This is a genomic window from Niabella terrae (genome assembly GCF_054783135.1).
The window spans coordinates 403,700-461,370 of sequence record NZ_BAAGRD010000005.1; the positions used below are offsets into that span (position 1 = coordinate 403,700).

Genomic DNA, 57,671 nt, shown 5'->3' on the forward strand with positions numbered 1-57,671 from the left:
TTATCCCGCCAGATGGGTATTGAATTTATTAACCTGGGACTGAGCGGTGCCGGAAAGATGGAGCGTGAAGTGGCGGATATGGTAGCTTCCATTCAGGCGGATGCTTTTATTTTGGATTGTTTTGCCAATCCCAGTCCGGAGCAGATAAGCGCCAGAACCGTCTATATGGTTAAGGCAATACGGGCCCGACATCCCCAGGCGCCGATTATCCTGATTCAATCTGTTGTAAGGGAAAAAGGAAACTTCGATCTGGAAGTACGTAAAATGGTCGCCCGTCAAAATGCGAATGCCGAACAGGAGTTTGAAAAATTAGTAAAAGCGGGAGTTAAGGGACTGTATCTGATCAGGGGCGACAAGCTGTTGGGCGCGGATCATGAAGGCACTATTGACGGCGCACATCCCAATGATCTGGGATTTGACCGCATGATACAGGTAATCGAACCTTTTATCGGACCGATTTTGAACTAGGCTGCCGGAGGCCCATTTCGTATAATCGGGATATTGATTTTTTGAGGCCTATGGCCGTTACTTATTCAGTTCACGAACAAAGTGAACTACCCATTGGCTAAAGACCAATGTGCTTCGTGCTTCACAGCGATTTGCTTACTGCTCCGAGGAGTTAGAAGTCTTATTATCACTCCACACGTGTACTCGCAAGTCCCTTACGAGGTTTTTACATCTTATACTGATGTTGCAAATATACTACTATATTATACAAAAAAACAATTTTGTGCCTTACATCCCAAAAGCTAAAGACTTTTGGGTTTTACGGCACGGGTTATAAATATATGAAATTGATGAAAGGCGCGCTGTTGTCCGCACTAATGCTTTGCCTGGTCCAAACCGCTATCACCCAGCAATCAGATACTGGTAAACCCAAGCGATTACCATTAGGTGTTTCGGCGGGCATCCAGCTTCTGGACGAGGCGTTTTTGGCAAAGGCCCGGGCCAATGGTATTGAGTATATTGAAACCGGATTGAAAGTCCTGTTGGACAGCGGCTATCAGTTTCGTTATTCGGATCAGGAGATTCGGGAAAAACTTCGTCAAATCAGGAAAGCTGCCGATGCAGCCGGAATTAAATTCTGGTCAGTGCATATGCCATTTGGACCTGATATAGATCTTTCGCTGGCAGATGAACACAGACGTCAGCAGGTCGTAGCATTCCATAAAAGGATTATTGAATACTGTTCGCTTTTGCAGCCCCGGATCATCCTATTTCACCCGAGCTATTTTCTCGGGTTGAATGAAAGAGAAGTTCGGAAAACCCAGATGATCAAATCCGCTGTTGCGCTGAATAAAAAGGTGAAGTCAATCGGGGCCACAATGGTCATTGAGAATATGTTTGGTCCTGAATTACTGCGGGATGCTGCCAGGGAACGTCCCCTCTTCAGAACGGTGGAAGAAGCGGTAGAAATCATGAATCGCCTGCCGGCAGATATTTATTCGGCCATCGATATGAACCATGCAAAATACCCGGCCTCGATGATTTATGCCATGGGCGATCGGCTAAAGACCATCCATGTTGCCGATGGAACCGATAAGGCCGAGAACCATTACCTGCCCTGTAGTGGAAAAGGACATAATGACTGGGTAGCCATCCTGGTGGCTTTGGATGCGGTGGGCTATCAGGGCCCTTTTATGTATGAATCGAAATATAAGGACCTGAGTGAACTGAAGTCCTGCTATGAACAATTGTATCAGCATTTTCTGAAGGCGCGCGAGGCTGGAAAGAAGGCGGCGAACTAGTGGACTGCAATTCTTTGGGCTGCCCGGCGTCGTTAATAATAAATGAAATTAGAAATACCGAATTATGAAATTATTGATAATTATTGTTTTCGGCATTTGCCTGCCCACCTGTCTGTTCGCACAACAGGAGTCGGCACTGCCGATCAGATTGCGGGTAGGTACTTACAATGTGGGGCATTTTAACCAGGGTATGAAAGGCGGGCTGGAAGTGCGGGGCAAAGCGCAGTATCCTAATGACAAATCAGTTACCGAAAAATATATCAAACAGGCATTACTGAGCTGGAGGAACTGGATCGGCGCGCAGGGTCTGGATATTCTCGCTGTTCAGGAATGGAACCATTATTTTGATCAGGACAGTACCTTTCTGGCTACTGACGCATTGTTGAAGCCTTATTATAGCCATATATATTTCGGGGATGCACATACCTGGATTTACAATGGTATTGCCACACATTATGCTTTGAGCAACCTCAGACAATTATACTGGCATGGCGATTATTATGCATTAATCGGTGATCTGAGAGTTGGCGGTAGAACCATACAGATTATATCGACACATATTCCCTGGCAGAAGGAGGGGCACGAAAAGGCACTAAAAGCCCTCATAGCAGAGTTAAAGAAGCTCAAATATTTTGTATGTTTTGGCGACACCAACTCTTCAGATAAGGATTTGTTAGGTTTCCCCGCCGCCGGATTTAATATGGCCAACGGCGGATCACAGGGCTGGTTCGTTACGGCTGCAGGAGATGTACTGCTTCAGGGTATGAAAGACGGACCGAACCGCCATATCGATAATATCATCACCAGCGGTAATATCAAAATCATGAAGGTTTCAGCGCCTTATACCACACTCAATGATCAGGACCATTTGCCCGTACTGGCAGATATTATTATATCTGAGTAATCGATGCTGTAGCGGTGAGCGCTTTCTGTACAACGGCAAGCTCAATTTGCTGAAAATTACGCTTGTAATATTGTTTCCTTTTTTCTAATTTTAATCAGATGGAAACAATAGTAGACAAGAAGGTCGCCGGACATTATTTCTGGGGTGAAAATTGCAGAAGTTGGGTGCTTCTGGACCAGGAAGGCCTGTCTGTCAAACAGGAACTAATGCCTGCTGCTACCCGGGAGCAATTACATTTTCACAAGAAAGCGCAGCAGCTATTCTATATTCTTAAAGGGGAAGCCAGTTTTTACCTGGAGGACAGGCGATTGCTGGTGAAAAGCCAACAATCTATTTTAGTGCATCCGGGTGCACAGCACTATATAGCGAATGAGACATTGGAAGAGCTGGAATTTCTGGTGATTTCACAGCCTTCGACGAAAGGTGACAGAACAGCTGTTTCAACGGTTTATCCCTAACTCCCTTATCGTTAAGATGCTTGGAGGTTATGCTGGGCTAGGTTTCGCTGGCATTCACGCTGGACAGCAGTAAAAGAAACCTGAAATTTGACGCCGCTATATGTAAGTCTGCACAGTTGATTATTCGACTTTCCGCATATTCACATCCACTACATTGGATGGGCCGCCAATATTATTTTCAAGAAAGGCATTGTATACGGCTTCCTGAACACCAAAGAAAACCTCGTAATAGTCATCTTCCATTTGGCGGGGATTTTCAGGGTCATAAGGTTTGATTTTAATTCTTGGCCAAAGTACCAGTATGGGACCCCCATCACTTAACTCGGTAACTTTAATTTCAGGTGCCGGGTCTTGAATAACCGCTGGAATAGTCTTCATTGCTTCAATCGCAAGGCGTCGGGCTTTAAGGATATCTGTGTCCTCGGCAACAGGGACTTTTATATCAATCCGCAGATTGTCCTGATCCGTAAAATTATTGATCACGCCTGTACTGAGCATCCCGTTGGGCATCTGGATGGTTTTGTTTTCAACAGTTAGTATAGATGTATAAACGATGCCAATTTCACTAACAATACCAAAAACGTCGTGGGCTTTAATCAAATCACCTATGCGAAACGGTTTTAGAATCAGGATCATAACGCCACCTGCAAAATTACCCAAAGTGCCATTCAGGGCACCGCCGATAGCCAGCCCTGCACCGGCTAATAGAGCCGCAAATCCGGTGATATTGATACCCAAAATGCTGATAATCATCAGCACCAGTAGTAGATTCAGGACGATACGAATGACGGAAGTAAGGAAGGTTTGTAGTGACCTGTCTACATTGTCTCTTGCTAATACCTTGTAAGACAGGCGCATGACCCATTTTATCAGCCAATAACCAATGAAAGCGATCACAAGGGCGGCTATAATTTTAGGCAGGTATTCCCCGCTCAGACGCTCCCATTTATTAAAATCTTTCAGTGCATTTACCACTTCTTTAGTCGTACTTTCCTGTAAAGCTTCTGCGCTTTGTAGTAAAAATAAACTCATTGATAATTTTTGGATTTTCTATTTCGAATCTGAAACATTCGAAATAATAGTATTTTAAACTGTCTGGCAAATGTAAGGTTTTTGCAATTATCGATCCCGACCAGAAAAAAAGGATTATTCGGGTAAATTTTACAGCGACGATTGCATTTTTATAGCAGCTATTGAAAAACTAAGCTTCTGCAATAATAGCGGAAGACAACATTAAAATAGTAAAGTGTGGAGATGCTAATATTGGTAACAGGAATATTCTGATTCAGTAGTTCAGTTCTATACTGATAGATCTTAGTTACAAGAGAATCCAAAAAGTGATTAAACGCTTTTGCATCTTCCTTTGTCCACATTGCTCTTTCAGCTTTTTGATTCCAGCGGGTGACATTCCATTTCATTAGGTAAAGCTTTATTAGCGTGTTGACTCCATACTTTCTATAATTTTCTGATGTAACCTGCGATATCCCTTTCTGCTGTATGCTCACTTTTTGCCAAATGTTCTGCTATACGATGCCGCTCTGTTTCCTTTTTGTTCTGGCTCAATTTCATTTGACCTTGTAAATCTGTTACTTCCATTTCAAAGACTACAATTCCCCTTATCATTCCTTTTTTGAATTTATCAGAAAGACTTTCCCATTGTTCGAAGTAATCCTTTTCATAGAACTGTATCATTTGTTCCAATGCACTGATTTGGGCGGCTCTGTCGTCTATAATTTTAGCTTTCCCGTAAGCGTGTACGGCAATGTAATCCCACGTGGGTACGCTTTCCCGCTTGTCATAATGAGCGGGGGAAATATACGCATGGGGCTCTGTGAAAATGACCAATGATGTATTTGCCTCAATGTATTTGCTTTGTTCGTTGGCCACTGCAAAATGCGCACTTAACATCAGCTTATCCTGACTATCATCAATGACAAAAGGTAGTTGCGTGGCAATGGGAACATTGTCTTTTACAGTGATTATGGTGGCAAAACTATATTGCTTCATGAAAGCAATTATTTCGGCATTATCCCGAAACTGAAAATGATTGGGTGTGTACATATATAATTATTAACCCCTTACAAAAACTTTTTCATCATTATATCAGTCTGCTCATCATCCCCTAATCTGAAAATATGTTTGTCAAACTCAACAAATCCGTTTTTTTTATAAAATCGGATAGCTCTCGGGTTTTCTTCCCATACGCCTAACCATACATAGCTGACCTTTTTATCATTGGCTACCTGCATTGCTTTGTTGTATAATACCTGCCCGACCTTTTTACCGTGATATTCCTGTAATACATAGATGCGTTCTATTTCAAGGCTGCTGCGGTCTTGCAATTCAGTTTGTGAAGCCCCAAGGTTCAGCTTCAGGTAACCGATGACTTTTTCATCCAAGAGGGCAAAATAGAACTCTGAGTGTTTGTTATTTAATTCTTCGGTCACCTTTTCAACAGAAAAACCATCCTCTAAATATTTTATCATATTTTCTTCGGTATTGCTTTCAGAAAAAGTTTCAAGAAATGTATTTCTGCCTATTTCCTGTAACGGTTCGATGTCGGTCAATGTTACCTTTTTGATTGTTATACTTTCCATATATCCTGAATTTATGTTCTGTTGATAAGTATTGTTGTTTTAATGGGAAACTGCTATAAGACCGATGATTGAGCCTATTGATGTAGTGATGAAAAGCATCCGTAAAAAGTGATAGGCTCTTTAAATACAAGTGTGCCCACCAATACGGTCCCAACAGTACCGATGCCCGTCCACACTGCATAAGCTGTTTCGATTGGCAATGACTGTGTTGCATTTATGAGCAATTGCATACTGATACATAACGTTACTAAAAAGCCCCGTACCATAAGTACATTTCTGTTCCCGAAGTTCTTTTGCTTTTTCAAGTCAAAATGCAAATGCTACGTCAAATAGCCCTACTATAACTAGTAAAAACCAATTCATACTTGAGTCAATGTCTTTAAATGCTCCATTCATAGTTTATCCATTCCGTGTTTTCCTTGGCCCCCAATCGTTCATAAAATCTTTTGCCGCCCTTATTCCAAGGTGCTACCGTCCATTTTATTACGGTACAGTTATTAGCTACCGCTTCTGCCTTTAAAGCATTCATCAACTGCTCGCCAATTTTTTGCCCCCTGTACATATCATCTACATAAAGCTCTTTCATATAAATTGCTGGTTTGTTCTGTGCCGTGTACGGAAGAAAATAGTACACCAGCATTCCCGCTATTTCGCTATTGACTTCTGCGACAAGGCAATGAAAATCCGGAGGATTTTTGCGGAAACCGCTTTCTCTTACTATTTCGGGCGTGATGGCGAAAACATCAATATACTTTTCAAAAACCGCTAAATCCCTCATCAGCACCCAAATGTTTTCACTGTCAGCTTCAATAGCTTTACGGATTATGAGTTCGTTATTTTTCATTTGATCTACTTATTTTTCTAAATCAAAATTAATTTTATATTGGAGTATATTCGTAGTCCAATTTTAATAAAATGGATAGTCCATTTCTCAAACATGTATTTAATCATCTGAAACTTAACCCTGAAGATGAAAGATCAATTTATCTCCAGTTGGCTGATGCAATACTGGGTTTGATAAAGCACGGACAGCTTACGTCAGGTCAGAAATTACCCTCAACCAGAGATTTGGCAAACCTGCTGAAGCTGAATAGGGTTACAGTGGTCAAAGCATTTGAAGAGCTGCAGATGCAGGGCTGGCTTGAAAGTTTTATAGGTCGCGGCACTTTTGTTTCATTGCATATTCCGGAGCTCGAACCTAAAAAACTTCTAAAAAAACCGCTGCATGACGTTCGGAAAGTAGCAGGTTTTGCGGTTAATAATCAGCAATATTTATCTAATCCTTATTTTGTACCTACCGCAGATCTCCACTTGGACGACGGCTATCCCGATCCTAGATTAGCTCCGCTTAAAGAATTGTCCAGGGCATATCGTAATCAACTGACCCGAAGCGGGCTTTACGATAGATTTGGGAGTTATAGCTTTCCCGATGGTTCGGAGATTTATAGAAAAACGATATCGTATTATTTGAATGAAACGAGGGGCCTAAAAACTTCACCGAGGAATATATTGTCAATCAGAGGAACCTTGATGGGAATTAACCTTGTTTGCACTGCTCTTCTCTTCTTAATCCTAATGATGTTGTCGTTTGCGGCATTCCGGGATGGCAGCGTGCTGAACATAATTTTGTACATGCCAAAGCAAACTATATAAGCATTTCGGTAGATGAACACGGTTTGGTTGTTGAGGAACTAAAGAATATATGTAAGCGGAGAAAGGTAAGGATGGTTTACGTGACCCCCCACCATCATTACCCTACCACAGTGTCGCTTCGTATTGACCGAAGATTGGAATTACTTCAATTGGCCAACGAATATGGCTTTATCATTTTTGAAGATGACTATGATTTCGATTTTCATTACAATCATCGGCCATTACTGCCTCTTGCTAGTGCTGATGAAAACGGAATGGTCATTTATTGTGGTTCATTCAGTAAAAGTTTATCTCCAGCTTTTCGTATGGGGTATTTGGCTGCTTCAGAAAATGTAATCGAACATCTTACCAATGTGCGTGTATTACTTGATAGGCAGGGCGACCATATTTTGGATAACGCAATGGCAGAACTGATCAACGAAGGCACAATACAACGTTACCTTAGAAAAACAGCGGCTGTATATCAAGAAAGGCGGAATCACTTTTGCAACCTATTACAAAGTGAGTTAGGCAGTGCCGTGAATTTTTCAATACCTGATGGTGGTATGACTGTATGGACTGAATTTGATAAATCTATAAACCTTGAAAAGTTGTCGCAACACGCTTATAAGAAAGGATTGTATATTTCTGACGGAAAAACACATCTATATCCGACCTATAATACAAATGGTATCAGGTTAGGTTTTGCATCTTCCTCCTTAGAAAAGTTGTCCAACAGTATAGCAATTTTAAAAGGATTAATTTAATTGAACCTCGGCGTTTTTCGTTACCCTTAGGAAATTCAACCTGATTTTACTGTTGTTTCTTGGTGTTTTCAAAAAGAAAATTAATCCAAGGCTTTGTTCTAGCATAATTCAACATTTTAAAGGTTTGTGAACTACCCATTGGCTAAAGACCAATGTGCTTCATGCTTCACAGCGATTTGCTTACTGCTCCGAGGAGTTAGAAGTCTTACGATCGCTCCACACGTGTACGCGCAAGTGCTTTACGAGGTTTTTACATCTTATACTGATGTTGCAAATATCAGTATTATACAAGAAACAATTTTGTGCCTTAGATCCCAAAAGCAAAAGACTTTTGGATTTTACGGCACTGTATATAAATGTAGAATCAAAATGCTTTTGAATCAAGTCGTTAAAGGGCTTTACAGGTTGGTATTCAAACGTTTACGACGTGTATCGTGGCGCATTTTTTTGAATGCCTGATGTGCCACGAATAAGCCACAACCTTTTTGAGTGTTTTTGAAAATTTTGAGCATCCTTCCCGAAAACGAAAAACCTGCCATCCTTTAGAATTGCAGGTTTTATCAGCTTTTGAAAAATTTGCTTTGCTTTTAGCAAAGTTGGTCCGCGGAGAGAGAGGGATTCGAACCCCCGGACCTGTTACAGTCAACGGTTTTCAAGACCGCCGCATTCGACCACTCTGCCATCTCTCCGGCGCAAATATAGTTGTGCAAATGGATATGACAAAAAGATTTTAACAGTCGGATTTTCAGCGAATGGAATTTCAGGATTCCGGGGAAAATCCGTATTGGATTTTAAAAGTCAAACTTAAGGCGCAGCCCTACACCACTATAATTCAGGTGTTGTTGAGTGACATTTTTTACGGGGATTTTCACGAAGGGTTCCAGTGAGACGGAGTTTTTACTATTGATTTTCTGTTTGTAGCCAGCTGAAAGGTTATAAAAGCCCAGGAAGGGAATGGATTCACTGGGTACTACTTCCGGATCGGAACTGATACTGGAATTACTAAAAGTAACATTCTTGTCTTCTTTAATATTCCCTTTATTGGTTTCAACAGAAACTTTGACGTCCCGGCTGTCCAGCAGGGTATAGGTCTTCCGGTCATTGATGACAATCAGTCCGGAAACCCCGCCGCTTACATAGAATTTCTTACTGATATTGTAATTCAATTCCAGTGGGATGTCGATTCCGGAGAGGGTACCTTCGACCTGCTGGATGGAAGTGGTCTGTTGCGGTGCCGTAAGGGCGTTGGTGGTGAAAGACGCCGTTTTTAAAGCTCCTTTTGGCGATTCCGCCATTGTGGCGGCAGCCGCTGGCTGAGGTTCGGGGTCAAATGACCGGGACCCGGATATCTTGGTATGAGCGATCCCGGAACTGATTTTTATTTTATCATTGATGGCGTAGCCCAGTGAGTAGCCATAACCCATACTAACGCCCAGGTCACCAAACACCGGAGAAACATAGAGACTCGACTGCCACCGTCTGGTGCCTTCCTTAGGATTAGATGTGGATTCACGGTGGGTGGCCGCCGCCAGATTTACCTGAGGTTCAGGTCGCGCAGCAGGGACGGTCTCCGGTTGGGCTTCCACAACCCTGTTTTTCCAGAAATCGACATTCGCAGGTTGCTCCTTGGAAGTGGCAGGCGTTGTCGGATTAGTGGGTTGCGGAATCCGCTCCCTTATTTGGGGTACGGCAGGTAGCCGGTTAGCAACGACCTGGTTATTGTCCCGCCACTGTACCCGGGTACTCCGGTCCGGTCGGGCATATTGCAGTGTAGTATAAGGCGGTGTGCTTAGATCGGTGGATGGTACGGTTCCGATACCCTGATCCGGTGTAGCGGGTTCAGGGCTGATGGCTGCCAAACCATTCTCTTCTGTAGCAGCAGGTTGTTGAATGGGTAGTTCAGGCGTTTGTTTTGTAGCAATGGCAGGACTGTCAGCGTTTTTTTGAGGGTTTAATGTAGAATAAATTTTCGCGAAAAGAAATACAGCAGCCAGTACCGCGGCGGCAGCAGCAGTCCATTTCAGCAGAGAGACGGTTTTGCGGCGGGGTGCCGGGCTCGGTATGGCCTGCCTGGCAAATCGCTCCCATGCGCCTTCCTGATAAGGCTCCTCATGAGCCTGAAGCACTTTTTTTATGTGGTCCAGAAATTCGTCATCAAACTGGTTCATGCTCAAAATTTTTCAAGATATAATGATTTTAAACGGCTTTTGGCCCTGGATAAATAGGACCTGCTGACATTTTCGGGTATCGAAAGTATTTTACCGATTTCTTCGTGCGAAAACCCTTCTATCTCGTATAAATTAAATATTGCTTTTTGTGTCTGGGGTAGTTCGTTGAGCAACTTAAGGATGTCCTTGGCTTCAGTTCCGGCATACTGGGCGGCGGACAGGCTCACCGGCGTCTGCTGTTCCGTGATTTCGTCGCTGGTGAATTGTATTTTCTTTTTCCTCAGGAAATCGATGGATGTTCTGGAAGCGATCCTGGCGATCCAGGCTTTAAACGAGAGCTGCAGATCTCCGGACTGTTCCAGTGCGCCGAAACTGGACACCTTGCTGAAAATTTTAATAAAACTATCATTGATCAACTCTTCAGTCGCCTGGTAGTCATTTACATAACGAATCACAACGCCTTTTACATAGCCGTAATAGGCTTTGTAAAGCGCTTCCTGGTGATGCTCCACATTCCTTTGGCACCCTCTCAGAAGTTCCTCCAGTGCTTCACAGCTTAATGCCAATGCCGATTTATTTTTCTTTTCCTTTAGGGCTGCTTTCTCTAGCAGCATGATTTCATCTTTTAATTTACGATTTCAATCTTATATTTCATTCCTGTTTCCAGACCCTCGTCTCCATCATAAATCGGTACAAAAATAAAGATCAGCCCTCATAGGTATGGTGCAGGCCGATCATCTATTCAGCATCAATTTTGAGTACAGATATAATTAATGACGATAAGCGTCTAGTTTTATTCTGGTGCCTTTTGCCTCATTGCCGCCTATATAACCACCTGTCCATAAGGTATAAATAAAGCCTTCATATAAATTCATGGTTTCTGAAGTCGCCAGCAGTTGATTGGTACCCGTTCTTTTGATTTCAAAAACAAGGTTGCCTGCTGAAAGGAAACTGATGAAATTACCGGCTTTCTTATAAGTAATATTGCTGACAATGGGCGTGGTTTCCCCTTTGACATAAAGGTCCAGTCCCGGCGCGTCGGGACTCATATTGACCAGTCGTAACCGGACGGAGTCTCTGCCTGCGGCCCGGGTACTGTCGCGAACGGAAACGGCATCCATTTTTGCTGCGGTATCCACAATAAATACGGAATAATATTTCCCTACCTCAAAGTTCAGGTCCTTGGAAAAAACCGGGTTGCTGCTGGCTGCACTGGCGTGAAATACTTTGAATTTCCGGCTACCTGGATAGGCTCGGAAATAATCCACCCGGTCGGTATAATTAAAGTAATTGACGCCCAGACGATTATCGTCCAATGCTACGTCCAGGGTGGAGAGACCGGGTGAAGCATGTACCACACTGACAGCGGCGGCATCATTCAGGGTATTGTCATAATCAGGGTTGTCCAGCATCTTGGAACAGGACCCCAGTCCGATCAGTAGACTGGTTCCTAAAATAGCTGAAAATAAAATATTGGTTTTCATTGTTTTAAAATTAAACATCACAATTCAGATTAAAAAAAGGGTACGGATTAAAAATTGTATATCAGCTGATTTTAATGGTAGAACGTAAACGGAAGGGAAAACGCAACAGGCCACCTAAAATTATCAATGGCATAACAATGGAACCGATGAGTTGGACAGGAGGGCAACTTTCTGCCTACAGGCTGATAGCGGTACCGCTGACGCGGATGGCGAAGCGTCCGCTGGCATTCATCCGTATCAGCAGGTAGTTTGCTCCGGGTTGTATCGCGGTAATACTGATGTTGTCCAGCTGGCCCAGGCCCCTGACCCCGGGCAGCAATTCCCGGTTGAGCTGGGCGCTGGCTGCAGTTTTGGCGGAATCTGCATATTGACTGAGGTCAAATTGGGCTTTTTGCGAGATTTCGGCAGTAATCCGGCGCGCAAATATCCAGTCCGCCATTTTGAGTAGCGCATCACGGGATTTGATATCAAATTCAAGTTCACGGATGCTGAATATACGCGTGGAATCATTATACGCGGGAGTTCCGGTGACATAAAAATACCCTTTATCGGTGCCGCTGAACCGGATTTCCAGGTGGAGTCGCCCTTGTTCCGCATTCCGGATCCGGCAGGATTCAAAAACGAATTTTTTACGGATGGGTCCTTTGCGGAATTCAAAAGACCGTCCCTGAAGCTGACGGCTGAGCAGTCCGCTCAGACTGTCATAACCCAGTAGTCCGTCCATAAAAATATTAAAGCCCTGTCCGGCACGTCGATCACTGATATTGGGAACGGCCTGTGACGGCGTTGCCGGTGGGCGCAACAGGATCACCGGTTGGGCGGAGAGACCAAGGTGAATACGGAGTTGATCGTTAACAGAACGGAAAGCGTTTACACGGAAGGCCTGGGGCCGGATCTGTAACCAGCCTGTCTCGTTAAGTTGATAGGGGCGGTTGAGCTGGTCCCAAATCTGCTGAAAGCGGGGCTTCAGATCGATTGTGCCGTAATTACGCTCCATTTCTGCCTTCGACAGATCCAGTTCTGCCTTGAGGGATTGCATGACAGTTTCAGTAATATCCTGGCCCCAGAAGCAAACTGTACACCGATCCAGGGGACGGGGTTCATTTCTGGTAACCCGCATCAGCACCTTATAGTTCTTTAGCAGGGTGATCTGTACGCTATAAGATACCTGAACCCGGCGCTCGGCTTCATCAAATCCACAGGTACAGGGTGGTGTCCAGGGTGTCACCGGACTGCCATTGACACATACCCGGGTTGACCCGACAATCCGGTAATAGCCGGTAAAAGCAATATCGAGTCTGGTACCGTTCAGGCTGAACTGCAGAGGACCCCGCCTGAAACTGTATTTGTACCGGGTATCACAACCATTATAGGCCCAGTTGTTCGGATATCCTGCTGAAGTAAAGAGGGTATCCACCTTGGTATCGGCCAGCCGGTAAAAGGGTTTCAGGTCAATTTCTACGGGCAGGTCCAATTCCGAAACCGGAGCGGGTTCAAATGCCAGTTCGTCGGCAGTAGGTATCAGCTGGCCGGCCACACCCCGGGGCAGGAGCAGCAGCAGTAACAGGGTCAGACAAAGGAAGCGCTGTTGCATTTCAGGCTAAAACTAAGGGATTTTAGGGCAATAACTGACATTTTTGCATATTCCGGTATAACGGCATAATCATTGAACAACTCAAGTTGTCTTCGCAAAGACAAATATTACTAAAAGGAGAAATTTAAATAATATGGGAAAAATAATCGGGATAGATTTAGGAACAACCAACAGTTGTGTCTCTGTAATGGAAGGCAATGAACCTGTTGTGATTGCAAATGATGAAGGCCGCAGAACCACACCTTCTGTGGTGGCATTCTTGAAAAACGGGGAGCGTAAAGTGGGCGATCCTGCCAAAAGACAGGCGATCACCAACCCCCAGAATACCATCATGTCGGTAAAACGTTTTATGGGGCGTCGTTTTGACGAGGTGAAAGACGAACTGACCCATGTGAGTTATAAAGTTGTAAAAGGTGATAATGATACCGTTCGTATCGATATCGATGGACGTCTGTATACCCCGCAGGAAATTTCTGCAATGACCTTACAGAAAATGAAGAAAACCGCAGAGGATTATCTGGGCCAGGAAGTTAATGAAGCGGTCATTACCGTTCCGGCTTACTTTAATGATGCCCAGCGTCAGGCGACCAAGGAGGCGGGTGAGATTGCCGGGCTGAATGTCCGCCGGATCATCAATGAGCCTACTGCAGCAGCACTGGCTTATGGATTGGATAAAGGCGGTCATGAACATAAAATTGCCGTATTTGATCTGGGTGGTGGTACTTTTGATGTATCCATCCTGGAACTGGGCGACGGCGTCTTTGAAGTAAAATCCACCAACGGGGATACGCATCTCGGAGGAGATGATTTTGACCGCGTGGTCATGGACTGGCTGGCTGACGAATTTAAGAAAGACGAAGCCATTGATCTGCGTAAAGATCCGATGGCCCTGCAGCGCCTGAAAGAAGCCGCTGAGAAAGCCAAGATCGAACTTTCCAGTTCCACAGAGACAGAAATTAACCTGCCTTATATCACTGCAGTTGACGGAGTACCGAAGCACCTGGTGGTAAAACTCACCCGCGCTAAATTCGAGCAGCTGGCAGACAGTCTTTTTGAACGATGCCTGAAGCCCTGTGAAGCAGCGCTGAAAGACGCAGGAATGTCAGCAGGAGAAATTCAGGAAGTTATTTTGGTGGGCGGTAGTACCCGGATTCCTAAAGTACAGGATATTGTAGAGAAATTTTTTGGCAAAAAGCCTAATAAGGGCGTCAACCCGGATGAAGTAGTTGCCGTAGGTGCCGCTATTCAGGGTGCTGTGTTGACCGGTGAAGTAAAGGATGTATTGCTCCTGGATGTGACGCCACTTTCGCTGGGTATTGAAACTATGGGTGGAGTAATGACGGCTTTGATTCCTTCCAATACGACCATTCCTACCAAGAAGTCGGAAGTATTCTCAACAGCCAGCGATAATCAGCCTGGTGTACAGATTCATGTGTTGCAGGGCGAGCGTTCCATGTCCAAAGACAACAAGAGCCTGGGTATTTTCAATCTGGATGGCATTCCACCGGCACCTCGTGGCGTACCGCAGATCGAAGTGACTTTTGATATCGATGCCAATGGTATCCTGCATGTCACCGCCAAGGATAAAGGCACGGGTAAGGAACAGAAAATACATATCGAAGCCGGCAGTGGTCTCAGCAAGGAAGAAGTAGAAAAGATGAAAGCCGAAGCCAAGGCCAATGAGGCAGCAGATAAGGTGGAAAAGGAAAAAATCGACAAACTCAATCAGGCCGACAGTCTGGTGTTCCAGACCGAAAAGCAGTTGAAAGAATACGGCGATAAAATTCCTGCCGATAAAAAATCAGTAATTGAATCCGAGGCAGAAAAATTAAAAGAAGCCCACAAGCAACAGGATATCGCCGGTATTGACAGCGCCATGGAAGCATTGAATGCGGCATGGACAGCCGCCAGTGAGGACCTGTATAAAGCCAGTCAGGGTCAACCCGGTGCCGAAGGCAATGGCGCACAGGGACAGGCCGGAACGAATAATGGCAGTGGCCAGGGCGATGGCGGGGCAGAAGATGTGACCGATGTCCCTTATGAAGAAGTAAAGTAACCGGCTACCGGTACAGATAATTTAACTTAAACTTCAATAAACCGCTCATTACGAGCGGTTTATTTTTTTATGTACCGCCGTATTGTCTACCGCAGGCAACGGATATGTTTTAAGTACACGCTTAAGGAATATTCTTTATCTTTCCCTATAAAACCGCGTACCATGAAACAGTGGCGTCTTCTGTTATTAGGTGTACTGGCATTCCAGGCCTGCAAGCTGATGCCCCGCGCCGATCAAAACCCCCTACAAGAAACTGAAACAAAACAACCAATGACGTTAAAATCCCATGCTGTCGACTGGCGGCAAAATGCCAGTATTTATGAAGTCAATGTCAGACAATATACGCCGGAAGGTACTTTCGAGGCCTTTGCGGCTTCGCTGCCCCGTCTCAAGGATATGGGCGTGCAGGTACTGTGGTTGATGCCGGTTACGCCCATTGCCCAGGAGAAAATGAAAGGCAGTCTGGGCAGTTATTATGCCTGCTCGGATTATACGGCCATCAATCCGGAATTTGGTAATCTGGAAGATTTTAAGAAGCTGGTGGACCGGGCACATGCCCTGGGATTGAAACTCATTATCGACTGGGTGGCCAATCATACCGGATGGGACCATGTCTGGACCCGCAGCCATCCGGATTATTATCTGAAAGATACGGCGACCGGGACTTTTCAGATAGCCAGCGGCATGGATGATATTATTGAACTGAATTACGATAATCCGGAACTGCGTCAGGCAATGATCCAGGCAATGAAATTCTGGGTGGAACAATGTGATATTGACGGCTTTCGATGTGACCTGGCTTCCTGGGTGCCGGTGGATTTCTGGCGCGAAGCCCGCCCGCAACTGGATGCCCTCAAACCCCTGTTTTGGCTGGGAGAATTTGATGAACTGGAAAATCCGGAATACGGCGCGGCTTTTGACGCCAGTTATTCCTGGAAATGGATGCATGCGACCAGGGATTTTTATCAGCAACACCAGCCACTGACGGGACTACTGGAGCTGCTGCAGCAATATAACCAACTGGGGGATAGCAGTATGCGGGCCTGGTTTACTACCAATCATGATGAGAACAGCTGGAACGGAACAGAATATGAGAAATATGGTGCCATGGCTCCTTCGCTGGCTGTATTTAGTGCCACATGGAATGGCATACCACTGGTCTATAGCGGGCAGGAGCTGCCATTGAAAGACAAAAGGCTGGCTTTTTTTGACCGGGATCCCATACCCTGGACAGGCAGGTTTGGCCTACATGATTTTTATAAAAGATTGCTGGAATTGCATCATGAAAATCCGGCACTTAGCGGCGGAGATCCTTCGGTCACTACCCATCTGCTCAATCATAATGCGCCAGATAAAGTGCTGGCCTATATCCGCCGAAAGGAGGCCCATGCCGTATTGGTACTGCTCAACTGGTCCGCCGAAGCACTGCAACTGGAACTGCAGGATGCGCAGTGGGAAGGGCAGTTTAAGGAGGCATTTACCGGCGAGACGCTGGATGCGGACGCCTTAAAATCCCTGCAACTGGAACCCTGGGCTTATCGGGTCTATGTACGGTAAGCCTCCGACGATCAAGGAGCGATCTCCGGGATTAGTTTAAAGATGGATCGCTGAATGTGTCACCCTGCCGGATATCGCCGGTTGTAAAGCCTTTTTTGAACCAGTACATCCGTTGGGCGGAACTGCCATGGGTAAAAGCATCGGGTACCACAAAACCCCTGGATTGTTTTTGCAAACGGTCATCCCCGATCGCATTGGCGGCATTCAGCGCTTCTTCGATATCACCCGGTTCAATAATGTTTTTCATTTGTTGCGTATAATGGGCCCAGACACCCGCCAGAAAATCTGCCTGGAGCTCCATTTTTACAGAATATTTATTGTATTCCGCTTCGCTGATCCGACCCCGCAGCCGATTGAGTTTTTCTGCTGTACCGCTCAGGTTCTGGATATGGTGACCCACTTCATGGGCAATTACATAGGCCATGGCAAAATCACCTGGCGCATTCAGCTCGCTTTTGAGTTCATCATAAAAAGAGAGGTCAATATAAAGTTTCTGGTCCCCGGGACAATAAAATGGTCCTGAAGAAGCGCCCGCTACGCCGCAGGCCGATTCAACCTGATTTCTGAATAGCACCAGCGTGGGTTCCCGGTACTGTTCTCCCGCCTGGGCAAAAAGCTGGTTCCAGACGTCTTCGGTTTCTGCAAGTACTACTTTAACAAAGGAAGCCCTTTCGTCTTCCGCGGCCTTTTGCTCCTGGCTCATCGGGGCCGATTGCGTCGTCGTGAGCTGCGGTGGTTCGCCGGATCCTCCCAGAAAGGTATAAATCAGATAAACGATCAGCCCGGCAATACCTCCACCGACAGCGATACCTCCGCCACTCACTCCACGGCGGTCTTCTACATTACTGCTTTCACGTCTGTTTCTCCATTTCATCTGAAATCCTTTTTTAATTGTTATCTGAAACCCGAAGCCGTCAGGCTGCAGCGCGGTCCCGAAAATATCCCGGCCTTATCGACCCCCATTCTAGCTGCATTTTGCTGAATCAAAAATAATTGTTTCTGACCTATTTCAGGGTAAAAGCTGATGGGAAGCGGCGAAAACCTGATTTGCCGCTTCGCCGGGAGAAGGAAAGTTTCCTGTTCTTAATCTGAAAGTTTTTCATTATTTTGGCCCAGGTAAGGGTGTCAAGGCACCATACTACGGATCTTGCCCGATGGCAAACAGATCAAGCAACTGACCCAGATGAAGCATTTTTTGATTCCGGTAACCTGACCTGTTGCCCTTGCCCCACTGGTTCCGGTTTTTCGATGGTGATAGCTCAGAAAAGCGGACTAGAATTAATTAGATAATATGCTAACAATACAGATATTATTGGTATTGCTCGCGCTGGCCGGAGTCCTGTATTTTCACCGGAAATCCCTAAAGGCCGGGGGCGGCGTGGCGCAGGAACTGGAGAAAGCCCGCAGGAGCGTGGAAGCCAGCCGTTCAGACAGTGCGGCACTGCAACAGGAAGTATTCACAGTGATTGATGGCGCGTTCAGTGAAACCTTTGCGGCAGATATCCGACAGGGCATAATCAGCAAAGGGATGCCTTCAGTTTTTCTGACCCTGGCCTGGGGGCCACCCGATACGGTAACACAGGAAGATAATGGCCTGGAAATATGGACCTATCAAGCCCGTAAAGCGGTTAGCAGCGGCACCGCCGTTACGATAAGAAATAAACAGGTACTAAAACTGATAGACTTATAGAGAAAATGTCCGGAACACTTAAGAATTATTACGAGACTTTGGGGGTACCCCGGTCCGCTACAGCCGATCAGATCAGGACCGCTTACAGGAAATTATTGCTGAAATTTCATCCCGATAAGAATGTAGGCGATCCGTATTTTGAAGACTGGTCGAAGAAAGTCATCGAGGCTTTTGAAGTTTTAATTGACCCTCAGGTACGCGCTGAATACGATCAGGTATATGATGCGACCAGGAATGCGTTCCGACAGGCAACGACCAAGGGTAAAACATCGGCCGCAGCAACCGATCAGGCCGAAACGGCCCGACAAGATATTAGTCCGGAAAAGGATGAAACGGGCCAAGAGGCCACTGTCCGCCAACATGCGGTTGCAACCCTGGAAAACCTGGCGCCGGACTTTATTGCCGCCCGAAAAGAAGAAATTCGGGCCGACAGAAACTTAAAGGAGCTGCAAGAGCGGGTCGTCCAGCTGGGAAGACAAAAGGCAGGCTACCGTAAGGCTATGATCGCCTCCGGGATTTTAGGGGCGGCTGTGCTCATCTGGCTATTGGTCTCACTACTGACGGCACTGGTAATTCAGCAGGCGCCGCAGGAAGTAACAGCAGATCAGCCGGCACCTGCCGGTGCTACTGCGACGCAACCGGCCCGGGTTCAGCGAACTTCGCCAACCGCCTATGGCCAATCGGTGACCCTGCAGGCGCGGGTCGTCGTACCGAAAGCTTATTTTCATCATACACCTGAAGACGGAACGGTAACGGAAGCATTTCTGTCTGAGGGCAATAAAATCAATATCAGCAGGAAAAGCGATGATTATTATTATGCTGTATTTCAGTCGATCAGTCATCCGGACTACCGGCTGGAAGGTTGGATCCGGGTCAGCCAGTTGGAAATTCTGCCTTAAAGCGGCGGACTTCTGAAAGTTGACTTAATGCGCATCAAGTAACGTAACGGGCGCGTAAAAAAACGGGGAAAAGGTTTGAAAACTTGAAAAAAATAGGCATATTTGTCTTCCGAAATTATATTTTTTCGCGTTTACCTATCAAGAAAATATCTTTTGACCCTGGCTAATACGCAACCCTGATTATAAAAAGCCGGGTATGAGTTCTCATAGCTATTATAATTTACCATTGGATTTAGGAAGCATTACTGCCAAAAAGGAGTTGGATCGCTGTGGGCTGAAGGAATCGATTGCCCACCAGCTGCACCTGATCCTAACCACGGCATTCGGTGAATTACTCAGTGATCCGGATTTCGGGAACCGGCTATGGGAGGAGGATTTCGATAATATCTCTTACCGGAACCAGCAGAAAGAGCAGATCCTGCAGTCACTTTCCCAGATCATTAAGAAATATGAAAGTCGGCTGGAGAAGATTAAAGTGGAAATGCATGTAGGCCAGGAAGCTCCGAATAAAACCACTGATCCGAGAATCAAAAGGAAACTGGATTTTTCCATCAGTGCCGTGGTCGTGGCCACCAATGAAAGTATTGTCTATAAGGACAGTTTTTTTGTGAGTCCGTTGTCTTATAATTAAACTTGATATGAGTGAAAGCAGGGAGCAAATAAGAAACAGGATGCTGCAGCAGGCAGCCAGAATCTGGGGTTACCCGGAGACGGAGGACGCTTCAGGGTTCGATCCACTGGTCAACCTGTTGCTAACGGTAAATGCTGCTGAACTGGAGCGGATTTCCAGCGAAATCCACCGTTCCCGCAACCGGGTTATGGAACGCATCATTCAGTTGCTGGCGCCTGACGTACTGACTGGTCCCCACCAGGCCTCGGCGATTCTGAATGCCAATAGTCTGGATGAAGGCACCAGGATTTCCGACAAGGAGCAGTTTTTTCTGACGCAGCGCAGCAGCCAACCTTCAGAAAAGCAGCAGACCCAGGAGATTTTTTTCACGCCAGCGGCTGGTTTTTATCTCAACCGGGCGACGGTAAAATATGCAGCCACCAACAATAAGCTTTTTCGCTATACAGACGGAATGACCAAGGAGCTCCTGGCCCTGGGGACTGATAATGGCTTTCTGCCAAACAGCAGCCTTTGGCTGGCCCTTGATCAGGCGCCTGCGGACCTGAGTCAGACGCAGTTTTATTTCCAGTACCGCAGTGAAGTCAGCCGGGAGGTTTTCTACAATCAGCTCAAATACGCCCGCTGGTCGGTTCAGGAACAGGCGCTGACCAGTCGCGAAGGTTTTAATGTTAAAACAGCGACTTCTGCCGATGCTTATGCGCAGCAGATTTTCCGGCAGCAGGCCGGCAATACCACCCGCTTTCTGCAGCAGGTACTTCAGTCATACGAAGCCTATTTCGTGACCCTGGAAAAGGGCTTACTGCCAAGGGGGCCGGCTGGTGTACCGGAAGCAGTTCGCTCGGTTTTTAGTCCCGACCTGAAAGAATTATCCGCAGCGAACCTGCTATGGATACGGATAGATTTTCCTGAGAATATTACCAGTGCGATGCTGGAAGACCTTACTGTATTTGCCAATGCATTTCCTGTGGTCAACCGCAAACTACATGATATTACCTACCGCTTGCAGGATATGATGAATGTGATTCCACTGCTTACCGGAGACAGCCAGTTTTTTGATACCGACAGCGTGACAGATGAGCAGGGCACCCGGCTGCATGTGCGCAGCAACGAAGAACAACAGGGGGAGGAACTCAGTATATTGATGCGTTATGGTGGTGCCGGACGGTTTGACGAGCGGGAAGCTTCGATGGTAATTGAAAATCTGGTACAGTTGCTCCGGGATGAGAGTGCTGCTTTTTCCAAATTGGGGAAAGACCTGATTTCCCAGGAGATCAAATCTTTGCAGCAATCTATTACCAAGATCGAACAATTGATCGGGGGCAGTTCCAACAGCGCTTCGGTTACGCCTTATCTGATGGTGCGCAACCAGCAACGCAGCCGTTCAAAATTTTTGTATGTTACTTACTGGAGTACCAATGGAAGCCTGGCCAATGCGATCCGGCCCGGAACCCGTTTACAGCCTTATAAGACAGGTGCCGTTAAACCCTCCAGTGTTTTTCTGCTGACCGCTACCACCGGTGGCAAGAACCGACTGAGTCAGTCAGACAGTGTGGTGGCTTATAAGTATGCTTTGCTTTCGAAAGACCGGATCATGAGCCGGGAAGACATCCGGCTGTTTTGCCGGATGAATCTGGGGAAAATTGTGGAAGAAGTGGTGGTTGAAAAAGGATTTAAAGTGGCCGCTACGACGCATTCCGGCTTTATGAAAACCATTGACGTAACTGTGCTGGTTTCTCGTCGGAATTTTGATGAAGCACAGGAGAATGGTCATATTGCGGATTGGCAGCAACAACTTGAGTTACAGCTAGGGGACCGGTCGATGGCTTTTATCCCCTTTCGCGTATTTATCAAACCTAATACCCAAAAAGTTGCCATATGATCGGGCAGGAAAGATTATATGATTTGATGCAGTTATTGGAAAGCCGGTCGGTTGATCTGCGGGCAGAGGTATTGGTCCATCATCTGATGGAAGGCGGACTGGGCGCCCAGGAATTTGTGGTTAAGCAGCAGGAGTTTTTCTCCAGGGAATATGTAAAAGATATCAGTCGGGCCCAAATGGTGGAAAATGAGTGGTATGTATACTATCTCGAACTGGAATTATCCCGGGCGGGTTTTTATGATATGCTGCCCGAATCCCTTTTCCACCAACCCCAGACCAAAGCGTTCCGGGAACGGGCCGGGGTGTCGGAGATGATTAACAGTTATAAGGTCAATGCCGAAATTGAAAAAGGCGTACGGAAATTCTTTCAACCGCTGGAGAACGAATATTTTCAACAGCAGCTGATGCTTGAAAAAGAAGAAGTCAGCCTGTTGGATGCATTGCGCAACCGGGCTTTAACCGCTTATTTTCTGAAATTCTGGGGGCTGCCGGTCAGCTTCGGCGCCCGTGAAGCTGCGTCGTTTTTGTTGTTATTGCCTTATGCGAGTCAGATCAACGGAAATATTCCGCTGACGGAGGCCTGTTTAAAATTATTGCTGAAAGAACAAGTTTCGATCCGGCGTAAAGCACCTGAACCCATACAGGTCCAGGATGATGCCATTACCCGTATGGGCCAGCCCCTGGGTGACTATATGGTTTGTGGTACGGAATTTTTTGAAGATTATCCGGTACTCAGCTATGAGATTGGTCCGCTGAAACATTCCAGGGTCAGTGACTATATTGAGGGCGGCGGGAAAGAGGCGCTGATCCGGGTCTTTAATGAATATTTCGCGCCCGTGGAGGCCGATATTACGATTGAAATTATTATGGATAAAAAAACACCGGGGATGAGTTTTGAAGATGGCGTAGAAGTAATACTCGGCTATTCAAGTATTATGTAGTTATGATAGAGTATCTTTTGGTTCAAAATAGTACGTTGAAAATGGAAAACTGGTTTTCACCATCATTACGTGGCATGGTAACGGTACTGGGCATCGGCTTTTTGAGCCTGTCTACCGTCGCAGGCATCATTATTTCCAAATTACGCGGCAGCATCAAACCCTTTCTAAAGCCCATACTGTGGTACCTGTTGGCTTATGCATTCCTGTTTGCCCTGATCGGATTGCTGGTGGCTGTGAATATATTCAACAGCTATACCCAGTACTTCATTCTCTTCCAGGTCCTGTTCATCGGTCTGGGCATCCTGCATGTGTATACCCTGTATAAGTACATGAAATGGATCAATGAAAAGACATTTTGGGCGGAAATCCTGTTTACGATTGCGGTGGCAGCAATTGGCGGGCTTTGTTTTATGATGGTATACCGGTATTTTGACCGTCAGGAAATGGACCTGACCATGCTTACTGCGGCTTTTAGTTTTCTGATCCCGCTATTTGTACAGTATACTTATAAAAAAGCCATAGCGATTCCCTTCAAGATCCTGAAACAATGGCACTATCCAATCCATATGGAAATCGCCGAGCCGGACGAGAAGAAACTGCGCAACCTGCTGGTGATCAGTTTCGAATTCCTGAAGAAGACCAATGACCGCCATTATACCAATTTCCGGGCGAAGGCGCCTGCAGATATGGAGTTCGGAGAATTGTTCTATTATTTTATAAACGATTATAATGAACGGCATCCCAATGCTTCGATCGTCTATTTGAATGATACCGGCCAGGCTTCAGGCTGGGTGTTTTTTAAAAAGCCGAAATGGTATACCTTATTTACCAAATATATAGACGCAGAGAAAACGATTTTTATCAATAACGTAAGGGAGAATGACGTAATCATGTGTATGCGTGTTTCCTGATAAAAACTAATACAATGGACAAAATTACCCCCTATAAGCCGGTCAACTGGATCAACGGCATGAAGATCAATAAGACGCATTTTATTGCCGAACATAATGCCCAGGTTTTCATGCAGGCACTGAGTAATAACGCATTTCTGAATGACCATAATTATGGTGTACTGCCCCGGTCTTCTGGGGAACGGGGGACTAAAATCTGGCTGAGTCTGGATAACACCCAGCATGTCAACCTTCGGATGCTCTCCTGTCTGGCGATTACCCGGGGTGGCTATATCATCGATATCAGCTCCGGTGAAGCGGACGGTGCCCAGCCGTTGGCAGCGCGGATTCCCGGATTAAGCCAGCCTTTTGAATCTCTGAAAGGCCGCTCCGATGCGTTTTATGTGGTGTTGTCTGTGGACCCCTATAATCCGGAACCTGCAGGCGCCGCCAATCCTGAAGAACAGCCCGTCCGGCTGCCCTTTACCCAGCCTAAATATTCAGTCGTATTGATGGAGGAGCAGGAGACCAGTCTGAATACCCTGGGCGCCTTTCAGCTGCCAGTGGGAAAACTGCAGGTAAAGGACCAGACGGTGATCCTGGTAGAAGATTATATTCCCGCCTGTACGACCGTCAACAGTGACGAGCGGCTTATCCGGCATCAGGCTGAAACAGAACAGTTTTTTGGCAAACTGGAGTTGGATGCGCTACAGATTCTTCAGAAAATAATACAGAAGAATCAGCAAAATGATCTCATTGCTCCACTTAGCCGGCTTTGTGAACAGGTGCTGACATTTATTGCGACAATTTTTGGTTCTTATAAACAACATACCCGCTATAACCCGCCCATCGAACTTTTTACCGCCACTGCCGGCCTGGCCCGGACGATCAAGAATGCCCTGGATATCTATGCAGGCGCAGGTAAGGAAGATCTGATCAATTATTTCACCGAATGGTGTAATGTTAAACAGGGGGAACTCGAAGACAGCCTGACTGAAATTTGTAATTATCGTTATGACCACCTGAATATTCACCAGGGTATCCGCAGAAACACAGAATTCTGCGGGCTGATCATTTCCTTATTCGATACCCTGGCAGGACTGGATTATATCGGCAAGAAGCGGGAGGCGGGTATCTTCGTTAAGGAGCAGGCCATCATTCCCGATGAAGAAATGGCTGCCAAAAGAAGGGGCTTCTTCCTGGCGGATTGATGAGACCGATTCATTTTTTATTCAATAAAATCTTACAATAGCGATGGCACAGATTGTTATTAATGCGAAAGAAAGAAGGGCTGCATTCTGGAAATTCTTACTGTTTTTTCTCCTGGCAGTAGGCATCATACTGACCGCATTTTATTTTGATACGCTGGTACCCGCCAGGGAGAATGAAATGATGCGAACCCAGATCGCCAAACTCAAGATTCAGCAGACGGCACAGGAGAAATTCATTAATACCATGGACGAAACGAAAATTCTGATAGACTCCCTGCGCAGTCCCGCCGCCAATATCGCTTATCTCAATTCACAGATTAGTGCGAATATCCGGCAGTTGTCTGAACTGCAATACAAGGACAGTTCGGTGTTTGCAAGACTCAATACGAGTGTGGTGGATTTGTTTCAGCGTTATAATGAAGCGACCAATCTGGTAGCCAAGTTGGGTAACAAACCCCAGGAACTCGAAAAGCTCCGTACGGACAATGCCCAACTGCAGCGTGATTTACTTCAATGTACCCAGGCCGTACGCTCCTTACAGGGCAGTCCTATGTACTGATGAAAGTTATTTTGAAAAGAAGCTCTTTGACTAGTTATTAATTCGGGCTGATTTATTAACGATCAGCCTGCCGGCTCCGACATATCTGGCAGACCAATAAGGGTCGTTCAGTCGGGCAATACTCACGCCCTGCGAAGAAGAAGCGTTCACAAAGCGATTGTTGTCGAGGTACATACCCACATGGGAGACATCCTGGCCATTGTTCAGGGTCTGAAAAAAGACCAGATCGCCTTTGGCCAGTTCCTGGCGCACCCGGAAGCGTTCTACATTCTGTGTATAGAATTGTTGGATGGAAGTCCGGGGTATCCGGATATGGTAAACATCAGCAAAGAGACGCTGGATGAATGCCGAACAATCGATGCCCCTTTTGGTAGTGCCTGCCCAGCGGTAAGGCGTATAGAGCCAGTCGTCAATAAACCGATACAGGGTAATATCCCTGATCTGATCAGGGCTGACTTCCAGAAAGCCAGCGTATTTGGATTTCAGACGGGCTTCTTCTCCCGATTTGAGGACTGGTGTGGATGCAGTCTGGGCTTCCTGAATTACGGGATCATCAGGCGTCCTGGTGCTGTCCTTTATGACGGCTACGTCAACCGGCTGTCCAAAACCATCTTCAAAAATAAACTGGCTGTAATCCTGCTGCGGGGCTTTTTTAAGCAGGTTGCATCCGCTGAACAGGATCAGGAGCAGCAAGGGTACGATTTTCATGAGCATGCCGCAAAATTAATAATTAGCCGATGAATAAAGCTTCAAATATTCTTAAATAAGATATTATGGAACCTAAGCAAAATACGTCTTTCCGACTCGATGATAATGTCGTGATTGCCTTTTTAGTGGCCTGTGTTCTGGGGTCCATGGCGTTTGCCGTTCGTTATTCCAATTACAAACCCTGCCGTTCGTTTTCCATTAAAACCCTGACTACCAATATTACGACCGGAACCCTGGTAAGATTTGAGGCAGATGTTGCAGCGAAATACAAAGTGTATGAATGGGATTTTGGCGACAATCAGGACAGCAAGACCGCAAGCCATACCGTTGTGCATTCCTTTGACCGACCGGGCGAGTATATTGTTACCCTGAAACTGGACAACCGTTGCCTGGAATCTACGACGATTTATGTCCAGCAGGCAGCGGAAATTGTGGATTCCTCCCAAATGCCCCGCGCGATCATCCCAGAAACCGCTGAAATCAATATGCCGATTACTTTCCATGATACGACCCATGACGCCAATGCCTGGGAATGGCGTTTCGGTGAAACCGACGTGGTAGATGCATTTAGTAAGGATCCCACTTATGTGTACAAGCAACCCGGGTGGAAAACCATTACCCTCACTGTTAACGGCAATAACAGATCGGTTCTGGTGAAAAAGATTTTTGTCAACCCACCCCGGGAAAAGACCGTAACAGCACCGGTAAGACCACAAAGACAGGCGCCCCGCGGACCTGCCAACCCGCGCCCGGAAACCGATCCCCTGGATGAGCAGTTGAATCCCAAACCCCAGTCCGAAACTAAACCGGAGGCAAAGCCTGCGCCACCACCTGTGGTAAAAGCTCCGGATCTTTCCATTCAGGATTTGAAGAAAATGTTATATGGCGTGGCAGATAAAAAACTCTCGGCTGCCAGCTTCGCCAAGTATTTCTGTAATAACACAAATATTTATACCAATGTGAATGGTAAGTCCTACACTTTTGCGGAGTATTGTAGCAAGCTCGCCAATCTGAAAAGAGGCGCTTCCGATATTAAGAAGATGTCTGTTATTCCCACCAAGAATATTGAAACCAATTGTATTACTTCATTAAATATCGTCGTGACATACAGGCAGGGCCTATTCGGTCTTTCCTCGTCTAAATAATTGAATCAGCATGATGCAAATGTCACAAACTCTGGATCAGGCGATCAGGATTGCCAAAGCCATCGCCAAAGAAAACCTGCATGCTGCTTATGCAGGCGCCCACCTGTTAAAAGCCTTATTGCACAAGGATGTGGAACTGGATCCTTTGCTGGTGCAGGCCGATATCGATGTGTATTATCTGGCCGACTGGGCAGATATCCGTATTGAAGACCTGCCAAAATCCACGACAGCCAGGGAAGACCTGCCGGCTGCTACGGAAATTGAAGCCCTGCTCGATGACGCTGACAGCATCCGGCTGCAGGTTATGGACGAAGAGATTTCGCCACTTCATGTCCTGTGCTCCATCGCCACACCGGGCATCGCGTTTAGTTTTGATCAATTGAAAACTTTTCCGGTAAGCCGCGACGCTTTACTTAAACTTGCCAGCGTGGGTGAACGGGCCGCGCAATTGCTGGGAGAACTGGAACCTGCAGAAACTGCTGGTGCTCCGGCACCAGGTGGTGGAAAGTCTTTGCAGAAATACTGTACGGATAAGACAGCTGCGGCAGCAGCAAACCAGCTGGACCCCATCATCGGAAGGGAACAGGAAGTTCGGATGATGTCAGAAATTCTCAGCCGCCGCAGTAAACCCAATGTACTGCTGACCGGTGAACCAGGGGTGGGTAAGACCGCACTGGTGGATGGATTTGCTCTGGCAATTGCGGCAGGTCAGGTTCCGTCCTTTCTTAAAAATGCCCGGGTTTTTGAACTGAATAATGGGGCAATGGCGGCTGGTGCTTCTTATAAAGGGGAAACCGAAGAGCGGCTGAAATCAGTGATCCATGAAATCAAGCAATATGAAAAAGCCATCCTGTTTGTGGACGAAATGCATGTACTGCTCGACCGGAATGGTCCTTTTTCAGGTGCGGCAAATTTACTGAAGCCGGAATTGGCCCGGGGCGCCATTACCATCATCGGGGCGACTACCGTAGATGAATACCGTAAGCATATAGAAAAAGATGAGGCTTTCGCCCGGCGTTTTGAAATCCTGCATGTGGAAGAACCTGATGCAGCCACCGCTTTCAGAATGATGAAGGTCGTGATGCCCCTGTATGAATCTCATCATAAAATAGCTGCCGCGGACGATACCCTGCAGGAGGCCATTCGTCTGGCCAGGCGCTATGTCAAGGACCGTCGGCTGCCGGATGCCGCCATCGATCTGGTGGACCGTTCCATGGCAGCGCTACGATTGGTGTCCGAAACAGGGGCGACTACACTGTTAGCCAGAAAGCAGGAATATGAAGCCCTGAAAGCCACCGAAAATCCGGTGGATGTATCCGAATATATTTGGCATTATCAGCAGCTCAGATCCGGTATGAGTCCGGTGATCTGGTCTTCGGTGCCTACCGGCGAAGATCCCGGACAAATGCAGACCGTTGCATTAATCACCCAATGGCTGGATGAAGTATATGCCACGCTGGATCCCCTGGTGCTGGAGCATCGGAATGAGCTGGAAAAACATGACGTGATTTCGATTGTCGCAGATAAGACGGGTATCCCACTGGGTAAGATACAGGCGCAGGAAAAAGAACGCCTCCTGAATATTCAGGATATTCTCGGACAGCGGGTCATCGGCCAGGACCATGCGGTGAAAGTTATCAGTGAATCCATATTGGAATCCCGATCCGGCCTGGGAAAAGCCGGTCAGCCCATCGGTTCCTTTTTCTTTCTGGGACCCACGGGTACCGGCAAGACGGAACTGGCCAAGGCCCTGGCAGATTTTCTGTTTCAGGATGAAACCAATATCATCCGTTTTGATATGAGCGAATTTAAAGAAGAGCATTCAGCGGCCCTGCTCTATGGCGCGCCACCCGGTTATGTGGGGTATGAAGAAGGGGGACTACTGGTCAATAAAATCCGGCAGCAACCCTATTCTGTCGTTTTGTTCGACGAAATTGAAAAAGCGCATCCATCGGTTTTTGATTTATTCCTGCAGATCATGGATGAGGGCAAACTGCATGACAAACTCGGGAAGGAGGGGGATTTCTCCAATGCGCTGGTGATATTTACGTCGAATATCGGAAGTCAGTACGTTGTCGAAGCCTTTAACCGGGAGGAAGTGCCACAGCCGACCGAACTGTTGACTGTTATGGGCAACCATTTCCGCCCGGAATTCCTGGGCAGACTGACCGAAATTGTACCCTTTGCGCCCATGAAACAGCAAATGGTGGAACGGATACTGGATATACACCTCAAAGACCTGCTGGCTGCACTGGAAAAGCAGCAGATTCAATTGAAAATTACCCCGTCGGCAAGAGCCCGCATTGCCCTGATGGGCTTTACGCCGGAGTTTGGCGCCCGTCCATTGCATGGGGTTATCCGTTCCCAGATACGCCGGCCACTGTCCAAAAAGATTATTTCAGGAGAACTGGCACCAGGCAGCAGCATTACACTGGATGCCGAGGGGGAAACGATGCGTTGGACACTGGGTAACTAATGCCATAACTTCCTTTCTGGTTCCTGTTGCGGCATTTTTCACTCTCGTCTATAATATATAGTTTTGGGTAATGGCAAGAGAAATACTTGAAACGAAGCGGAAAGCACTTAAGATCAATCTGGATGCAGCGGTTTATGGAACTTTCGCGGAAATAGGTGCGGGACAGGAAGTGGCCCGCAATTTTTTTACGGCCGGGGCGGCTTCAGGGACGATTGCCAAGACGATGTCCGCCTATGATATGGCTTTCAGCAATGCCATTTACGGGATTGAAACCAGCGGCCGGTATGTGACGGAAAGCCGGGTTAAGAAAATGCTGGATCATGAATATCAGTTGCTGACCGAAAGACTTCATGATGAAAAATACGATAGCAAGGCTTTTTTCGCTTTTGCCAACACGGTTACGACACTGAATTTCAACAAGACCAATGAGCCGCACGGCTGGGTGGGACTGCGGTTTCAGACAGAACCGGACGGCCCCGCTAATGAAATCGTTTTTCATGTGCGCTTGCTGGATAATGATACCACCCTGCAACAAAGCATATTAGGCGTATTGGGCGTAAACCTGGTCTATGCGGCTTATTATTATCACCAGGATGTACAGCTCATGATAGAATCTCTGGTAGATAATGTTTCCCGGACTTCCGTGGAAATTGATATGGTTACGATCAGCGGTCCGGTATTCCGGAATGCCAACGACCGGCTGGCCAATCTATACCTGATTGCCAAAGGGTATTCTGATGCTGCCGTATTTGATCCCCAGGGTAGGATACACCAGTCCAAAGACATGTTGTACAAAAAGGACATCATGATTCTTCGGACCAAATATGGCCAGAAATCAAAACCCAATTTTGGTCTTTTCAATAAAGCAGTTGATCAGTTCAAACATTCCCAGCAGGTCAGTGACGGCAACCTGGTGGTCTTGTTGGAAGTGCTGATGTCTAATCTGCTGGAAGCAGATGACAACAGCAGTACGGATCTGGTTGCCTTAGCCAACCGGGCAGAAGAACTCTGCGCTACCGGTAACAATGTAATCGTTTCCAATTTTGCGCGTAATAATAAACTGGCCCGCTACCTGGCCCGTTGTAAACCCCGAAGTGTCGGTATATCCACCAATATTTCCAATCTGCGTACCGTGTTCAACGCCAAAAAATATGGTGTCAACTATACGCAGGAACTGCTATCCTATATCAGCGACCTCTTCAGCCAGAATGTAAAATTATATGCCTATCCCTACCTGAACCGGTCCAGTGGCGAAGTCGTAACTCTGCGGAATATTCCTGTTTCACCAGAAGCCCGACCACTGTTCGATTTTCTGGTAGTGAATGGCTATATCGAGGATATTGAAGGTTACGATGTGAAAGACGTAAAAACGGTTTGATCCTGTACGGCTTTTTTCTTCGGATATATTTCCTGAAACTGAAAATTTAAAATTTTTTTTGGTATTGTCAAAAATGTTAGTATTTTGCACTAAAATAATTAGTCATGTCCGTAGCGAACACCAATCTGAAGTACCTGAGGAAACTCCGGGGCTGGACCCAGGATGAATTTGCTTCCCGGTTGAATATCAAAAGATCCCTTTTGGGGGCTTATGAAGAACAGCGTGCCGAACCCAGGATCGATGTACTGGAAACGGTCAGTGATATGTTTAAACTGACCCTGGATGACCTCTTGCGCCGCGACCTCAGCGAACAGTCTGCCAATTACCTTTCCAAAAGGAGGGCAATTAAACTGGCATCTGCCCCCACGCAAATCCCCTTTGTACCGGCCAAGGCTGCTGCGGGTTACCTGACCGGTTATGCAGATTATGAGTTTATTGATGAGCTCAACACATTTACCCTGCCCATGCTTAGTGGGGGTAATTACCGTGCCTTTGAAATCTTCGGGGATTCCATGTTACCCACCCCAAGTGGATCGGTCATCGTGGGAGAAAAAGTCGAGGCGGTAGACAGTTTGAAAAATAATACGCCCTGCATCCTGGTTTCCAGAAATGACGGGATTGTATATAAAAGGGTTCAGAAATCCAAAGCCAGGAATAAACTCACATTGGTCAGTGACAATCCCAGCTACCAACCCTATAGCATTAATTCTGACGAAGTGCTGGAGATGTGGGAGGCTCAGTATATTATTTCAAAATCCAATACTTCCCAGAACTGGAACGTGGGTCAATTGGTCAATATTGTGGCTGATCTGCAACAGCAGGTGGATGCAGTGAAAAAGAAAATCAATTAAGGGGTGAGAAACTCCATCTAAAATTACCGGAGGGCAGCTGTAAAGCTGCCTTTCGTGGTAAAATAAGGGGCAGTCATCGAAAAAATGACCGGTTTCATCGAAAAAACCAGGGAAAAGTAAATTGCGGGTATAGCTTTGATTATCAGAAGATTCTATCAAATGGGAGTTGATAACTTCCTTTCAACCAAAGGCTTATCTGATTTTTATCTTTTTGGAAAGCTAATTGCTTAGTCGGAACCGCTCCTCAGAGAGCGGTTCTTTGTTTCCGGTAGCGAAGAACCGGGCCTGATGGCCGGTCTAACGAAACTGACCCAGTACTTAATGAGCGAAATTCGGTGAACTCAGTTGTTTGAGGTAGGAGACATGCGAAATAACCGCATCCTTCACCTTGTTGTATTCAATGTACTGTACATTAAATTCCTGACAGGTATTCTTAATAATCTTATTAATTCTGGGATAGTGGATATGAGAAATCTTCGGGAACAGGTGATGTTCTACCTGGAAATTCAATCCACCCATAAACCAGCAGGCCAGCCGGTTGCGTGTCGCAAAATTGGCCGTGGTTTTTAACTGGTGAATTGCCCATTCGTCTTCAATCTTATTGGTAACTACATCCGGCATGGGAAAATGCGTATGTTCCACGGTATGCGCCAGTTGGAATACGATACTGAGTACAAAACCGGCAAAAAGTACATATACGGCAAATCCGATGGCCCAGGCACCGACGCCCACAGTCAGAATAGGAATGACGACAAATAGGAGGGCATGGAGTATTTTAAAGCCCCAGAAAGAAATCTCATCTTTCAGGGTCATTTTTTTCAAGGGGATATTACCCACTTTTTTGGTAAAATATTTCTTATAATCTGAGAAAAAGATCCAGAACACATACAGCAGGGAATAGGTCATCCAGAAATAGAAATGCTGGTACCGGTGAAATTTATAGTATTTCTGGGTTTCGCAAAGCCGCAGAAAAGGTTTCGCGTCCAGATCGTCATCTATACCGTCAATATTGGTGTAGGCATGATGAATCACATTATGCTTCATTTTCCACATAAAAGTATTGGCTCCCAGAAAGTTAAGTGAAGAAGCCGCCACGGCGTTTACCCAGGGTTTGCTGCTGAAACTGCCATGGGCACCGTCGTGCATGATATTAAAACCGATGGCGGAAGTAAAAAGACTCAACAGCAGACATTCAAACAATGCCCAACCTATAGAAGGCGTAAAGAATACCAGGTGGATATACAGCGCTAAAAATCCCAAAACCAGGAACAATGCCTTCGAATACAGCCGGATATTACCTGTGGTCCGTGTACCTTCGGACTTAAAATAATCATTGATACGGTTCTTTAATACCGTATGAAAGGAAGGAGGTGCCGGAGTTGCAAATTTTGGGATCGACATCGTATACTTAATTAAGAAAATTTATGCGGTTGAAAGTTGCAAAGGTAACCAAATATTTGCAGTGGATTGGTAAAAAAAAACTAAAACGTATCTGTCTGTTTCTGAATGCTTAAAGCTATGTTTCCCGCAGAATCAGACTGCTCAGGTCAGTGATGCCGATATTTTTGGTACTGACATAAGCCTCAGCGTATTTTACCCCAATGCGTTTGCCCATCATGCGCATCCTTGCTAGAATGCTTTCCTTGAATTCCGGCGTTGAAATATAGGTTTGGGGGCCCGCTTCATCGCTACTGGTATGGAACTGGGTGGTATAGGCTTCTACCGATTTCATTTTTACATCAATATAATCGGTGGCATCGATCAGCAGATCCGGTTCGTGGTACCAGTCCTGCAGGTACTGCAGAAAATATTTAGGACGCCATTTCTGCTGTGGTTGTCCCTGGCTGTCCAGGGTTTCGATTTTTGCCAGTCCGGAGAGAAAACAGGCATCGTTGATGAGCTGACCTGCGCGCCCATGATCGGGATGCCGGTCATGAAGCACATTGCCCAGGATGATCTCGGGCTGATACGTGCGGATCGCCCGTACCAGTTGCAATTGATGGGCTTCATCATTTTTGAAAAAGCCATCCCGCATTTCCAGGTTTTCCCGGACCGATACGCCCAGGATGGCTGCGGCGGCCTGGGCCTCTTTATGTCGGGTTTCAATCGTGCCACGCGTGCCCAATTCGCCCCGGGTCAGGTCCAGGATGCCCGCTTTTTTACCATTATTAATTTCTTTGGCCAGGGTGGCGGCACAACCCAACTCTACATCATCCGGATGTACGCCGATGGCCAGAATATCCAATTTCATGTTATAAGGTTAAATTTTAAATGGCAGCGCCAATGCTTTTAGTAACAGTATAAGCGCCGAAATGTTTGCGTTCAACCAATGGCCGTTCAAGTTAAATTCCGATTTCGATTTGCAGTATACCATTGAGCCGGTTGGTGAAAGGATCGTCCAGCAGTTCAGAATCACCCTCTCGATCATCCAGTCCCAGATAGCCCTGTATTTTAAATTTGTGTTTATTGAAATAATGAGAATAGCCAATGGCCTTGGTTCTTTCCAGGTATTGATAGGGGCGCAGTTCATCATGGGGCCGTACTACCGTATAACGTAAAGCGATCTCATCTTTTTTAGAAACCATTTTACTGCCCTGGATATTGAAAGCTGTGCCGGCCGGTATTTGCAGGAACTGCAATTCATCATCTGGCTGACCGGCAAAATCAGTAACGGAAAAATTATCCGCCTTTCGGTTATAATACTCACCCATAAGTGCCCAGCCCTGGTATTTAAATACAAAATCCGCCATCAGCGTCCGGATATCTGCAAACAATGGGTCATCCGTATTATAGGCGCTGTACATATACGCACCCAGTTGGCCACCGGTTCTCCGGGCCCGGAAATTTTTGGAATAGGTAAATGCCAGCGCCAGCTTGGGCGTCTCTTCAAATTCCAGGTCCCCTTCAAAATAGTCTCCTTTATTCTTAAAATATCCCAACGGCATATATTCCAGCCGCCCGGAATAAGCCAGACCCCGGTCTGTGGCGGTGCTGCCGCGGCCCTCACCTGTAGAAACCGCCGTACTGAGTTGGATGACCTGATTTTTTATTTCGAAATCCCGGTCGATAAAAATCCCGAAATCCCGATCCACGGTAAAAGCACTGTTGGCGATCGAACGGTCGGGCATCTGCAGTTCGCCTGAGGAATTGATCCGTTCCCTGTTCCCTGGTAATTTGGTCTGACCCAGACCAATGGACCAGAAATCGCTGGGTTTATAATAGAATACGGCATCCCGGATGATCTGCGGACTGCCGCTGGCCGGATCCATATCCCGGTTGGCAAAACTGAGCTGGATTTTATACTCCAGTTTTGGTGATAATAAATGTCCTTCAAAGCGCAGGCGCAATCTCCGGACATAGGCCTGATATCCGGCTTCATCTTTATCATCGGTTCTGCTGAAATAAGCCGCCCGCAATTGGGTCCGGAATCTGAAATTAAGCAGGAAGTCTTTTCCTTTCCGGAACTGAAGTCCCTTGTCATTGAAATCAACTGTAGTTGGATCGTCATCGGTGCTGTCATCATTCAGGTCCTGGCCATAACTAAGGTTAAACCCCGTGCTGCATCCGATCAATAACAAAGCGTATAGAAAGTTTTTCATTTTTAATATTTTCTTTTCTGAGCAATGGCGGCGCCGGACTAGTGGATTTTATTCTTGATCTCCTGTAATTTCAACAATGCTTCAACCGGTGTCAGCTGGTTGATATCCACGGAAGCCAGCAGGGTGCGGATATCTTCAAAAGTCTGACTATGGGCATCAAAGATCGACAATTGGTACTGGGGCGTATTTAATTGTTTTACCTTGTCGGTCAGCGCGGGTTCATCTGGCAGTTCTGTATCTGATGAACCGACATGTTGACTTTCCAGCTGGCGAAGAATTTCATTGGCCCGGGATAGTAAACTGTGCGGCATGCCCGCCATTTTTGCGACATGGATACCAAAGCTGTGGGTACTGCCGCCGGGTGCCAGTTTGCGCAGGAAAATAATTTTATTGCCTGCCTCCTTATTGGTAATATGGTAATTCTTTATTCTGGGAAATTTGCTTTCCAGTTCGTTCAGTTCATGGTAATGGGTGGCAAATAGGGTGCGGGGCCGGTGCGCTGACTGGTGCAGGTATTCGACGATGCTCCAGGCGATGGATATACCGTCATAGGTGGACGTTCCCCTGCCGATCTCGTCCAGCAGAATCAGGCTCCGGTCCGTGATATTATTAATGATCGCTGCCGTTTCATTCATTTCCACCATAAAAGTACTTTCCCCACCACTCAGGTTGTCGGAAGCGCCTACGCGGGTAAATATACGGTCTGTGAGCGCGATATTTGCCGATTTTGCCGGTACAAAACTGCCCATATGGGCCATGATGGTGATGAGCGCCGTCTGGCGCAGTAAAGCAGATTTACCACTCATATTGGGCCCGGTTAATATTATAATCTGCTGCGCTGTCTGGTCCAGATGAATATCATTATGGATATATGATTCGCCGGCAGGCAGAAAACGCTCGATCACCGGATGCCGGGCTTCTTCTACTTCCCAGGCATCGCCATCATGGAGGCTGGGTTTTTTATATTGGTAATGAATCGCATTATGGGCAAAACAGCAAAGACAATCCAGTATGGCCAGCAACTGTCCATTGGTCTGGATCGGACGCAGCCATTCCCCCAGTCCGTCTAAGAGGCTTTCGTAAAGGCCTTGCTCTGCAGCAAGTATTTTTTCTTCTGCTCCGGTAATTTTTTCTTCATAGGTTTTTAATTCGGGCGTAATATACCGTTCTGCATTGGTCAGGGTCTGTTTCCGGACCCAGTCCTCGGGTACCCGGTCCTTATGACTGTTGGTCACTTCCAGGTAATAACCAAAGACATTATTGAATCCGATTTTTAATGAACTGATACCTGTTTTACCTGCTTCATCCGCCTGCATTTTTGCGAGGTATTCCTTACCACTGCGGGATATACCGCGTAATTCATCCAGCTCCGGATCTACGCCGCTGTTTATATAACCCCCTTTGGCGATCACAGCGGGTGGGTTGTCACTAATTTCCCTGTTAATACGTTCTGCAATCGCAGGGCAGGGGTCCAGTCCGGCTATAATCTTGTGCAGGTAGTCGTTGCTGTAGGGAAGCGATAGTTCCACCACCCGTTGTACCTGCTGCAGACCCAGGGCCAGTTGTTTCACTTCCCGCGGATTAATTTTCCGGGAAGGGATTTTTGCCACGAGTCTTTCTATATCGCCTGTCTGACGGATGGCTTCGCTCAACTGGTTACGCAGATCCGTCTCCAGGATCAGCGCCTCCACCAGTTCCAGCCTTTCATTGATCTGATCGTTCTGAACCAGGGGAAAGAGCATCCATCGTTTCAACAGCCTGGCGCCCATGGGAGACACCGTATTGTCCAGGGTCTTCAACAGTGTATGACTTTCTTCATGACTGCCATATACCAGTTCCAGGTTTCGGATGGTAAAGCGATCCATCCAGAGAAAGTTTTCCCGGTGAAGGCTTTTCATTGTGGTGATATGTTCCAGATGGGGATGTTCCGTCTCCTTCAGATAGTGAATCAGGGCGCCGGCCGCTGTGAGTCCCAGGGCCTGGTCTTCGACACCGAAGCCTTTCAGCGAATGGGTCTGGAAATGTCGCAGCAGCTGTTCCTGTCCGTAGCTGGCATCAAAAATCCATTCATCCAGAGCATAGGTATAGATTTTAGCCCCGAAAATTGCTTTAAAGTTTTTTTGTTGCTGGCGCTGAAAAACAATTTCAGAAGGTCCAAAGCTCTGCAGCAATTTTTCAGCATATTCGCGATCACCTTCCGCAATGAGAAATTCGCCGGTAGACAGGTCCAGAAATGCCAGACCATACTGATCGGCTGCGCCAAAATGAATGCCCGCCAGAAAATTATTATTCTTGTGTTCCAGCAGTTTATCATTGATGGCCGTGCCCGGCGTTACCATCTCAGTTACGCCGCGTTTGACAACACCCTTGGCCTGTTTGGGATCTTCAAGTTGATCGCAGACGGCTACCCGATGTCCGGCTTTTACCAGTTTATGCAGATAGTTGTCGATCGAATGGTGGGGAAAACCTGCCAGATCCAGGGAAGCGGCAGCACCATTATTTCTTTTGGTCAGCGTAATGCCCAATACCCGGGAGGCGATTACCGCATCCTGACCAAAGGTCTCATAGAAATCACCCACACGGAACAACAGAATGGCATCCGGATACCGTTGCTTGATGGCCCGGTGCTGCTGCATCATGGGCGTTTCTGAAATATCTTTCTTCGCTTTGGACATGGCTGACAAAAATAATGGAAAAAGCAGTTGCCGTCACTGGCAAAGGACGCAATGGGGATTAGTGACTGTATAATGGGGAATAGTGCTACATTTGGGTATGCATTTTTGCCGGATTTCTTACAGAATTAATATCTTTCTGCCCAATTCGGGCCGGCGACTGCTTTGGACGAATATTATTCGCCGACCTTCCTGACACCGCTTATTTTCAATTCTCCGAAGGCCCAGTGCCGATGTAAAATCCTGACCGCAAACTGCCGTTCAAACCGCATTTTTCTTCACCGCGTTTGCCGGCATATTATATTAATAATTAAACCAACTGTTATGCAAACCATTATAGAACCCTTCCGAATCAAATCGGTAGAACCCATTTATATGACCACCCGTGCCCAACGTGAGGAAATCCTGCGCGAAGCCCATTACAACCCGTTCCTGATTGCCGCGGATCGGGTACTGATTGACCTGCTTACAGATAGCGGTACCAGCGCCATGAGCAGCCGACAATGGGCCGGCATCATGCAGGGCGATGAATCTTATGCCGGTAGCAGCAGTTTCTTCAAATTTGAAGAAGTCGTGCGGCGCATAACCGGCATGCCATATATTATTCCAACCCACCAGGGGCGGGCCGCCGAGAAAATTTTGTTCAGTCTGCTGGGCGGCCCCGGCAAGTTTTTAGTGAGCAATACGTTTTTTGACACGACCCGCGCCAATATCGAATATAGTGGCGCCACAGCGGTGGATCTCTTATGTGAAGCGGGGAAACATCCCGGGATACCGGCCCCCTTTAAAGGCAATATCGATACGGCGGCCCTGGAACTCTTCCTGCAGGAAAAAGGGGCCGCGGTAGCCGCTGTGATGCTCACTGTTACCAATAATTCCGGAGGTGGTCAACCGGTAAGTATGGCAAATATAAAAGCCACGCATGCACTGTGCAAAACCTTTGGTCTGCCCCTGTACATCGATGCCTGTCGTTTCGCTGAGAATGCCTATTTCATCCGTTGCCGGGAATCCGGTTATGCAGCGCATTCCGTCGAAGACATCGCCCGGGAAATGTTTTCCTATGCCGATGGGGTGACGATGAGCGCTAAAAAAGATGCTTTTGCCAATATAGGGGGCTTTCTGGCGGTGCAGGATGCGGCGCTGGCAAAACAATGTCGCAATCTGCTGATCATCACGGAAGGGTTTCCTACCTACGGGGGACTGGCGGGCCGGGACCTGGAAGCCATAGCCATCGGGCTGGAAGAAGTGATGGATGAGGCCTACCTGCATTATCGAATCCGGAGTATTGAATATTTAACCGAAAAACTGCATGCAGCCGGTGTACCGGTCATGCGGCCCGCCGGCGGGCATGCGATATATCTGGACAGCAGAGCTTTTTTGGAACATATACCGGTGGAGGAATATCCTGGACAGGCCCTGGTGGCAGCCCTGTATGTGGAAGGGGGCATCCGGGCAGTGGAAATCGGCTCCCTGATGTTTGGAAAATATGACGCTGCGGGCAAACTGATTCCGGCCGCACTGGAACTGGTCCGGCTGGCCATTCCCCGGCGGGTTTATACCCAGAGCCATATTGATTATGTTGCCGAAGTGGTCATTGAGCTGTTCCAAAACCGGGATCGCATCAGGGGATTACAAATCATCGAGGAGGCCCCCCTGCTGCGTCACTTTACAGCGAAACTAGCACCCGTGGCTGTCATGTGACGGGTTCCTGCAAAAAGAAAAGTGTCCGTTCAGACACTTTCTTTTGAATTTATAGGAAACGTATGGTTTTAGCGTTGATTGCGCGCTTTGGATCCGGTAGTGGATTTTTTGGTAGGCGACTGTTTTTTTGCTGCCTGTTTTTTAATGTTGGACTGCCGGTTATTCCATTGTTCATGTTGGGGATGCTGTTTACTGGCAAAGTATTTTTCTTCCCTGCTATCGCGGATCATTCCCTGTTTCTTGCCCTGCCCCTTGTAACTGGCATACTGACGTTGGTGTTGTTGGTTGTACCGGTAAGGTCTGGCATCATTGATCACTACTTTATAACTGTTATAGGCACTGAATTGATACCGGGCTGGAAGGGTCTTGACATATTGCCATTTACGTCCGTTTAAGATGATAAATTGTTCCCTGGCAATATCATAATAGATATTATAATCTGGAAAATAATAGAAGCTGGCATATTCATATCCTGTGGGACCCCAGCCTGGCTGGACGCCAATATTATTCCGGCTGGAAGTTCTTTGTGCGGCGATCTCCTGGGTACCGGCCCAACCCATGAAGAGCAGGAGGGAAGCGGCGATAATTATTTTTTTCATAATAAAATTTTTAAAGATGATAACTGAATGTCTTAACACTTAGAGTCTTAAAAGGCTCCTGGGGCTGCGCGGGAATTGATACAAATCTGCCAACAGTTCTTTTTTACCGCTGTTTGGCCATAATCTGCCGACAGGGCGATACCCTGCGGTGCATTCGGTGCGGGTGGGGTAGGTTAGTGGCGGACCTAGGACCTCTGGTTGTCCTGATATTGCCGGATGACTTGGGCAATGGAGGGGTAGCTGGCTTTCAGCCGTTGTTCCAGCTGGTTGGCGGAAACCCATTCGATTTTTTCAATATCTTCTTCGGTCTGTCCCAGGAGCGGCTCTGTCCCGGGTGACTGCATAACGAACCAGTGGCTTTCTTTCAATATGGCATGGCTGCCCTGCTGATAGGTGTGGAAAGTCACGGTCAGCGGGCGAAGGAGCCGGAGCGTGGAAAGTCCGGTCTCTTCCCTTACTTCACGGAGTGCGCAGTCTTCGATCGTTTCACCAGGGTCCTGGTGCCCCTTGGGCAGGTCCCAGTAACCCCTTCTGAAGATCATCAGGATATCCTGCTGAGCATTCAGCACCAGTCCGCCCCCAGCAATATGGCGTTCAAATTTTCTAAAAAACTGTTTTTTTAGTGCTTCCAGATCGGGATACAGGAAAATACCCGCCTTGATTTCTGGAAGATTGATTTCCCGAAGCATGGTATTGACCGTATGCGGGTCCAGGCTGTCGATAAAGATGGTTTCAGGGCGGTGGTGGAGCTGTTCCAGCCGGGGACTGAGTGCTGAACAGAGGTAGACGGGCTTATTTTGGATATATACGACCAGTTCCATGATAGCTACTGAGATGATTTTTGTCCTTTCCTGCATTTGGACCCATACGGAAAGCCAGTCAGGGGACAATTAATTCGTTGTTTCGTTCCTTAATTTTTAATTTCGCAGGTTAAAAATAGATACAAGCCATGAATGATGCAAAAGTTGTCGCAGAAAAATTATTAGAGGCGCGGGCGGTAAAATTAAGCCCTGAGGCTCCGTTTACCTGGGCCAGCGGCTGGAAAAGTCCGATTTACTGCGATAACCGGAGCGTGCTGTCCTATCCATTTATCAGGGATTATGTCAAAAGTGAACTTTGCAATGTCATTTTCGATCAGTTTGAGAATGCCGTTGCAATCGCCGGGGTGGCCACAGCGGGGATTGCCTGGGGGGCCATGGCTGCCGATCAGCTGAAACTTCCTTTTATGTATGTGCGACCCAAACCCAAGGACCATGGATTGGGCAATCAGATTGAGGGGCGCTTTGAACCGGGACAGAAAATCCTGGTGGTAGAGGACCTGGTAAGCACCGGAAAAAGCAGCCTTCAGGCAGTAGATGCCCTGGAAGCGGCCGGCCTCGAAGTGGTGGGCATGGTGTCTATTTTTACCTATGATTTTGCTATTGCCCAGGCGGCGTTAGCCGCCAGAACCTTAAAATTCCGACCGCTGACCAGCTACCCCGTATTATTAGAACTGGCAGTGGAGCAGGGCCTGATCCGACCCGATCAAACGGAACTGCTTTTGCAATGGCGCCAGGATCCTGCCAATTGGTCAGGGATTTAATTAACGATATTCTTCCATTCCTTCCAGTACTGATCGGGTGAACATCCCCGTCGTCCCACTATTTTTTCCCTGCAGTTTCACGAACCAGACAGGCGACCTGTCGGCTGCGCAGACAGCAAGCTGCTGTCCATCTTGTTGTCTCATCATCTGTCTTAACCATTTTTGTGTTTCACTAACTGTTAGAATTTCTGCGCGGTATCCTTACTCCCTGAGTTCGGATAAATTTGTCTGATTGATTGCAGAGGAGCCGGATAATTTAGCTGAAAGGCTACTAAATAAATTAGATTTCGACCCGGTTTTCCCAAATTAAACGATACTATAAATTTTAGAAATAAAATATTTGATTAATTTATTGATAATTAATTATATATATACAGGTATCTAAAATTATAAGTCTATGAAATTTCAATAGAAGGGCGCCTGCGTCAGTATGAAATGTAAGTGAGAATATTTTAAGTTTTAAATTATATAAATAACTGAAATATAGTATATTACATGATATATATAATTAAATACTTTTTGTAAAAATAATATTAAGTATAATCGAAATATATACAAGGGTTTTGGTTCACTGATTCGACAAATTTTTATCTGGAATCAGTAGCCGGTCTTCGTATTCAAATTTACAAAAAAAAGATTATATTAAATTTTACTTTAGATAATAAAACTAATTGGACTTTCAAGTTGCTGCGATGAGCGTCCTAATGTATATACCTATGAACGCCTGCCCTACCCTGCGAGGGGCTAGTAAGGACCTGACTTATATAAGGCAAGGCTTCAGTCAGGTAGCGCCAGTCGCTTAGCTGGCGCCAGGCCTTACTGACATACTGACGGTGTATCCTAAAGTAAATGAGGGGAACGCAGGAGGCGGGGAACCGACCATTGAAAGGCTGTTGGTGGCAAATTTAATTTACCGGAATCCGGACGACGGCACTCTTATTGAGTTTGAAATTTTTCCATTTCACTTTTTTAATATACTCAATAGCCTTGCGGGCAGTTATTTCATCTGGGCTCGCGACAATCGAAAAATTGGTCGGTTCACCATCTTCATCGACGGTGAATTTGATCTGAAGCATTCGGGTAGACCGGCTGCTGTCTACACCGAGGTTACCGGCCAGTTCCTGATAAAAATGGGACCAGCCTTCCTCTGGATAGAGTATATATTCTTGCTGGGCCGCCGCGGTTTCCTTCCGGAATTTGTTATAGTCTCCCAGGACCCCTTTTCTCTTTTTTGGGGAACCGGCTCCCACAACCAGCATTTCTTCGTTCTGTGCCGATACCCTGGTTAGGGCTATCTGGTTATTTTTTTCTGCTTTCAGGGTAGCCAGGGACCGGGCATAGCCGGGGGAGCTGATCGACACCATGGGCTGGCTGTCGGCTGCCGGAAATACAAAACTCCCGTCTTTTCCGGAAAGTATTCCCTGACCGGTCTGCTGCGCACCTTCTATAGTAGCTGCCGCCACTGGTTTCCCCTGTTCATCCGTTACCCTGCCTGCTATGTAATTAAAGGCGACTGCCTGCGCGGAAGGCTGCGGAGGACGGAGGCTATCCTGGAATCCTGACCGGGCAACGGTCTGCGTCTGTACCCTTGCCGCAACGGCGGTCTTTTTTTGCTGAAAGTGCCTAAGGTCTTCTTTATCAGTAGTATTTGCAGCAATTGCCGCTTGTTCATTTGTTTGATCTTCCACAGGCGCTGTGGCAGTTTCTACCGGGCTTGCTGCTTGCTGTCGGCGGCTTGCCAATACGGTGGGTGGCGGAAGGGGTGCCATAACCGGACTGCTGTCGGTAGCGTCTTTTTGTGCCGCTTCGGTCATGACCGGGCTGTCGCCGATGACAGGAGCAGCGGGTTGCTGCACCTGGGCAATATCCGATCGGGACGTTCCCGGTCGGTTGAACCACCAGATGGACGTAGCAAGCAGGCCCAGGACGCAGGCCGCCGCGATCCATCTCCAGGTCCTGGTACCGGATCCTGAAAGCGGGACCGGGGCGGTTTTTTGGTTTTCAACCTGCCCCAGGATGGCCGCATGAATGGCATTCAGCTGTTTTGCTGTCTGGCCGCCTGAAACCAGCCGGAATCCGTCGATGGCGTCGGCCAGCATAGGATCACTCAGGGCGGCACGCTCCAGTTCGTGCATTTCCTGGGCATTCATACGACCATTCAGGTATCTTTCGATATCTGCAGCATTGTATCCGTATGACTTATTTTCCGGCATTTTTTTCCATGCAATTTTTTAAGTTTCGCCTGCCATTCTGGATCAGACTGCGCACTTTGTTCCAATCTGAACCAGTACTGGTCGCAATTTCATTATAACATTTGTTCTCATAATAAAACATCCGGATCGTTTTTTGTTGTTCCCCGGGTAGTTTTTCCATGCATTTTTCGAGTTTTTTAAAGGTAGCTTCCTTTTCTATTACCCTATCCAGATGCGAAAAATCCTCGGATTGCACAGCCTGCTGCTCAAAACTGACTGTCCTGACTTTTTTTGAAGCTCTTAACTGCATCAGACAGAAATTCTTAGTCAGAACATATACCCAGCTTTTAAAATGCTGGACTTCATGGGAGGGGAGCTTCCGGAGTAATTCCTGGTAAATATTCATTACCGCATCCTTGGCTTCTTCTACATCTTCAAGGTATTTGAGACAGACACCGTAAATCAGGTCGCTGTACCGAAGATAAAGTGTCGCAAGTGCCTGCTGGTCACCCTGTTGCCGGAACGCCTGCAGCAAGGCCGCATCGTCAGCTTCTGATTGGGATGATATGTTGACTGCCAGGGTCAATAGTATTTTATATAAATCGGAACGATTCCGCAACAGGCGGCGACTGGTTTGTTTCGGAATGACCTTTCACAAAGATAACGAACCGGCCCGAATGCCCTCTTCGGTTAAAATTATGCAATCTGAAAGCCTTTTGCATCTTATTACCAACAGGTATTAGCTATCGAAGCCTGTTAGGGAACAGGTACGGAAGCTGTGCGGCTTATTGCCAGATGTCGGTTTCGGTATGGATGTGGTCCTTTTATCACTAAAAGCTAAAAAGTATAGGGATGAAAATTTTAAAACTAATTATCGGCCTGATGTTGCCGGTATTGCTGCTGGCTTCCGGACTGGTTACCGTAACAATCAGCGGTAAGGTTTTGGACGAAAACAGGCAGCCAGTAGTCAATGCTGTGGTTCAGGAGAAAGGCAGCAACCAGTCCGCCAGTACGGATGCCCAGGGAAATTTCTCGCTTGAAGTCAGTGGCAAAAATGCTATCCTAATTGTCACCGCTACTGGTTATCCGCAACAGGAAATCAAAGTCGGCACCCAGCGCCAGCTGCAGATCGTATTAACGCCTGCAGGTGCTTTACTTGATTCGGAGCGTAAAAAGTTGCCTACACCACCACCCCCGCGACGACCGGTGGCACCAGATAGTAGAAGACAGGAAGTCGCCCTCAGTCCTCGTACGACAGATGCCGGAAAGGGGCTTGTAGCAGTGCATCGGCCAACTGCATTTCTCTATGATCTCGGCCGGGTGAAAAGTCCGGAACATGGCCGGTCGGTTGATCCTGATTTTAATCGGGAGGGTTATGATCATATTACGGAGAATCCTTTCCGGAAAGCCACGGATCATCCCCTGTCAACCTTTTCCATAGATGTTGACGGCGCATCCTACAGCAATATCCGTCGCTTCCTTATGCAGGGACAATTACCTCCGGCCGGAGCCGTACGAATTGAGGAAATGATCAATTATTTCAGTTATAACTATCCGCAACCCGGCGCGGGGCAACCTTTCGGTGTCTACACGGAATATGTAACCTGTCCCTGGAATAATCAGCACCAACTGGTATCAATCGCCCTGCAGGGGCGTCGGATTCCGACGGCCAATCTTCCGGCTGCGAATCTGGTTTTTCTGATTGATGTCAGCGGTAGTATGGCATCGGCCAATAAATTACCGCTGGTACAGGCTTCCATGAAATTATTGACCGATCAGTTGCGCGCCAAAGACAAAGTAGCCATTGTAGTGTATGCAGGAAAATCTGCTGTGGTGCTCCCTGCCACTTCTGGTGAAGCGTCTTCCCGCATTAAAGCCGCTATCGATCAATTGCGTGCCGGAGGTTCGACCGCCGGAGGTGCAGGCATTCGAATGGCGTATCAGATCGCATCCGAGAATTTTCAGAAAAACGGAAATAACCGGGTGGTTTTGTGCACCGACGGTGATTTTAATGTAGGGCAAACCAGTGATGATGAACTGGAACGGCTGATTGAATTAAAAAGGCAATCAGGCATTTATTTGACGGTGCTTGGATTTGGTACAGGAAATTACCAGGATGCTAAAATGCAAAAACTGGCCGATAAGGGTAATGGCAACCACGCTTATATTGATAACCTCAGTGAGGCCAGAAAGGTGCTGATCAGCCAGTTCGGCGGCACCCTTTTTACCATCGCCAAGGACGTCAAGCTTCAGGTGGAGTTTAATCCGGCCAGGGTACAGGGATATCGCTTAATTGGTTATGAAAACCGGATTTTGGCAAAAGAAGATTTTAATGATGATAAGAAGGATGCAGGTGAGCTCGGTAGTGGTCATACGGTAACTGCACTTTATGAAGTGATACCTACAGGCATACCGGCACCCGAATTAAAAAATACGGATGCACTCAAGTACCAGCAGGAAAGGAATACAACGCCACCGTCGGTTTCGGGAGAATTGCTCACCGTCAAGTTGCGGTATAAAAAACCTGAGGGGGACAAAAGCTATTTACTCAAACAGCCTCTGGGCGGTAAGCCTGCAGGAATTCAAAAAGCCAGTGAAAATATTCGGCTGGCGGCAGCGGTAGCCCAGTTCGGTATGCTACTCCGGCAATCGGCTTATATGGGAAATAGTTCTTATCAGGATGCCATCACCCTGCTGCAAACGCTGAAAAAGGATGAACCGCAGGGCTACCGTTCAGAACTGCTACAGTTGGTGCAAAAGGCAAATTCTCTCGGCGTCCGAGAAGATGCGGAGGACCAGGCCAGGGAACAGTCACAACGGGAGCATTGGATTTTAACAAGTCGATGAAGCCGGGATGGTACCGGAGGCGCTTACCATGGAATGGACCTGCGGAACCCTGGATGAAAAGGAGCGGTCCCGCCGCTCCTTTTCATTGCTATATGCTCTTTAGTCTGTTAATTTGCAGTATGAGTCGTTCACAGATGATTACTGTTCTGGCCGCCTGTCTGATGGTTGCTGCTGCTATCCTTCCCTGGGTTTATATTCAGTCTCCCGATCTCACACTTACCGGGCTGGATACCGGCGCGACCAGATTTGGAAAACCGGCAGCTGCAAATCTGGTACTCACGGCGCTGCTGCTTATCTGTGCTTTTATACCCCGGGTCTGGGCCAAGCGACTGGCCTTATTGTTTGCCGCCCTGAATCTTGGATGGGCCATCCGGAATTTTGTAATCATCTCCCGATGTGAAGCCGGCGAATGCCCTGATAAGAAAACAGGACTCTATTTACTGTTATTTGCCGCTATCATCCTTCTGGGTACGGCCTTATTTCCGAAGGAACCTCCGATGAAACAGGAACTGCCACCGCTTACATAAAGAAACCACCGGCAAAATAAGCACCCACAGCAGCGGCCATACCTGCCAATCCGATGATCAATAAACCACTCATAGGGTTTTTACGGGCAGACCGGTATTTCTGGTAACCCAGGAAACCCAGTAAAACCAGTGGCAACAGCAGGGCTTGAAAATCAGGGAGGCCCAGCAGGTAATTATTGAGTATGATAACCAGGGCACAAACGATAAAACCTGTAAAAATACTGAGACCATAATGCAGGGGTTGCAGTTGCCCCGTCGCATTGTCCCCTTGTTTCCATTGCGCTTCCCATTGCTGATTTTCTGTCACCGTATCCTGAATCATCGCCTGACGAAGTCCTTCTTCGATGTCCAGGGATTGATAGATTCGTTGCAGATTGGCAGAAGCACCTCCCGGTGCATTCTCTGCTTTTCGTGTGAAATACCCGCCCAGTCCTAATAACAGGGCGGCAAAAAAAGCAATAATGGCGCAGGTCCACCAGATTGCATCCGACCGCATGCCTTTGGCCAACAGGAAACTGTATACCGCGAGCGTAAGAATGGTCCCTTCTATAGCGCCCACAATCAATGCGGGTAAAAAGTCATAAATGGGTTTTGTCTTTTTCAAAATCGGTTCAGGGTATTTTCGATGATCGATAGACTTTCTTCCAATTGCTCTTTGGAAATGCAAAGCGGTGGGGCAAATCGGATTTTATCACCGTGTGTAGGCTTGGCCAGAAGTCCATTTTCTTTTAGATCCATGCATATCTGCCAGGCTGTATTGGAATCGGCATGGTTGATTTCTATGGCATTTAGGAGTCCCTTACCGCGGACCTGGCGGATCAAGGGGGTTTTTAAATGTTGTAGAAAGTTCCGGAATACTTGCCCCATTTCCAGGGCATGATCCGCCATTTTTTCGTCCACGAGCACCTCCAAAGCGGTAATGGCAGTGGCTGCCGCCAGCGGATTACCACCATAAGTTGAGCCATGCTCACCGGGGCGAAGCGTCAGCATGATGGCGTCGTCTGCAAGCACCGCACTGATCGGCATCATGCCCCCGCTCAGTGCCTTGCCCAGTAATAATATATCCGGACGTACGGTTTCGTGATCACAAGCCAGCATTTTGCCGGTCCGGCAAAGTCCGGTCTGAATTTCGTCGGCGATCAGTAAGACCTGGTGTTGACTGCATAGCGCCCTGACGGTACTCAGGTAGCCCTCATCGGGCACAAGAACACCTGCTTCACCCTGAATGGGTTCCACCAGAAATCCGGCGATGTTTTTGTCTTCTTCCAGTAGCGATTTGAGTGCCCCGACATCATTGAAATCAATGGAAATGAAACCAGGTGTATAAGGACCGAAGCCCGCCCTGGCCTCCGGATCTGTACTGAAGGAAATCACCGTGGTTGTGCGCCCGTGGAAATTGTTATTACAAACAACGATTTTAGCAGTTCCCGGCGAGAGTCCCTTCACCTCATAAGACCATTTCCGGCAGAGCTTGATGGCCGTTTCCACAGCTTCAACACCCGTATTCATGGGAAGTACTTTATCGTAACCCAGCAGTTCGGTTATATATTTTTCGAAGCCTCCCAGACGGTCGTTATAGAAAGCACGGCTTGTCAAGGTCAACTGAGCGGCCTGTTCCATGAAACTTTCCAGGATACGGGGATGGCAATGTCCCTGATTGATGGCCGAATAGCCGCTTAAAAAATCAAAATAACGACGCCCTTCCACATCCCAGACAAAACAGCCTTTGCCTTTGGATAAAACGACAGGTAAGGGATGATAATTGTGTGCACCATATTGCGCTTCGAGATCCATAAAATAAGAAGAGGTAGGGGTAGAGACGGTTGACATGAGGAACCTTTTTAAGTGTACAATAAGAATAATTTCAGCCGGCGAAAGGTTCCTGTCAGTGACACAGCAGATCGAGATGCTGTGTTAATAATAATGATATGTGATGGGTATATCTGATAAAATATCTTTCGACAAAATAACAAAAAAAACCGCAAAGCGGCATTCAGAATTAATTAGGGATACAACTACAGGTCGATGATTTTGACAAAGTAATCAGCGGGAAAATCAGGCGCCAATGGGCGGTCCCTTTCAAAAAGACCATAAACGGTGCTGCCACTGCCACTCATCAGCGAGAAAACGGCGCCCATCTCATAGAGACTTTCCTTAATGGCGGCAATGGGTGGATGGGCCGCGAAGACCGGTGCTTCAAAATCATTGGTCAGTATTGATTTCCAGGTTTCGGGAGCCGTCAGGCGCAGGGAAGTGAACGGTATGGAACCAGCGCCTGGCTGGATTCTGGAGAAAGCCCAGGGTGTGGAGATATGGATTTTCGGATTGACCAGCACCAGCCGGTAACCGTTCAGATCCATCGCCATTGGCGTGAGGCATTCGCCGCGCGCGGTAGCCAGGCAGGGCTGGTTGTATATAAAAAACGGACAGTCACTGCCCAGTTGCAGTGCATAGACCGCCAGCTGCTTCTGATCTAAACCGAGGGCAAAGCCTTCATTGAGGGCAAGCAGGGTGTAGGCGCCATTGGCGCTGCCGGCACCCAGACCGGCGCCTACCGGAATATTTTTCAGCAGGTGAAAATGCAGGGGGGGTAATTCGGGAAAATCCGCTTGCAGCAGCCGATAGGCTTTAAGTATAATATTATCATGAATCGCACCAGGAATCGACTGACCCCATATTGTAAGATGGGTTCTGTCCGCAGGGGTCAGTTCCAAAACATCATAAAGGGGCAGGGGGAAAAAAATAGTCTCCAGGTTATGATAACCGTCCGGGCGGCGTTCTGTAATACGCAGACCCAGATTGATTTTACAATTGGTGAACTGGATCAAGGCGGCAGCTTTATTTTTTCTTTCGGGCATTGAGTTCATCGCGAATGGCAATCGCCTTCATATAATCCTCATGCTCCAGGACTTCACTCAATAATTTATTGAGTTGTTCTATAGTCATCGATTTTAAATCATCATTGCCGCTGTCTGCCGTCGGGGTGGCGACCGCTTCTTCCTGCGCTTCGGTTTCCTTGGGATTGCCTTTTTCATCCATGGTAATTCCGGCATTGGCCAGAATGTTCTCATAGGTATAGATAGGGCAACCGAAACGCACAGCCAGTGCCAGGGCATCCGATGTGCGACTATCAATTTCGATGGTCTCAGATTCTGAAGAACAAACCAGTTTACTGAAAAATATACCTTCCTGAAGATCTGAAATAATAATTTCATGCAGTTCGATCGAAAATCCCAGCATAAAATTTTTCATCAAATCATGGGTCAGAGGGCGGCTGGGGTTCATTTTTTCCAGTGCCACTGCAATAGCCTGGGCTTCAAATCCTCCAATGACAATAGGCAGTCGCCGCAGCCCATTGACCTCCCCCAGTACCACTGCATAGGAATGGGTTTGGGTGATGCTATGAGATAATGCAACAATTTCAAGTTCTATTTTTTTCATAAACCGGTTACGAAACTAAGCATTTTTTAAAAAACAAGGCTAATGAGCGATCATTAGCCTGTATCAGTTGAACCGAAAATATTCGGGAAGGGTTTTTATTGCTTTAAAGCAGCGGTAAGTTTGGGGACTACTTCGAACAAATCACCGACGATACCATAGTCTGCAGCTTTAAAGAAAGGGGCATCCGGATCCTTGTTGATAACGACGATCGTCTTGCTTCGATTGACGCCCGCCAGGTGTTGAATGGCTCCCGAAATACCAACCGCTATATACAGATTCGGGGCGATGGTACCGCCGGTCTGGCCCACATGTTCATTATGGGGGCGCCAGTCTGCATCAGCGACCGGTCGGCTGCAGGCCAGTGCGGCATGCAGGGTGCCTGCCAGGTCTTCCAGCAAATGCCAGTTTTCGGGTCCTTTCATGCCTCTTCCTCCACTTACAACGATCTGGGCTTCAGCCAGCGGTACTTCGCCGCTTGAGGTGTTCACTGAAGTCTGTTTGACGCGCGGAGCGGCGACCGAGGCTTCCAGCGTAAGAATTTCTGCGGTACCCGGGGTTGATTCACTTGTATAGGCATTCGGATTCAGGGTGATGATTTTAATCGGGCTGTTGATCTGAACTTCCGCAAATGCTTTGCCTGAAAAAACAGATTTTTTAACTACAAATGGATCGGTAGAGGATGGCAATTCCACAGCACCTGCTACCAGGCCTGCCTTGAGTCCGGCAGCCAATACGGGTGCGATGGCTTTACCGCTACTATTATGGGAGAACACAATTACTTTAGCATCTGTTTTCTCCACTGCCTGTTGCAGCACCCCCGCATACACCTGGGCATCCGGTTGGCTTAGGTTTTCATTTTTTACCTGATAAACTTTTTGCAGGCCATAATTTCCCAGGACCCCCAGATCGGTGGTTTCCTGCGCGAGAACCAGCCCTTCCGCAGATTGATTGAGTTGCCGGGCCAGGGCTGCACCATAACTTGCGGCTTCCAGTGAAGACTTTTTGATGTTGCCGTCTTCGGCGATATCTATATAAATTAAAACGGACATAGTAGAATATTTTAAGGGTTGCAGTACTGTTTTATCAGATGACTTTCGCTTCTTCTCTTAGCAGCCGGACCAGTTCTTCCACCTGGTCAGGATCAATGAGTTTGACGCCGGCCTTGGGTGGGGGTACACTGAAGCTGGTGATGGTTGTCAACGCCTCTACAGACACCGGTTGTTTTACTTCGAGTGGCTTGGTCCGGGCCGTCATGATATTACGCACATTGGGAATCCGTTGCGCAGCCATGCCTTTATTACAACTGATCACTACCGGAAGATCTACTTCACAGACCGCTTCACCGCCTTCAATTTCCCGGGTAACGGTTGCCGTACTGCCATTGAGTTCAAATTTCGTTGCCAGTGAAATATAGGGTAGTTCCAACAGTGCGGACAGCATTCCACCGACCGAACTGCCATTATAATCAATGGTTTCCTTGCCGAGAAAAATCAGATCATAGGCACCTGTCCGGGCCACTTCAGCGATCTGGGCCGCGATCTGGTAACTGTCCTGACTTTCGGTATCCACCCGAATGGCTGCGTCACCTCCAATCGCCAATGCTTTGCGGATTATAGGATCGGCGTCAGCAGTTCCAACTGTAATCAGGTCAACGGTTACCGAAGGATCAGCTTCTTTCAGTTCAATGGCTCGGACCAGACCGTAATGTTCGTCATTGGGATTAACAATCCACTGTACCCCCGCGGTGTCGAATTTCGTGTTGTTATCGGTGAACGCTATTTTTGCCGTAGTATCCGGCGTTTTACTGATACAGACTAAGATCTTCATATGTGCTGTTTTTGCTCAGGCATCTGTCACTGTTTTGAAACAGATGAGAGGTGTTAAAATAGTTGTTTATGCAACTAAAACAAAGATAACGGTTATTCATTTAAAAAATGCCGGCTTTTAAAAATAATTAAGGAATACTTATGTCCCGGATTGATCAATTGGAGAAGCTGTTGGAAGCGCAGGCAGGCGATAGTTTTTTACAGCATGCCCTGGCACTGGAATATATTAAGGCCGGTGATGACCAACGGGCGGCCGCATTGTTTACAACGCTGTTGAAAAAGGATCCGGATTATGTGGGCAGCTATTATCATCTGGGGAAATTATATGAGCGTCGTGGGGATGAAACGGCTGCTGTTCAGACCTACGAAGCGGGGATGCAGGCGGCGCAGCGTTGTGGCGACAGGCATGCTTATGGAGAATTGCGTACCGCCCATGAAGAGTTGACTTTCTAGATAGGGGCATTCGGTCGAAAGCGCTCCTTTTGCCGTCGAAAGAATTATCTTTATGGCAATGCGCATAAGGAAGAAAACCCTCATCATTTTTACGCTGTCTCTGGTGGTCCTGATCTATACCCAATGTATATACCGGGACCGTCCCGAGCCGGACCCCCGGGGAGAACTTTATGCCGGAGCCGCTGCCTGCCGGGATTGCCATAGCAGTATCGTAGCTTCCTATATGCAAACCGCTCATTACCATAGTTCGGCAGTGGCTGATCCTGCCCGACTTGCCGCTTTTATCCGACCGGAGAACAGTACGGTGAATTACGGACCAGAGCGCCAGTTGAAAGTATCCGCCAGAGACGGCGGCGTCTATCAGGATTATTTTGAAAACGGGAAGTATACAATCGGCGAAAAGACAGATATTGTCTTCGGTGCCGGAAGCAAGGCGCTGACTTTTGGCTACTGGAAAGACCAGCAGGTATTTCAGTTACCCCTGACTTATCTGAAAGAACAACAAATCTGGACCAATAGTCCCGGCTTTCCAATCGATCATGCTTATTTTACCCGCCCCGTGACCAGTCGTTGCTTTGAATGTCACACGACTTATGTTTCCCGTTTTCAGGAACAGACGGGTACCCTGGAGCTCACTGAAAAATACCGACCGGAGACCGTACGCTATGGGATCGATTGTGAACGCTGTCATGGTCCTGCTGCCCTGCATGTTAATTTTCACCGGGAGCACCCGGATGCAGCTCAGGCGAAGTTTATCACCCGCGTGGGAACTTTGCACCGGCAGCAGCAGCTGGATCTTTGCGGGACCTGCCATTCTGGGGACGCCGCCGGACTAAAATCCATTTTTAGGTTCCAGCCTGGGGATAGTCTCGCAGCCTATTACCTGCATTTTCCCGGAGCTTCTCCCGACGTGCATGGCATGCAGATGCAACTCCTGGAGCAAAGTGCCTGTTACCAGCGATCGGAACTCACCTGTGGCAGCTGTCATAGTCCGCACCAGTCTGAGACCGGTAAAATCCAGGTGTTTATTTCCAAGTGTATGAACTGCCATCAGCAATCCCGTCATGCGGTAAAGGAGCTCAAACAGCAGGGAAACTGCATTACTTGTCATATGCCGTTGCAGGCTTCCAAAAGCCTGGATTTTAATAATAGTCAAAAATCCAATAGTATTGCATACAAATTAAGAACACACCGTATCGCTGTGTATCCCCACCTGAATTCCGACTAAGCATGAGTTTACCTGAGGCATTTCTGGCATATATTTATCAAGAACAGCTTTTTACCAAAAAGGACCGTTTGCTGCTTGCGGTTAGCGGGGGGGTGGATTCTGTCGTGCTTGCGACATTATTACAACAGACAGGATTCGATTTCGCAATGGCACATTGCAATTTCCAACTGCGGGCTGCGGACAGCCTGCGGGATGAAAATTTTGTCCGGGAATTCAGCGAAAAACTTGATCGACCTTTTTATACCATTCGTTTCGATACCGAAAGTTATGCCGGTACGCATAAGTTGTCAATTCAGGTAGCGGCCCGGGATTTACGATATCAATGGTTTGAGCAATTGCGTCAGCAGCACGGATATGATTATATTTTGACAGCCCACCACAGGGACGATAATATCGAAACCCTGCTCATTAATTTTTTCAGGGGTACAGGCATCAACGGGCTTACCGGCATCCAGCCCGTAAATGACCGCATCCGACGTCCGCTGCTTTTTGCCAGGAGAACGGAACTGGAAGCTTTTCTGAAAACGGAAGGACTGGCATTCGTCCAGGATGAGAGCAACCTGAAAAATGATTATACCAGGAACTGGTTGCGCAATCAGCTGATTCCGGAACTCAGCAAACATTTTCCCGGTCTCAGTGATAATCTTTCTGGCAATATTCAACGACTTAGGGAGGCGGCTGTTTTGTACCGGCAATCTGTGGATTCCACCAGGAAAAAACTGCTCCGGACAACAGATGACCGGCACCTGATAGCGGTATTGCAGTTGCAGCGCCTGCCCGCCTGGGAGACGATTTTACTGGAACTGATCCGGCCATTCGGATTCAAAGCCACCCAGTTGCCGGAAGTCGCCGCCCTGCTGGACAGCGGTTCGGGAAAATACATCTTGTCGGCCACCCATCGCATTTTAAGGGACCGGCGCCATCTGGTCATCACCGTCCTGGCACATCAACGGCAGGTCCCGGTGATCATCGAAGGGGAGGGGCGGCATGAATTTGGCGGAGGCACGCTCAGTCTCTCGGTGGATCGTAATCTGTCGTATAGTGCTGATCCGATGATTGCCGTAGTAGATGCTGCGTTGCTTCGTTTTCCACTGATTCTGCGGCCCTGGCGGCAGGGAGATTATTTCTACCCACTGGGTATGCGCAAGAAGAAAAAGCTGGCAAAATTTTTTATCGATCAGAAATTGTCTCTGGCAGAAAAGGAAAAAATATGGGTGCTGGAAGCGGACCGGAAAATTATCTGGATTCCGGGATATCGTCTGGATGATCGTTTCAAGGTAGCTGCCGGCACAAAGACGGTATACAAACTGCATTATCAGCCTGATCGTAACTGAGCCAAAAAAAGGCTGTCTCACATCGGAGACAGCCCATTCTTATTTTAAATATAATTGATTCTATAAATGTATGGCCTCATCATAAGCCACTTCAATGGCGTCCTTCACGCTTTCACTGATTGTGGGGTGCGGATGAATTGAATTCAGCACTTCATGATAGGTGGTTTCCAGTTTACGCCCCACTACGGTTTCCGCAATGATTTCAGTTACATTGTAACCAATCATATGCGTGCCCAGCCATTCACCGTATTTGGCATCAAAAATGACTTTGACAAAACCTTCGGGGTGTCCGGCAGCGCTGGCTTTACCGCTGGCGCTTAAAGGAAATTTACCCACTTTTACTTCGTAACCTGCTTCCTTGGCCTTGGCTTCTGTATAGCCCACACTGGCCACTTCAGGATAGCAGTAGGTACAACCTGGTACATTATTGTAGTCGATGGGCTGAGGCTGGTGGCCATATTTACCTGCGGCATGGGCAATAGCTTCCACACAGATGATGGCTTCCTTACTGGCTACATGCGCCAATGCCTGACCGGGAACACAGTCGCCGATGGCATAAACGCCATCCGTACTGGTCTTATAAAATTTATCTACGGTAATTTTACCTTTCTCGGTTTTGACGCCTGCACTTTCCAGTCCAATACCTTCAATATTGGCGCTGACACCTACGGCGCTCAGCAGAATATCAGCTTCCAGGGTCTTAGTACCATCGGCAGTTTTAATGGAAGCCTTCACGCCTTTGCCGCCTGTATCAACGGAAGTAACTTCGCTGTTCACCAGAATTTCGATGCCCTGTTTTTTTAGGTTCTTTTCCAGTTCCTTTGAAATATCTTCATCTTCGACCGGTACAATGCGGGGGAGAAATTCCACTACGGTTACCTTGGTGCCAATACTGTTATAGAAATAACCGAATTCAATGCCGATGGCACCACTGCCTACGACTATGATGCTTTTGGGTTGCTCCGGTAATGCCATGGCTTCCCGGTATCCGATGATTTTTTTACCGTCCTGTTTCAGGGCAGGCAACTCACGGCTACGGCCGCCGGTTGCAATAATAATATGTTTGCCTTCTACGGTCTGGGTCTTACCATCTTCGCCTTTCACTTCCAGTTTGCCTTTGCCTTTCAATGAACCGAAGCCTTTGATGACATCGATTTTATTTTTTCGCATCAGGAACTGCACGCCCTTACTCATTTTATCAGCCACACCACGGCTGCGTTTTACAATGGCTTCAAAATTGGGACTGCCCTGGGCTTCGATACCAAAATCCTTGGCGTGTTTGATATCATTGTACACCTGCGCACTTTTTAATAATGCCTTGGTCGGTATACATCCCCAGTTCAGACAGATACCGCCGAGGTTTTCTTTTTCAATGATAGCCGTTTTTAAACCCAGCTGAGAAGCGCGGATCGCTGCTACATAACCGCCCGGGCCGCTGCCCAATACT

The 57,671-nt window shown here is 47.3% G+C and carries 54 protein-coding genes and 1 tRNA gene (2 of these 55 running past the window's edge); 27 read left to right on the top strand and 28 right to left on the bottom strand.

Annotated features, from left to right (window positions below; all coding sequences use genetic code 11):
• The 4 genes from ACYVI9_RS07655 to ACYVI9_RS07670 all read left to right on the top strand — a co-directional run.
• Positions 1-468, top strand: the final stretch of a protein-coding gene (locus ACYVI9_RS07655; protein WP_460762858.1) for an SGNH/GDSL hydrolase family protein. Its footprint begins 603 nt before the window's first position; the window shows 468 of its 1,071 coding nt (coding positions 604-1,071); its start codon lies beyond the left edge, outside the window; it ends in the stop codon at positions 466-468.
• A gap of 320 nt (positions 469-788) precedes the next feature.
• On the top strand, positions 789-1,748 hold the full coding sequence (locus ACYVI9_RS07660) for a sugar phosphate isomerase/epimerase family protein (RefSeq protein WP_460762861.1): 960 nt from the start codon (positions 789-791) through the stop codon (positions 1,746-1,748).
• 64 nt (positions 1,749-1,812) lie between these two features.
• Positions 1,813-2,652, top strand: a complete 840-nt coding sequence (locus ACYVI9_RS07665) for an exonuclease/endonuclease/phosphatase family protein (protein ID WP_460762863.1) — start codon at positions 1,813-1,815, stop codon at positions 2,650-2,652.
• 98 nt (positions 2,653-2,750) lie between these two features.
• Positions 2,751-3,110 carry a cupin domain-containing protein gene (locus ACYVI9_RS07670; RefSeq protein WP_460762866.1) on the top strand — a complete coding sequence of 120 codons (360 nt, stop codon included), beginning with the start codon at positions 2,751-2,753 and terminating at the stop codon, positions 3,108-3,110.
• Positions 3,111-3,230: 120 nt separating this feature from the next.
• Here the strand turns inward: ACYVI9_RS07670 and ACYVI9_RS07675 are convergent, their stop codons facing one another.
• From ACYVI9_RS07675 to ACYVI9_RS07695, 5 genes are all read right to left on the bottom strand, one after another.
• Positions 3,231-4,142 carry a mechanosensitive ion channel family protein gene (locus ACYVI9_RS07675; protein ID WP_460762869.1) on the bottom strand — a complete coding sequence of 304 codons (912 nt, stop codon included), beginning with the start codon at positions 4,140-4,142 and terminating at the stop codon, positions 3,231-3,233.
• A gap of 423 nt (positions 4,143-4,565) precedes the next feature.
• A complete protein-coding gene (locus tag ACYVI9_RS07680) occupies positions 4,566-5,171 on the bottom strand; it encodes an FMN-binding negative transcriptional regulator (RefSeq protein ID WP_460762871.1) in 606 nt (201 codons plus the stop codon).
• A 17-nt stretch (positions 5,172-5,188) separates the two neighbouring features.
• Positions 5,189-5,707: a GNAT family N-acetyltransferase gene (locus ACYVI9_RS07685; protein ID WP_460762874.1), complete on the bottom strand. Its 519-nt coding sequence runs from the start codon at positions 5,705-5,707 to the stop codon at positions 5,189-5,191.
• Positions 5,708-5,781: 74 nt separating this feature from the next.
• Positions 5,782-5,973: a DMT family transporter gene (locus ACYVI9_RS07690; RefSeq protein WP_460763023.1), complete on the bottom strand. Its 192-nt coding sequence runs from the start codon at positions 5,971-5,973 to the stop codon at positions 5,782-5,784.
• Positions 5,974-6,086: 113 nt separating this feature from the next.
• A complete protein-coding gene (locus tag ACYVI9_RS07695) occupies positions 6,087-6,551 on the bottom strand; it encodes a GNAT family N-acetyltransferase (RefSeq protein ID WP_460762877.1) in 465 nt (154 codons plus the stop codon).
• 71 nt (positions 6,552-6,622) lie between these two features.
• Between ACYVI9_RS07695 and ACYVI9_RS07700 the strand changes: the two genes are divergently transcribed.
• Both ACYVI9_RS07700 and ACYVI9_RS07705 read left to right on the top strand, forming a co-directional pair.
• Positions 6,623-7,360, top strand: a complete 738-nt coding sequence (locus ACYVI9_RS07700) for a GntR family transcriptional regulator (protein WP_460762880.1) — start codon at positions 6,623-6,625, stop codon at positions 7,358-7,360.
• Positions 7,255-8,106: an aminotransferase-like domain-containing protein gene (locus ACYVI9_RS07705; protein WP_460762883.1), complete on the top strand. Its 852-nt coding sequence runs from the start codon at positions 7,255-7,257 to the stop codon at positions 8,104-8,106. Before ACYVI9_RS07700 ends, ACYVI9_RS07705 begins: the two co-directional genes overlap by 106 nt.
• A 604-nt stretch (positions 8,107-8,710) precedes the next feature.
• Here the strand turns inward: ACYVI9_RS07705 and ACYVI9_RS07710 are convergent.
• The 5 genes from ACYVI9_RS07710 to ACYVI9_RS07730 form a co-directional block, all read right to left on the bottom strand.
• Positions 8,711-8,795 (bottom strand) — tRNA-Ser (locus tag ACYVI9_RS07710).
• Between the two features lie 102 nt (positions 8,796-8,897).
• Positions 8,898-10,274, bottom strand: coding sequence for a hypothetical protein (locus tag ACYVI9_RS07715; RefSeq protein WP_460762886.1), 1,377 nt, complete (start codon positions 10,272-10,274; stop codon positions 8,898-8,900).
• Between the two features lie 2 nt (positions 10,275-10,276).
• On the bottom strand, positions 10,277-10,888 hold the full coding sequence (locus ACYVI9_RS07720; RefSeq protein WP_460762890.1) for an RNA polymerase sigma factor: 612 nt from the start codon (positions 10,886-10,888) through the stop codon (positions 10,277-10,279).
• Positions 10,889-11,044: 156 nt separating this feature from the next.
• Positions 11,045-11,758, bottom strand: a complete 714-nt coding sequence (locus ACYVI9_RS07725; RefSeq protein ID WP_460762893.1) for a DUF4397 domain-containing protein — start codon at positions 11,756-11,758, stop codon at positions 11,045-11,047.
• Between the two features lie 175 nt (positions 11,759-11,933).
• Positions 11,934-13,352: a DUF4403 family protein gene (locus tag ACYVI9_RS07730; RefSeq protein WP_460762896.1), complete on the bottom strand. Its 1,419-nt coding sequence runs from the start codon at positions 13,350-13,352 to the stop codon at positions 11,934-11,936.
• Between the two features lie 133 nt (positions 13,353-13,485).
• On the opposite strand from ACYVI9_RS07730, the gene dnaK reads away from it, so the two are divergent.
• The gene (gene dnaK, locus ACYVI9_RS07735) at positions 13,486-15,408 is read left to right on the top strand and encodes a molecular chaperone DnaK (RefSeq protein WP_460762898.1); all 1,923 of its coding nucleotides are present in this window, start codon (positions 13,486-13,488) and stop codon (positions 15,406-15,408) included.
• Positions 15,409-15,570: 162 nt separating this feature from the next.
• A complete protein-coding gene (locus ACYVI9_RS07740) occupies positions 15,571-16,965 on the top strand; it encodes an alpha-amylase family glycosyl hydrolase (RefSeq protein WP_460762900.1) in 1,395 nt (464 codons plus the stop codon).
• Between the two features lie 31 nt (positions 16,966-16,996).
• On the opposite strand, the gene ypfJ is transcribed toward ACYVI9_RS07740, so the two are convergent.
• Positions 16,997-17,839, bottom strand: coding sequence for a KPN_02809 family neutral zinc metallopeptidase (gene ypfJ, locus ACYVI9_RS07745; protein WP_460762902.1), 843 nt, complete (start codon positions 17,837-17,839; stop codon positions 16,997-16,999).
• Between the two features lie 417 nt (positions 17,840-18,256).
• Here ypfJ and ACYVI9_RS07750 point away from each other — a divergent pair, with 417 nt between their 5' ends.
• The 8 genes from ACYVI9_RS07750 (at position 18,257) to tssO (ending at position 25,665) form a co-directional block, all read left to right on the top strand.
• A complete protein-coding gene (locus tag ACYVI9_RS07750) occupies positions 18,257-18,655 on the top strand; it encodes a hypothetical protein (protein WP_460762905.1) in 399 nt (132 codons plus the stop codon).
• 5 nt (positions 18,656-18,660) lie between these two features.
• Positions 18,661-19,554 (top strand): J domain-containing protein, encoded by an 894-nt coding sequence (locus ACYVI9_RS07755; protein ID WP_460762907.1) that lies wholly within the window; start codon positions 18,661-18,663, stop codon positions 19,552-19,554.
• A 196-nt stretch (positions 19,555-19,750) separates the two neighbouring features.
• Entirely contained in the window at positions 19,751-20,185 is a 435-nt protein-coding gene (locus tag ACYVI9_RS07760; protein WP_460762910.1) for a GPW/gp25 family protein, read from the top strand.
• Positions 20,186-20,192: 7 nt separating this feature from the next.
• Positions 20,193-22,064, top strand: a complete 1,872-nt coding sequence (locus tag ACYVI9_RS07765; protein ID WP_460762912.1) for a hypothetical protein — start codon at positions 20,193-20,195, stop codon at positions 22,062-22,064.
• Positions 22,061-23,005, top strand: coding sequence for a hypothetical protein (locus ACYVI9_RS07770; protein WP_460762915.1), 945 nt, complete (start codon positions 22,061-22,063; stop codon positions 23,003-23,005). Before ACYVI9_RS07765 ends, ACYVI9_RS07770 begins: the two co-directional genes overlap by 4 nt.
• A gap of 41 nt (positions 23,006-23,046) precedes the next feature.
• Entirely contained in the window at positions 23,047-23,916 is an 870-nt protein-coding gene (locus ACYVI9_RS07775) for a TssN family type VI secretion system protein (protein WP_460762918.1), read from the top strand.
• Between the two features lie 14 nt (positions 23,917-23,930).
• Positions 23,931-25,106, top strand: a complete 1,176-nt coding sequence (locus ACYVI9_RS07780; protein ID WP_460762922.1) for a hypothetical protein — start codon at positions 23,931-23,933, stop codon at positions 25,104-25,106.
• Between the two features lie 43 nt (positions 25,107-25,149).
• Positions 25,150-25,665 carry a type VI secretion system TssO gene (gene tssO, locus ACYVI9_RS07785; protein ID WP_460762925.1) on the top strand — a complete coding sequence of 172 codons (516 nt, stop codon included), beginning with the start codon at positions 25,150-25,152 and terminating at the stop codon, positions 25,663-25,665.
• 30 nt (positions 25,666-25,695) lie between these two features.
• Here the strand turns inward: tssO and ACYVI9_RS07790 are convergent, their stop codons facing one another.
• A complete protein-coding gene (locus tag ACYVI9_RS07790; RefSeq protein WP_460762929.1) occupies positions 25,696-26,373 on the bottom strand; it encodes a C40 family peptidase in 678 nt (225 codons plus the stop codon).
• Between the two features lie 65 nt (positions 26,374-26,438).
• Between ACYVI9_RS07790 and ACYVI9_RS07795 the strand changes: the two genes are divergently transcribed.
• The 4 genes from ACYVI9_RS07795 to ACYVI9_RS07810 all read left to right on the top strand — a co-directional run bounded on the left by ACYVI9_RS07795 (position 26,439) and on the right by ACYVI9_RS07810 (position 32,223).
• Positions 26,439-27,518 carry a PKD domain-containing protein gene (locus ACYVI9_RS07795; protein ID WP_460762932.1) on the top strand — a complete coding sequence of 360 codons (1,080 nt, stop codon included), beginning with the start codon at positions 26,439-26,441 and terminating at the stop codon, positions 27,516-27,518.
• A 10-nt stretch (positions 27,519-27,528) separates the two neighbouring features.
• Positions 27,529-29,994 (top strand): ATP-dependent Clp protease ATP-binding subunit, encoded by a 2,466-nt coding sequence (locus ACYVI9_RS07800; protein WP_460762935.1) that lies wholly within the window; start codon positions 27,529-27,531, stop codon positions 29,992-29,994.
• A gap of 70 nt (positions 29,995-30,064) precedes the next feature.
• Complete coding sequence (locus ACYVI9_RS07805) at positions 30,065-31,372, top strand: hypothetical protein (RefSeq protein ID WP_460762938.1); 1,308 nt, start codon at positions 30,065-30,067, stop codon at positions 31,370-31,372.
• A gap of 104 nt (positions 31,373-31,476) precedes the next feature.
• Positions 31,477-32,223 carry an XRE family transcriptional regulator gene (locus ACYVI9_RS07810; RefSeq protein WP_460762941.1) on the top strand — a complete coding sequence of 249 codons (747 nt, stop codon included), beginning with the start codon at positions 31,477-31,479 and terminating at the stop codon, positions 32,221-32,223.
• Between the two features lie 318 nt (positions 32,224-32,541).
• Here the strand turns inward: ACYVI9_RS07810 and ACYVI9_RS07815 are convergent, their stop codons facing one another.
• From ACYVI9_RS07815 to mutS, 4 genes are all read right to left on the bottom strand, one after another.
• Entirely contained in the window at positions 32,542-33,624 is a 1,083-nt protein-coding gene (locus ACYVI9_RS07815) for a fatty acid desaturase family protein (protein WP_460762944.1), read from the bottom strand.
• A gap of 115 nt (positions 33,625-33,739) precedes the next feature.
• Entirely contained in the window at positions 33,740-34,474 is a 735-nt protein-coding gene (bshB1, locus tag ACYVI9_RS07820; protein WP_460762947.1) for a bacillithiol biosynthesis deacetylase BshB1, read from the bottom strand.
• A 91-nt stretch (positions 34,475-34,565) separates the two neighbouring features.
• A complete protein-coding gene (locus ACYVI9_RS07825) occupies positions 34,566-35,822 on the bottom strand; it encodes a porin (RefSeq protein WP_460762950.1) in 1,257 nt (418 codons plus the stop codon).
• 38 nt (positions 35,823-35,860) lie between these two features.
• Positions 35,861-38,497 carry a DNA mismatch repair protein MutS gene (mutS, locus tag ACYVI9_RS07830; protein WP_460762953.1) on the bottom strand — a complete coding sequence of 879 codons (2,637 nt, stop codon included), beginning with the start codon at positions 38,495-38,497 and terminating at the stop codon, positions 35,861-35,863.
• A 321-nt stretch (positions 38,498-38,818) separates the two neighbouring features.
• On the opposite strand from mutS, the gene ACYVI9_RS07835 reads away from it, so the two are divergent.
• Complete coding sequence (locus ACYVI9_RS07835; protein WP_460762956.1) at positions 38,819-40,195, top strand: tryptophanase; 1,377 nt, start codon at positions 38,819-38,821, stop codon at positions 40,193-40,195.
• Positions 40,196-40,263: 68 nt separating this feature from the next.
• On the opposite strand, the gene ACYVI9_RS07840 is transcribed toward ACYVI9_RS07835, so the two are convergent.
• Positions 40,264-40,794 carry a hypothetical protein gene (locus ACYVI9_RS07840; protein ID WP_460762958.1) on the bottom strand — a complete coding sequence of 177 codons (531 nt, stop codon included), beginning with the start codon at positions 40,792-40,794 and terminating at the stop codon, positions 40,264-40,266.
• Between the two features lie 185 nt (positions 40,795-40,979).
• Complete coding sequence (locus ACYVI9_RS07845) at positions 40,980-41,651, bottom strand: NUDIX hydrolase (protein ID WP_460762960.1); 672 nt, start codon at positions 41,649-41,651, stop codon at positions 40,980-40,982.
• Between the two features lie 92 nt (positions 41,652-41,743).
• Here ACYVI9_RS07845 and pyrE point away from each other — a divergent pair, with 92 nt between their 5' ends.
• Positions 41,744-42,376, top strand: a complete 633-nt coding sequence (gene pyrE / locus ACYVI9_RS07850; protein ID WP_460762963.1) for an orotate phosphoribosyltransferase — start codon at positions 41,744-41,746, stop codon at positions 42,374-42,376.
• Here pyrE and ACYVI9_RS07855 read toward each other — a convergent pair whose 3' ends face one another.
• From ACYVI9_RS07855 to ACYVI9_RS07865, 3 genes are all read right to left on the bottom strand, one after another.
• Positions 42,377-42,523, bottom strand: coding sequence for a hypothetical protein (locus ACYVI9_RS07855; protein ID WP_460762966.1), 147 nt, complete (start codon positions 42,521-42,523; stop codon positions 42,377-42,379). It lies immediately after the preceding gene.
• A 758-nt stretch (positions 42,524-43,281) separates the two neighbouring features.
• On the bottom strand, positions 43,282-44,589 hold the full coding sequence (locus ACYVI9_RS07860) for a carboxypeptidase regulatory-like domain-containing protein (protein WP_460762969.1): 1,308 nt from the start codon (positions 44,587-44,589) through the stop codon (positions 43,282-43,284).
• The gene (locus ACYVI9_RS07865; RefSeq protein WP_460762971.1) at positions 44,576-45,187 is read right to left on the bottom strand and encodes an RNA polymerase sigma factor; all 612 of its coding nucleotides are present in this window, start codon (positions 45,185-45,187) and stop codon (positions 44,576-44,578) included. The genes ACYVI9_RS07860 and ACYVI9_RS07865 overlap by 14 nt, the downstream gene beginning before the upstream one ends.
• A gap of 233 nt (positions 45,188-45,420) precedes the next feature.
• Here ACYVI9_RS07865 and ACYVI9_RS07870 point away from each other — a divergent pair, with 233 nt between their 5' ends.
• Together ACYVI9_RS07870 and ACYVI9_RS07875 are read left to right on the top strand one after the other, a co-directional pair.
• Entirely contained in the window at positions 45,421-47,415 is a 1,995-nt protein-coding gene (locus ACYVI9_RS07870) for a YfbK domain-containing protein (protein ID WP_460762975.1), read from the top strand.
• Positions 47,416-47,534: 119 nt separating this feature from the next.
• Complete coding sequence (locus ACYVI9_RS07875) at positions 47,535-47,942, top strand: hypothetical protein (RefSeq protein ID WP_460762977.1); 408 nt, start codon at positions 47,535-47,537, stop codon at positions 47,940-47,942.
• On the opposite strand, the gene ACYVI9_RS07880 is transcribed toward ACYVI9_RS07875, so the two are convergent.
• The 6 genes from ACYVI9_RS07880 to ACYVI9_RS07905 all read right to left on the bottom strand — a co-directional run bounded on the left by ACYVI9_RS07880 (position 47,935) and on the right by ACYVI9_RS07905 (position 53,210).
• Complete coding sequence (locus ACYVI9_RS07880) at positions 47,935-48,546, bottom strand: VIT1/CCC1 transporter family protein (protein ID WP_460762980.1); 612 nt, start codon at positions 48,544-48,546, stop codon at positions 47,935-47,937. The genes ACYVI9_RS07875 and ACYVI9_RS07880 overlap by 8 nt on opposite strands.
• Positions 48,543-49,772: an ornithine--oxo-acid transaminase gene (gene rocD / locus ACYVI9_RS07885; RefSeq protein WP_460762982.1), complete on the bottom strand. Its 1,230-nt coding sequence runs from the start codon at positions 49,770-49,772 to the stop codon at positions 48,543-48,545. The genes ACYVI9_RS07880 and rocD overlap by 4 nt, the downstream gene beginning before the upstream one ends.
• A gap of 185 nt (positions 49,773-49,957) precedes the next feature.
• Entirely contained in the window at positions 49,958-50,800 is an 843-nt protein-coding gene (ispE, locus tag ACYVI9_RS07890) for a 4-(cytidine 5'-diphospho)-2-C-methyl-D-erythritol kinase (protein ID WP_460762985.1), read from the bottom strand.
• The gene (locus ACYVI9_RS07895) at positions 50,781-51,383 is read right to left on the bottom strand and encodes a bifunctional nuclease family protein (protein ID WP_460762988.1); all 603 of its coding nucleotides are present in this window, start codon (positions 51,381-51,383) and stop codon (positions 50,781-50,783) included. The genes ispE and ACYVI9_RS07895 overlap by 20 nt, the downstream gene beginning before the upstream one ends.
• Before the next feature lie 95 nt (positions 51,384-51,478).
• Positions 51,479-52,432: an electron transfer flavoprotein subunit alpha/FixB family protein gene (locus ACYVI9_RS07900; protein ID WP_460762990.1), complete on the bottom strand. Its 954-nt coding sequence runs from the start codon at positions 52,430-52,432 to the stop codon at positions 51,479-51,481.
• Between the two features lie 34 nt (positions 52,433-52,466).
• On the bottom strand, positions 52,467-53,210 hold the full coding sequence (locus ACYVI9_RS07905) for an electron transfer flavoprotein subunit beta/FixA family protein (protein ID WP_460762993.1): 744 nt from the start codon (positions 53,208-53,210) through the stop codon (positions 52,467-52,469).
• A gap of 140 nt (positions 53,211-53,350) precedes the next feature.
• On the opposite strand from ACYVI9_RS07905, the gene ACYVI9_RS07910 reads away from it, so the two are divergent.
• The 3 genes from ACYVI9_RS07910 to tilS are packed head-to-tail and all read left to right on the top strand — an operon-like array spanning position 53,351 to position 56,224.
• On the top strand, positions 53,351-53,662 hold the full coding sequence (locus ACYVI9_RS07910; RefSeq protein ID WP_460762996.1) for a tetratricopeptide repeat protein: 312 nt from the start codon (positions 53,351-53,353) through the stop codon (positions 53,660-53,662).
• A 52-nt stretch (positions 53,663-53,714) separates the two neighbouring features.
• Positions 53,715-54,890: a multiheme c-type cytochrome gene (locus ACYVI9_RS07915; RefSeq protein WP_460762999.1), complete on the top strand. Its 1,176-nt coding sequence runs from the start codon at positions 53,715-53,717 to the stop codon at positions 54,888-54,890.
• Between the two features lie 2 nt (positions 54,891-54,892).
• Positions 54,893-56,224 (top strand): tRNA lysidine(34) synthetase TilS, encoded by a 1,332-nt coding sequence (tilS, locus tag ACYVI9_RS07920; protein ID WP_460763001.1) that lies wholly within the window; start codon positions 54,893-54,895, stop codon positions 56,222-56,224.
• A gap of 60 nt (positions 56,225-56,284) precedes the next feature.
• Here tilS and lpdA read toward each other — a convergent pair whose 3' ends face one another.
• A protein-coding gene (gene lpdA, locus ACYVI9_RS07925) for a dihydrolipoyl dehydrogenase (protein WP_460763004.1) crosses the window boundary here: on the bottom strand, positions 56,285-57,671 show its 3' portion. Its footprint extends 17 nt past the window's final position; the window shows 1,387 of its 1,404 coding nt (coding positions 18-1,404); its start codon lies beyond the right edge, outside the window; the stop codon is at positions 56,285-56,287.

Excerpts from the sequence above, each read along its gene's own strand:
- ACYVI9_RS07910 (WP_460762996.1), top strand. The coding sequence starts at position 53,351 with ATGTCCCGGATTGATCAATTGGAGAAGCTGTTGGAAGCGCAGGCAGGC.
- ACYVI9_RS07715 (WP_460762886.1), bottom strand. The coding sequence starts at position 10,274 with ATGAACCAGTTTGATGACGAATTTCTGGACCACATAAAAAAAGTGCTT.
- ACYVI9_RS07805 (WP_460762938.1), top strand. The coding sequence starts at position 30,065 with ATGGCAAGAGAAATACTTGAAACGAAGCGGAAAGCACTTAAGATCAAT.
- ACYVI9_RS07900 (WP_460762990.1), bottom strand. The coding sequence starts at position 52,432 with ATGTCCGTTTTAATTTATATAGATATCGCCGAAGACGGCAACATCAAA.
- dnaK (WP_460762898.1), top strand. The coding sequence starts at position 13,486 with ATGGGAAAAATAATCGGGATAGATTTAGGAACAACCAACAGTTGTGTC.
- ACYVI9_RS07760 (WP_460762910.1), top strand. The coding sequence starts at position 19,751 with ATGAGTTCTCATAGCTATTATAATTTACCATTGGATTTAGGAAGCATT.
- ispE (WP_460762985.1), bottom strand. The coding sequence starts at position 50,800 with ATGCCCGAAAGAAAAAATAAAGCTGCCGCCTTGATCCAGTTCACCAAT.
- ACYVI9_RS07860 (WP_460762969.1), bottom strand. The coding sequence starts at position 44,589 with ATGCCGGAAAATAAGTCATACGGATACAATGCTGCAGATATCGAAAGA.
- ACYVI9_RS07840 (WP_460762958.1), bottom strand. The coding sequence starts at position 40,794 with ATGAAAAAAATAATTATCGCCGCTTCCCTCCTGCTCTTCATGGGTTGG.
- ACYVI9_RS07790 (WP_460762929.1), bottom strand. The coding sequence starts at position 26,373 with ATGAAAATCGTACCCTTGCTGCTCCTGATCCTGTTCAGCGGATGCAAC.
- ACYVI9_RS07915 (WP_460762999.1), top strand. The coding sequence starts at position 53,715 with ATGGCAATGCGCATAAGGAAGAAAACCCTCATCATTTTTACGCTGTCT.
- ACYVI9_RS07780 (WP_460762922.1), top strand. The coding sequence starts at position 23,931 with ATGGACAAAATTACCCCCTATAAGCCGGTCAACTGGATCAACGGCATG.
- ACYVI9_RS07700 (WP_460762880.1), top strand. The coding sequence starts at position 6,623 with ATGGATAGTCCATTTCTCAAACATGTATTTAATCATCTGAAACTTAAC.
- rocD (WP_460762982.1), bottom strand. The coding sequence starts at position 49,772 with ATGTCAACCGTCTCTACCCCTACCTCTTCTTATTTTATGGATCTCGAA.
- ACYVI9_RS07795 (WP_460762932.1), top strand. The coding sequence starts at position 26,439 with ATGGAACCTAAGCAAAATACGTCTTTCCGACTCGATGATAATGTCGTG.
- mutS (WP_460762953.1), bottom strand. The coding sequence starts at position 38,497 with ATGTCCAAAGCGAAGAAAGATATTTCAGAAACGCCCATGATGCAGCAG.
- ACYVI9_RS07855 (WP_460762966.1), bottom strand. The coding sequence starts at position 42,523 with ATGATGAGACAACAAGATGGACAGCAGCTTGCTGTCTGCGCAGCCGAC.
- tssO (WP_460762925.1), top strand. The coding sequence starts at position 25,150 with ATGGCACAGATTGTTATTAATGCGAAAGAAAGAAGGGCTGCATTCTGG.
- ACYVI9_RS07720 (WP_460762890.1), bottom strand. The coding sequence starts at position 10,888 with ATGCTGCTAGAGAAAGCAGCCCTAAAGGAAAAGAAAAATAAATCGGCA.
- ACYVI9_RS07775 (WP_460762918.1), top strand. The coding sequence starts at position 23,047 with ATGGAAAACTGGTTTTCACCATCATTACGTGGCATGGTAACGGTACTG.
- ACYVI9_RS07875 (WP_460762977.1), top strand. The coding sequence starts at position 47,535 with ATGAGTCGTTCACAGATGATTACTGTTCTGGCCGCCTGTCTGATGGTT.
- ACYVI9_RS07695 (WP_460762877.1), bottom strand. The coding sequence starts at position 6,551 with ATGAAAAATAACGAACTCATAATCCGTAAAGCTATTGAAGCTGACAGT.
- ACYVI9_RS07815 (WP_460762944.1), bottom strand. The coding sequence starts at position 33,624 with ATGTCGATCCCAAAATTTGCAACTCCGGCACCTCCTTCCTTTCATACG.
- ACYVI9_RS07685 (WP_460762874.1), bottom strand. The coding sequence starts at position 5,707 with ATGGAAAGTATAACAATCAAAAAGGTAACATTGACCGACATCGAACCG.
- ACYVI9_RS07665 (WP_460762863.1), top strand. The coding sequence starts at position 1,813 with ATGAAATTATTGATAATTATTGTTTTCGGCATTTGCCTGCCCACCTGT.
- ACYVI9_RS07835 (WP_460762956.1), top strand. The coding sequence starts at position 38,819 with ATGCAAACCATTATAGAACCCTTCCGAATCAAATCGGTAGAACCCATT.
- pyrE (WP_460762963.1), top strand. The coding sequence starts at position 41,744 with ATGAATGATGCAAAAGTTGTCGCAGAAAAATTATTAGAGGCGCGGGCG.
- bshB1 (WP_460762947.1), bottom strand. The coding sequence starts at position 34,474 with ATGAAATTGGATATTCTGGCCATCGGCGTACATCCGGATGATGTAGAG.
- ACYVI9_RS07845 (WP_460762960.1), bottom strand. The coding sequence starts at position 41,651 with ATGCAGGAAAGGACAAAAATCATCTCAGTAGCTATCATGGAACTGGTC.
- ACYVI9_RS07670 (WP_460762866.1), top strand. The coding sequence starts at position 2,751 with ATGGAAACAATAGTAGACAAGAAGGTCGCCGGACATTATTTCTGGGGT.
- ACYVI9_RS07675 (WP_460762869.1), bottom strand. The coding sequence starts at position 4,142 with ATGAGTTTATTTTTACTACAAAGCGCAGAAGCTTTACAGGAAAGTACG.
- ACYVI9_RS07810 (WP_460762941.1), top strand. The coding sequence starts at position 31,477 with ATGTCCGTAGCGAACACCAATCTGAAGTACCTGAGGAAACTCCGGGGC.
- ACYVI9_RS07825 (WP_460762950.1), bottom strand. The coding sequence starts at position 35,822 with ATGAAAAACTTTCTATACGCTTTGTTATTGATCGGATGCAGCACGGGG.
- ACYVI9_RS07725 (WP_460762893.1), bottom strand. The coding sequence starts at position 11,758 with ATGAAAACCAATATTTTATTTTCAGCTATTTTAGGAACCAGTCTACTG.
- ACYVI9_RS07750 (WP_460762905.1), top strand. The coding sequence starts at position 18,257 with ATGCTAACAATACAGATATTATTGGTATTGCTCGCGCTGGCCGGAGTC.
- ACYVI9_RS07730 (WP_460762896.1), bottom strand. The coding sequence starts at position 13,352 with ATGCAACAGCGCTTCCTTTGTCTGACCCTGTTACTGCTGCTGCTCCTG.
- ACYVI9_RS07870 (WP_460762975.1), top strand. The coding sequence starts at position 45,421 with ATGAAAATTTTAAAACTAATTATCGGCCTGATGTTGCCGGTATTGCTG.
- tilS (WP_460763001.1), top strand. The coding sequence starts at position 54,893 with ATGAGTTTACCTGAGGCATTTCTGGCATATATTTATCAAGAACAGCTT.
- ypfJ (WP_460762902.1), bottom strand. The coding sequence starts at position 17,839 with ATGAAATGGAGAAACAGACGTGAAAGCAGTAATGTAGAAGACCGCCGT.
- ACYVI9_RS07770 (WP_460762915.1), top strand. The coding sequence starts at position 22,061 with ATGATCGGGCAGGAAAGATTATATGATTTGATGCAGTTATTGGAAAGC.
- ACYVI9_RS07740 (WP_460762900.1), top strand. The coding sequence starts at position 15,571 with ATGAAACAGTGGCGTCTTCTGTTATTAGGTGTACTGGCATTCCAGGCC.
- ACYVI9_RS07905 (WP_460762993.1), bottom strand. The coding sequence starts at position 53,210 with ATGAAGATCTTAGTCTGTATCAGTAAAACGCCGGATACTACGGCAAAA.
- ACYVI9_RS07680 (WP_460762871.1), bottom strand. The coding sequence starts at position 5,171 with ATGTACACACCCAATCATTTTCAGTTTCGGGATAATGCCGAAATAATT.
- ACYVI9_RS07755 (WP_460762907.1), top strand. The coding sequence starts at position 18,661 with ATGTCCGGAACACTTAAGAATTATTACGAGACTTTGGGGGTACCCCGG.
- ACYVI9_RS07660 (WP_460762861.1), top strand. The coding sequence starts at position 789 with ATGAAATTGATGAAAGGCGCGCTGTTGTCCGCACTAATGCTTTGCCTG.
- ACYVI9_RS07690 (WP_460763023.1), bottom strand. The coding sequence starts at position 5,973 with ATGGTACGGGGCTTTTTAGTAACGTTATGTATCAGTATGCAATTGCTC.
- ACYVI9_RS07895 (WP_460762988.1), bottom strand. The coding sequence starts at position 51,383 with ATGAAAAAAATAGAACTTGAAATTGTTGCATTATCTCATAGCATCACC.
- ACYVI9_RS07765 (WP_460762912.1), top strand. The coding sequence starts at position 20,193 with ATGAGTGAAAGCAGGGAGCAAATAAGAAACAGGATGCTGCAGCAGGCA.
- ACYVI9_RS07800 (WP_460762935.1), top strand. The coding sequence starts at position 27,529 with ATGATGCAAATGTCACAAACTCTGGATCAGGCGATCAGGATTGCCAAA.